Raw genomic sequence first — 57671 nt, forward strand, 5'->3', positions numbered from 1 at the left:
TCCCCGTTCTCGCCCGAGCCGGAAGTGCTCTGGAACATCGCCGAGAAGGAACAGATCCGCGTGTTCGGCGCCAGCGCCAAATACTACGCCGCCTGTGAAAAAGCCGGCCTGAAACCGCGGGAAAGCCACAACCTGGAAGCGCTGGACGCCCTGCTCTCCACCGGTAGCCCGCTTTCTCACGAAAGTTTCGATTACCTTTACCGGGACGTGAAACCGGACGTCTGCGTCTCCAGTATTTCCGGTGGCACCGACATTGTCGCCTGCTTCGCATTGGGCAACCCGAACCTGCCGGTCTATCGCGGCGAGCTGCAATGCATCAGTCTGGGCATGGACGTGGCGTTCGTTGACGACGACGGCAATCCATTGGCCGAGGGCAAAGGCGAGCTGATCTGCCGCAACGCCTTCCCGTCCATGCCGGTCGGCTTCTGGAACGATCCAGAGAACGCCCGCTTCGAGGACGCGTACTTCAGCCGCTTCCCGGGCGTCTGGGCCCACGGCGACTACGGGGAGCTGAGCGTTCATCCGGCGACCGCCACCACCCCCGCGCAAACCGGCGTGCTGATTCATGGCCGTTCCGACGCCACGCTCAATCCCGGCGGCGTGCGCATCGGCACGGCTGAAATCTATCGGCAGGTAGAAAAAGTCGATGCCGTTCTGGAAGCGCTCGCCATCGGCCAGCAGTGGGACGACGATGTCCGTGTGGTGCTGTTCGTCCGGCTGCGCGACGGTGTGACACTGGATGACGATCTGGCCCAGACGATTCGACAAACCATTCGCGCCAACACCACACCCCGGCACGTTCCCGCACGGATCGTGCAGGTTGCCGACATACCCCGCACCATTAGCGGCAAGATCGTCGAATTGGCGGTCCGCAACGTGGTCCACGGCGAGCCGGTGAAAAACAAGGATGCACTGGCGAATCCCGAAGCGCTCCGGTATTTTGAAAATCTTCCCGAACTCAAACAATAATACCGGCTAACGGCCGTCCGTCCCCGGGCGGCCGACAGGGACCGTTATGACACGCGCATCCGGATTCACCCTGGAGGATCTTTCAGACCTCTCTGAGAGCCCCCTGCTCACGCTTCTCGACCACATCTGCGAAGGCAGCCTGATCGTTGACGACCACGCCCACGTGCTCTGGATCAGCGACAAGTATCGCGACGTCCTCGGCATCGACCGGGATCTCGCCGTCCGCGGACAGCCCGTCGAAGAGCTGATCCCCAACAGTATGATGCGCCAGGTGGTGCGCAGTGGTCAGCCCATCCTGCTGGACCTGCTGCGCAGCCGGGAAACCTGGATGGTGGTCACACGCATCCCCATCCGCGATCAGGCCGACCGGGTGATCGGCGGCATTGGCTTCGTGTTCTACAAGGACATGGACTACCTGAAGGCGTTCGTTGAGAAATACGGCCGCCTGCGCGGTGTCCCCAGCACCGCTGAACGCCAACTCGCCAATATGCGGGACACCAAGTACACCTTTGCCGATTTCATCGGCCAGAGCGCACCGGTAGAGCAGCTGCTGCAACGAGCCCGGCGGGCGGCCGAGCTGGACACCACCGTCCTCCTGCTTGGGGAAACGGGTACCGGCAAGGAGGTCCTGGCCCATGCTATCCATCATGCTTCCGTTCGGGCCGAACGGCCGTTCGTCAGCATCAACATGGCGGCGGTGCCGGACAACCTGATGGAGGCGGAATTCTTCGGGGTGGCGCCCGGCGCCTATACCGGCGCCGACCGTAAGGGACGCAAAGGCAAGATCCAGCTGGCCGACAAGGGTACGCTGTTCCTGGATGAGGTGGGCGACCTGCCCCAAAGCCTGCAGAGCAAGCTGCTGCGGGTCCTGCAGGAGCAGGAGTTCGAACCGCTGGGTTCCAACGAGGTGATCCGGGTCGACGTCCGCATCATCGCCGCCACCAGCAAGGATCTCAAAGCCATGGTGGATGCCGGTGATTTCCGGGCGGATCTCTACTATCGGCTCAATGTCCTGCCCATCGAGGTGCCCCCGTTGCGCGACCGGATGGAAGACATCGAACTGCTCGCCAACACCATGATCGATCGCATTGCCCACAATCTGGGCATGTCCCCCAAGTGGCTCAGCGCCGCAGCCCTGGACTACCTGCGCGATCACGCCTGGCCCGGCAACGTTCGCGAATTGCAGAACACCCTTGAGCGCACCTTCATCTTCGCCCAGAGCCCGATCCTCCAGGCCGAAGACTTCCTGCCACCGGCGCCGGACCGGCTGCACGAGTCCGCCGGCGCTGCCGGCATCGAGACGCTACAGGAAACCGTCGCCCGCGCCGAGCGGGACGGCATTCGCAAAGCGCTGGACGCGACCGGCAACAACCGTTCCCGCGCTGCACGCATCTTGGGGATCTCCCGCGCGAGCCTCTACGAGAAGATGGCCCGATACGGGCTTTGATCTGACGAGGTCACCCGAATCGCGGCCATTCGGCCAGGGTGTCCATATTTTCAGACAGTGTCCGAATTAGCAGACACTCCCTTCGGACCCTCGAATCACCGAGTCCGTAACGTCACCCCTATTTTATGTCCGGATTTCCAGACACTTCGGCTTTTGCGTAGCAGGAAACCCTTACTCTAAAAACGACATATTATTGTTTTTTAAGTACTTTCTATCGTTGGCACAAGGATTGTTATAAGCCCCTACGGCAGATAAGTCCCTGCACACAACAACAATAGAAGGAAGTCACAATGATAAAGACGAGCAAATCCCTCGCGTTCCTGTCCGTCTGTGGCCTGGCTGCAGCCATTGCCACCACTCCCGCCCTGGGGGCTGAGAAAATCCGCTGGAAGATGCAGGCCGCCTACGGCAGCAATCTCCCGGCTCTGGGCGATACCATTCCGGGAGTTCTGGACGACCTCCGGGAAGTCACCGATAACCGCATCATCATCAAGCATTTCGAGCCCAACAAGCTGGTGCCGACCCTGAACATCACCGACGCCGTGCGCACCGGTAAACTGGAAGCCGGCTACACCTGGATCGGCTATGACCAGGGCAAGATTCCATCCTCCACCCTGTTCTCCGCCGTGCCATTCGGTATGGAACCCTGGGAATACATGGCCTGGTGGTACGACGGCGACGGCCAGAAACTGGCTGAGGAGATCTACGAGAAGAACAACGTCCACCCGGTTCTGTGCGGCCTGACCGGCCCGGAAACCGGCGGCTGGTTCAACAAGGAAATCAACAGTCTGGACGACATCGACGGCCTCAAGATCCGCTACGCCGGCATCGGCGGACGCATCCTGCAGGAGCTGGGCGCGTCCGTGACCGTTCTGCCGGGCGGTGAGATCTTCCAGGCCCTGGAAAAAGGCGCCATCGACGCCTCCGAATTCTCCCTGCCCACCGTCGACGAGAAGCTCGGCTTCTACGAAGTGGCCAAGTACAACTACTTCCCCGGCTGGCACCAGCCGTTCGCCGCGTTCCACCTGATCGTCAATAAAGACAAATGGGACGCCATCAGCGACGCCGACAAGAAGCTGATCAACCTGACCTGCCAGGCCAGTGTCACCCGCAACCTGGCCAGCGCTGAAGCGTACCAGGGCAAGGCCATCGAGTTCATGAAGAGCAAGGGTGCCGAAACCCGCAAGCTGCCGGACCCGGTCCTGCACGAACTGGAAGACGTCACCGAAAAAGTACTCAAGCAGGAAGCGGACAAGGACGCAGACTTTGCCCGTGTCCTGAAGAGCCAGAAGGCGTTCCAGGCGCAGTACCAGGAGTGGCAAGACCTCGGCTACCTGCCGCGGGACTTCTGATCCCGGTACCCACCCGAATGGCGCGACCGTCGGTCGCGTCATGGAACGATTGTCACCCTGGTGAACAGCGGCATGACAGGCGACTTATAAGCGGTCTCTGTCATCCGGGTTCCCGGGTGGCCCCTACCGTCTTCCGGAGTTTCACATGAACGCTTCCATCGAGGCCACTGCCCCCGAGCTTGAGCCGGCGCCTCAGGGGCTGTCTGGTGAGGTGCTGCCTCACACCCCGATTTCCCGGGTGCTGGACGGTCTGATCCGGCACATCGGCGAATTCAGCGCCTGGCTGTGGCCGGTGCTGATGCTGGTCATCATCGTCAACGTGGTGTCCCGCTATGTTTTCTCCCAGGGCTTTATCGAGCTAGAGGAACTGCAATGGCACATCTATTCTGCCGGCTTCCTGATCGCCCTGTCCTATGCACTGCTGCGGGACAATCACGTCCGTGTTGACCTGTTCCGCGAACGCTTCAGTTTCCGCACTCAGGCCTGGATCGAACTTGGCGGTATGCTCCTGTTGCTGGGGCCGTTCATCGGCTTGTTGCTGTATTACTCGGTGCCCTACGTTATCGACTCCTGGCACATGAACGAAGCCTCCAGCGCGCCGGGCGGGCTCGGCCACCGCTGGATCATCAAGAGTGCGTTGCCACTTGGACTGGGGCTGGTGCTGCTTGCTGCGTTTTCCCGGTTTACACGTTTGGTCGCTTTCCTGGCCGGATCGGAGGTGCGCCATGCCGATTAATGAAATGCTCGCGATCGGGATGTTCGCCTCGTTCATCCTGCTGATCTTTACCGGTTTCCCGATTGCCTGGGCCCTGGGTGGCGTCGCGATCGCCTTTACCGGCCTTGCCATGCTGTCGGATAACTATCTCGATACGTTTATCGCCATTGACTGGAGTTACACCTCACTGGCCATCGACCGGATCTGGGGCACCATGAGCAGCTGGGTGCTGGTTGCGATCCCGATGTTCGTATTCATGGGTCAGATGCTGGACCGCTCCGGCATGGCTGAAAAGCTAATGCTCAATGTCTCCCGGCTGTTCGGGCGACTCAACGGCGGTACCGCTATCGCCGTGGTGATCATCGGCCTGCTTCTGGCGGCATCCACCGGCATCGTCGGCGCGTCCGTCGCCCTTCTCACTCTGCTGGCCGTACCGGTCATGCTCAAGCGGGAGTATCAGCCGGAACTGGCGGTCGGGACGGTCTGCGCCGTCGGCACGCTGGGCATCCTGATGCCGCCGTCGATCATGCTGGTGATGATGGCCGATCAATTGGCCATGTCGGTCGGCGACCTGTTTATGGGCGCGGTGTTCCCGAGCGCCTTGCTGGGCGTTGTCTTCGTGCTCTATATCGTGATTCGCGGCTGGATGCGGCCGGATGTGGCGCCAGCAGGCGATGATGCCGAGCCGGTCAACTTTGGCATCATTCTGGACGCCCTGAAGTCCATCCTGCCGCCGGCCTTCCTGATCCTCGCGGTACTGGGCAGCATCTTTGCCGGGATTGCGACTCCGACCGAGGCCTCGGGCGTCGGTGCCTTCGGCGCCACCCTGCTGGCCCTGGCCAACAAGCGGCTGAACAGCCAGGTGATGCGCGAAGTGTGCCGGGAGACCAGCCAAACCACTGCGTTCATCTTTGCCCTGTTGATCGGCGCCACGGCCTTTTCGCTGGTCCTGCGCGGGCTGGGTGGTGACGAGATGATCGCTGATGCCCTCCACGGGCTGCCATTTGGCCCTCATGGCGTGGTGATCTGCATCCTGCTGCTGACCTTCCTGCTCGGTTTCGTGCTGGACTGGATCGAGATCACACTGATCATCCTGCCGCTGGTGGCGCCGGTCATCCACACGCTGGGCTTCGACATTGTCTGGTTCACCGTGCTGTTTGCGGTCTGTCTGCAGACGTCATTCCTGACGCCGCCCGTCGGTTTCTCGCTGTTCTACTGCAAGGGTGTGGCGCCGCCATCGATTGGCGTGAAAACGCTCTACAAGGGCGTGACCCCCTTCATCCTGCTGCAGGCATCGGTCCTGGCGATCATCTTCCTGTGGCCTGATCTGGTGACCTGGCTACCGGCCCAGGCCTACAGCGGACAGTAGGAGGTTTCGATGTCACATCCCAAACTGATTTCCGCAGAGCAGGCGGCCGCCCTCGTCCCGGAAGGCGCGACACTGGCCACAGGCGGGTTTGTTGGAATCGGCTTTCCGGAAGCCCTGGCCCGAGCCCTCGAACACCGTTTTGTGGCCGAACAGGCACCCCACAACCTGACCCTGGTCTACGCGGCCGGTCAGGGGGATGGCGGCGACCGGGGGCTGAACCACCTGGCCCACGAGGGTCTCGTCAAACGGGTGATCGGTGGCCACTGGGGCCTGGTTCCCAAGCTGGGCGCCCTGGCCTGCAACAACCGCATCGAGGCCTACAACCTGCCCCAGGGCGTGATTGCGCAGCTCTACCGGGACATCGCCGCCGGCAAGCCCGGCATGCTGACCCACGTGGGCCTGCATTCGTTTGTCGACCCCCGCCACGGCGGGGGGCGGATGAACGAGCGCACCGAGGAGGATCTGGTGGAGGTGATGAACCTCAAGGGTCGCGACTACCTGTTCTATCCCACCTTCCCGATCCATGTGGCGTTCCTGCGAGGCACCACGGCGGATGCCCGCGGCAACATCACCACCGAGAAGGAGGCCCTGCCCCTGGAAAGCCTGGCCATCGCCCAGGCAGTCCACAATTCCGGCGGCAAGGTGTTCGTGCAGGTGGAGCGTCTGACGGAGCGGCACCAGCTTCATCCCGAACGCGTGAAGATACCCGGCATACTCGTGGATCACATCATCCTGGCGAAGCCGGAAGAACATCTACAAACGTTTGCCGAGCCCTACAACCCGGCCTACACCAGCGAGATCCGGCTGCCGGCCCTGGAGGGGGGCGACCCGCTCAGTATCCGCAAGCTGATTGGCCGCCGGGCGGCCGAGCATCTGGAACCGGGCGCTGTCGTCAATCTCGGTATCGGCATGCCGGAACAGGTGGCTGAGGTGGCAGCAGAGAAAGGTTTGCTGGATCGGATCACCCTGACCATCGAACCCGGCGCCATCGGCGGTCGCCCGGCCGGCGGTCTAAGCTTCGGGGCCGCCGCCAATGCCGAGGCGGTGATCGACCAACCGGCCCAATTCGACTTCTACGACGGGGGCGGTCTGGAGCAGGCGTATCTCGGTATGGCACAGGTGGATCGGCACGGCAACGTCAACGTGAGCCGCTTCGGGTCGCGTCTGTCCGGTGCCGGGGGCTTTATCAACATCAGCCAGAATGCCCGTGAGGTTTTCTTCATGGGCACATTCGAGGCAGGCAAGCAATCCATCGCCATCGACGAGGACGGCCTGAGGATTGAAGAGAGTGGAAGCGGACGCAAGTTTGTGTCGGATGTCGAGCACCTGACCTTCAATGGTCGCTATGCCCTGGAGCGCGGGCAGCGGGTGTTCTACATCACTGAGCGATGCGTATTCCAGCTCACCGAAAACGGCCTGGAGTTGATCGAGATAGCGCCGGGGCTGGATCTGGATCGCGACATCCTGGCCTACATGGATTTCCGTCCAGCCATCTCCAGCCGACTCCATGTCACCGACCGGCGTCTGTACACGCTTTGACGAAAGAGTTTCCTTCCACGCAAATAAAAAGGGCGCCGTAGTGGCGCCCTTTTTTATAACTGAATCCGTTCTTTACAGAACTTTCTTCAGTTCTTCCTCGAGCTGCGGAACCGCTTCGAACAGGTCCGCAACCAGGCCATAGTCCGCGACCTGGAAGATCGGGGCTTCTTCGTCCTTGTTGATCGCAACGATCACCTTGGAGTCGGACATGCCCGCCAGGTGCTGGATCGCGCCAGAGATACCGACGGCCACGTACAGCTGCGGCGCCACGATCTTACCGGTTTGACCGACCTGCATGTCGTTCGGTACGAAACCGGCGTCAACCGCGGCACGGGATGCACCCACAGCGGCACCCAGCAGATCCGCGACTTTTTCCAGCATCTGGAAGTTTTCGCCGTTCTGCATGCCGCGACCACCGGAGATCACGATACCGGCACTGCCCAGGTCCGGACGATCGGACTCGGCCAGCTGCTCGCTGACGAAGGAAGACACGCCGGCGTCCTGAGCACCGTCAACGGTCTCAACGGATGCAGAACCGCCTTCACCTGCCACGGGATCAAACGCGGTCGGACGAACGGTCACAACCTTGATGCCGTCGCTGCTCTTCACGGTTGCAATGGCATTACCCGCGTAGATCGGACGCACGAAGGTGTCTTCGGACTCGACACGAACGATGTCGGAGATCTGAGCAACATCCAGCAGCGCGGCAACGCGCGGCATGAAGTCCTTACCGGTGGTGCCGGCAGCTGCGAAGATGTGGCCGTAGTTCTTGCCCAGGTCGGACACCAGCAGGGACAGGTTTTCCGCCAGGAAATGGCCGTAAGCCGCGTTGTCCGCAACCAGAACCTTGTTGACGCCTTCGATCTTGGCCGCTGCTTCGCCTACGGCGCCGCAGTTCTCGCCGGCAACCAGAACGTCGATGTCACCACCTACAGCCTTGGCCGCCGCGACGACATTCAGGGTCGCCTGCTTCAGGCTGCTGTTGTCATGTTCAGCAATTACAAGGATGCTCATTTAGATCACCTTCGCTTCGTTCTTCAGTTTGTCGACGAGTTCTGCCACATCGGCAACCTTCACACCGGCCTGACGGGAAGCCGGAGCCTCAACCTTCAGGGTGGACAGGCGCGGAGCCACATCAACGCCCAGATCGGCCGGGCTCATGCTGTCAAGCGGCTTCTTCTTGGCTTTCATGATGTTGGGCAGCGAAGCGTAACGCGGTTCGTTCAGACGCAGGTCCGTGGTCACCACAGCCGGCAGGTTCAGGGATACCGTCACCAGACCGCCGTCCACTTCACGGGTCACGTTGACCTTCTCGCCTTCAACAACCACTTCCGACGCGAAAGTGCCCTGACCCATACCGGTCAGCGCGGCCAGCATCTGGCCCGTCTGGTTGTTGTCGGTGTCGATGGACTGTTTGCCCAGGATAACCAGCTTGGGCTCTTCCTTCTCGACAACGGCCTTCAGCAGCTTGGCGGCTTCCAGGGACTGGACTTCCTCGTCGGTCTCGACGTGGATACCGCGGTCGGCACCGAGGGCCAGAGCGGTACGGATCTGCTCCTGGGCAGCCTTGGGACCAATGGAAACCACAACGATTTCAGTGGCAACCCCTTTCTCTTTAAGGCGAACCGCTTCTTCCACAGCGATTTCGCAGAAAGGGTTCATCGCCATCTTGACGTTGGCAAGATCGACGCCGGTGTTATCCGGCTTGACGCGAACCTTTACGTTGTAGTCGATTACACGTTTAACAGCGACCAGAACCTTCATAGATTCCTCGTTCTTCTACGATGGGTTTAAGACTTGCAATCATGCAGTATCTGACGGGCCAGGCCACGTCCATACCAATGATTCCTGTCGCATCGATTCGTCCTGGGACCAATCGTACGGTTTCGTCGAGGCCATCCGTTCCGGCTTTTCCAGCTCTTTATTAAACGGGCCTCTCACCAACGGTGCGTGCGGCATTCGCACAAATGCACGTTGAACAACGGGCCAGCCTTATCATTTAGCCCCTTGTTAAAAGCGCCATAATACTGACGACAAAGCCCAGGGGGGTCAATAGTCGTGCAGGCATTACACAGCACCGTCATCGGTATTACAATGGCGCCCGGTAAGGCATGTCATAGCCGTCGCGTTGGCGATGTCACTATACAGCCGCCGGCAGCCAGTGACCTCTCCTGCTCGATTGCATTTGGGGCCAATGGTTCGCCACAGTGCCACGGGGCACGGCGATTTTCAAACAAACGTTTGTTTGATTTTTATTATATTGTATCCTTTGCGCCTGTGACACAAGCCTTTGGGCGGTAACACGTTCGTTTGTCGCCCAGGCTTTGGGTACTATATACTCCGCAGAGCGATTTACCAATACCGCTGTGCGGACCATGCGAGTCACAAACGACCTTGGCCGCCTGGATGCCCTAAAAACTAGAGAGAACCGGATTCTTCTTCGCTGCTTCTCAGATGCGCGTCGAAATCCCAATATCCACAATGAAGTTTGAGGAGACCAACGTGGAACGCGAATCGATGGAATTTGATGTTCTGATCGTCGGTGCGGGCCCTGCAGGGCTGTCCGCGGCCTGCCGCATCATGCAGATGGCACAGGAATCCGGCGAAGAACTCACCGTATGCGTCGTCGAAAAAGGCTCGGAAGTGGGCGCCCATATCATGGCGGGCACCGTCTTCGAACCGACTGCCCTCAACGAGCTCTTCCCGGACTGGAAAGAGAAAGGCGCACCGCTGAACACCCCGGTCACCCGCGACGACATCTTCGTCCTGCGCGGCCAGGACTCGGCCACCAAGGTCCCCAACGCGTTTGTGCCGCGCAACATGCACAACCACGGCAACTACATCATCAGCCTGGGCAACCTGTGCCGCTGGCTGGCCGAACAGGCCGAGGGCCTGGGCGTTGAAGTGTATCCGGGCTTCGCGGCTTCCGAGACCATCATCGAGGACGGCCAGGTCAAGGGCATCATCACCGGCGATATGGGCGTGGCCCGTGACGGCAGCCATAAAGACGGCTACATGCCGGGTATGGAACTGCGCGCCAAGTACACCCTGTTCTCCGAAGGCTGCCGCGGTCATCTGGGCAAGCGCCTGATCAAGGATTTCAACCTGGATGAAGGCAAGGATCCGCAGCACTACGGTATCGGCATCAAGGAACTGTGGGACATCGATCCGGACAAGCACGAGCCGGGTCTGGTCGTGCACACCACCGGCTGGCCGCTGACCGAGTCCGGTTCCACCGGCGGTTCCTTCCTGTATCACCTGGAAGGCGGTCAGGTGTATGTCGGTCTGATCACCGACCTGTCCTACAGCAACCCGCACATGAGCCCGTTCGAGGAATTCCAGCGCCTGAAGCTCCATCCCGAGATTCGCAAGTACCTGGAAGGCGGCAAGCGGGTGGCTTATGGTGCACGAGCCATCACTAAGGGCGGCTACAACGCGCTGCCTAAGATGAGCTTCCCGGGCGGCCTGCTGCTGGGCTGTGACGCCGGTACGCTGAACAGCTCCAAGATCAAGGGCTCCCACACCGCCATGAAGTCCGGCCTGCTGGGCGCTGAAGCGGTCTTCGAGGCTCTGAAGGAAGGCAAGTCCGGTGAGGAAATCACCAGCTTCGCCGAGCGTTTCGAGAACAGCTGGCTGTATAAAGAGCTGTACGACGAGCGCAACTTCGGCCCGGCCATGCACAAGTTCGGCAACATCATCGGCGGCGGCATCGCCTACCTGGAGCAGAACATCCTGCACCGCAGCCTGCCGATCACCTTCCGGGACACCACACCGGATTACGCGACGATGAAGCCGGCCGACCAGTCGAAGAAAATCGACTATCCGAAGCCGGACAACACGCTGACCTTCGACCGTCTGTCCTCGGTGTTCATTTCCAACACCAACCACGAGGAAGATCAGCCGATTCACCTGAAGCTGAGCAACTCGGAGATTCCGATCCAGGAAAACCTGCCGAAGTACAACGAGCCGGCGCAGCGTTACTGCCCGGCGGGCGTGTACGAGGTGGTGGAAGCGGACGACGGCAGTGGCAAGAAGTTCCAGATCAACGCCCAGAACTGTGTCCACTGTAAGACCTGTGACATCAAGGACCCGGCCCAGAACATCACCTGGGTCACGCCGGAAGGCGGTGGTGGTCCGAACTATCCGAACATGTAATAACGTTCGGCCGGAACAAAAAGGCGACCTTCGGGTCGCCTTTTTTATTGCAAGCATCGTCACACAGCCGGACTCGCGCCCCGCTTTTCTTCGGGCACAAAAAAAGCGGCTCAATGAGCCGCCTTTTCGATAACCTACCTGAGGCTTAGTGCACGTGGCCGTGCTCTACCTCTTCTTCGGTCGGCTCGCGGGTTTCGATGACTTCCACATCGAAGTTCAGGGTCTCACCGGCCAGCGGATGGTTGGCATCGATGGTGACGGTTTCTTCCTCAACTTCCACGACGCGAACGATCTGCGGACCGCCCGGAGTCTGTGCCTGGAACTGCATGCCCGGCTCAATGGTGTCAACGCCTTCAAAGGCGGAACGCGGAACCGGCTGAACCAGCTCTTCGTTCTTCTCACCGTAGCCCTCTGCCGGCTCGACGGAGACCTGAAGCTTCTCGCCAGCTTCTTTTTCGTTCAGCGCTGATTCCAGTCCGCTGATGATGTTCTGCGCGCCTTCCAGATAGGTCAGCGGCTCGCGACCTTCCTCGCGGGAAGAATCGAGCTGCTCGCCCTGTTCATTGGTAAGCGTGTAGTGAATGGTAACAACACGAGGTTGGGCCATGTGATCTCCTTGCGTGCCGCAAAAATAAGCAGTGTGTGTAACTCGGTAATCGAAAGTGTTCGTGAACAGGCGGACTGCACAGAGGGACTAACGACAACCATCCTCGTTCGAGAGCCAGGCTCTACAAAAAACAAGATGTTTAATGCAACAGCTTAACAAACGTCTTGCTGCGTACGCTACCTGAGGTTGAGACCGCACCCCGTTTTTTCAAGGGGACCGGACCGATTAATTGGAGAAAGCGTATGGATCACCTCAAGAAACGCTCGTTTCCCCTACCCCTGGCCCAACTCAAAAAACTGACCGTCGCTCCAAACACCCAGCACCTGCTCGTTGTCCGGACTGGCAACGGCGTATTCGGCCAACTCATAGTAAGCCGCTGTGACCAGGCGGGCTTCCAGCCCCTGCACCACCCCAACGAGTGGTCGTGGCTCGCCGCTGTCATAGCTGTCCATACGCAGCGGATGCTCGGCACCGACGACCAGTGACTCGCCGGTATTCAGCGTCAGAGTCAGCACCTGGTCGCGCCCTTCGCCACTCACATCCAGACCATGGGCCAGCAGCGGCGTGTCCTCGACCTGCAACCGCCATTTTTCGACTGGCGTCACCAGATAATATTCACCGTCGTCTTCGCGACGCAGGATGGTGGCGAACAGTCTCACGATCGCCTCCCGCTGCAGCGGCTTGCCCTGGAACAGCCAGGTCCCGTCCCGCAGGATGCGCATGTCGATATCCCCTGAGAGATCGGGGTGCCATTTATCCAAAGGTGGCCGGCCCTCGAACGCCTCGCGGGCTTCCCTGATCTGCTCTTCGATACGCTTCGTCTCGTCTGTCATGCTGTCTCCCGTTGATCCCATTCAGGCGTAACCGGCCCATCTGCAAGGCCCAAAGGTTAAAGGCCGCGCTGCCACTCCTGTCGCAGCGGCATGGCGCCAGGCTGCTCGATCGCCAGCCGGACTTCGCCGAGCAGGCGTTGTTTATCCCGTCCCAGACGGCCTTTCAGAACCAGGTAGTTGGAGGCGTGGTCGCTGCGGAATACCGTATTATCCAGCTCCAGATGGGACAGGAATTGCTCGATCTCCGAGAACAGGGCCGACTGGTCCAGCGGCTCGAAACCGTCCCCAAACCCTGCACGGAAACGCTCCTCGCCCTGCGGGAAGCTGACGACCAGAGTGGACAGGAAATCCGGCTGGGTGTCATTGCACAGCTTAGCGGTGTTGATGGCGTGCTGCTCCGAAAGTTGTTTCCCGCCCAGGCCATTCAGAACCATCACGGAGCTTTTGATGCCCGCTTCGCGCATCTTGAGCAGCGCACTGCGAGTCGACTCCGCCGTTTCGCCCTTGTTGACCCGCGCCAGAACCTCGTCGTCTCCCGATTCCATCCCCACATAGAGCATCTGCAGACCAGCGGCTTTCAGCGCCGTCATGTCCTCCACCGACTTCTTCGCCAGGTTGCGCGGCAGACAATAGCTGGTCACCCGCTCCAGCGCCGGAAAACGATCGTAGAGCGTTTCCAGCACCCAGAGCAGACGCCGGGTGGGCAGCACCATGGCGTCGCCATCCGCCAGGAATACCCGGCGCACCTGACCGTCGAAGGCGGAGGCTGCCCGCTCGATGTCGGCCAGCACCTCGTCGTCCTTGCGCGCCCGGAACTTCTTCTGGGGCTGGGTGTACATCTCGCAGAAACTGCACTTGTTCCAGGAACAGCCGTTGGTCAGCGGCAGTATCAGGGAACGCGCCTCACTCGGCGGCCGGAATACCGGCTCAATATAGTCGATGGGAAATGACCACATAGGTCTTCAAAACTCCGTCTCGTATCCGCTGTATGGTAGTGTCGGTACACAGGGCCTGGCCCGGATTCAATCAGACGCCGACTCCAAAAAGGATATCCAATCTTATCATGGACCTGGATAACGAATTTAAACTCGATCCTCAGATCAGTTATCTCAATCACGCGGCCGTGGCGCCCTGGCCAACTCGCGCTGCTGACGCCGTCGCCCGATTTGCCCGCGAGAATGCCGAACGGGGTGCGCAGCACTATCCCCGCTGGATGGACGTCGAAAGCCAGTTGCGAACGAACCTCGCCCAACTATTGAATGCACCTTCGGCGGACGATATCGCACTGGTCAAAAACACCTCCGAGGCGCTGTCATTCGTGGCCTACGGGCTGAGCTGGTCGCCGGGCGATGAGATCATTATCTCCGACCAGGAATTCCCATCCAACAGCATTGTGTGGGAATCCCTCGCCGACCAAGGCGTTACGGTCCGCAAAGTCAGTCTCGACGGAGACGATTGCGAGGCGGATATCATCGCCGCCTTCACAGAGAACACGCGCCTGCTGGCCATCAGCTCCGTGCAGTACGGAACCGGCCTGCGTGTAGATCTCGAAAGACTCGGCAAAGCGTGCAAAGAAGCGGACATCCTGTTTTGCGTCGATGCGATTCAGAGCCTCGGCGCCCTGCCCATGGACGTCCAACGGGCACAGATCGACTTCACCATGGCCGACGGACACAAGTGGTTGCTGGGCCCCGAAGGCCTGGGCGTCTTCTATGTACGTGCGGGGTTGCGGGATCAGCTCAAGCTGAACGAGTACGGCTGGCACATGGTGGATAAACGCGGGGATTTTGATCAGCACAGCTGGCGCGTCGCGCCGTCAGCGGTCAGATTCGAGTGTGGCAGCCCCAACAGCGTGGCCGCTCACGCCCTGGAAGCCAGCACCGGCCTGCTCCTGGAGCACGGCATGGATAACGTCCGGGATCACCTGTTTGCCAAAGTGGATTATCTGGCGGATGCCCTGCGAAACGTGCCCGGCGTCGCTATCCTGAGTGCGCTGGATGAACGCCGACGTTCAGGCATCCTGACTTTCCGGGTTGAAGGGCAACATTCCCAGGAGCTTTACAAGGCCCTGATGGCTGAGCAAGTGGTCTGCGCCAACCGGGGCGGCGGCGTTCGCTTCTCGCCGCACTTCTACACCACTGAACGCGCGATGGATCAGGCGGTGAATCGCTTGCGAAAGCTGATCGGCGCTTAGTGACCCATCGGGTTAGGTCGTTAACCCGATGAGACACTAAAATCAGGCCAGGAACTGAGCCTTCAGATCGCCACAACCGGGTCCGACGATAGGCAGGTCAAGCACCACCGCCTGGCTGGTCATGAAGGGAATGCCACGGCGGTGGCCGTCCACCAGCAAGGTGGCCAGTGACCCCACCAGCGGCATGTGCGAGACGATCATCAGTGTCTGCGGGAGATTATCTTCGGTGAGCAGCACATCCAGGCACTCACCGGGATCATTGTCCGGCGTCAGGAAGGGCCGCTCGATGATCGGCAAATTCATTACCTCGCCAACAATCGATGCCGTCTGCTGGGCCCGGGTCAGCGTCGAACACCAGATCAGCTCCGGCCGCCAGCGGGACGAGGCAATCTCGCTGGCCACCCGGCCACTGGCAAAGCGCCCGGCTTCGGTCAACTCCCGCATCTGGTCGATACTGTGCCAGCCGGCCTCGCCGTGGCGCATGATGATCAGTTTCACAACCGCCCTTTCCGCTTCAGGATGACAGGGTGCGCGGGAGAATGAACTCCACGTCTGAATTCTGCACCGCCGTCATCAGTCCGTTGATCACGTCGTATATGGTGGCGTCACTGTAGAGGATCTTGTGCAGCCCGCCGACCAGCGGCATGGGCACGCCCATGTCCTCCGCCTTGTCCTTGACCAGCTGCAGCGTGCGGATCCCTTCCGCCACCTGCCCCAGCTCGGCTACGGCGTCGTCCAGTTCCTGACCTTGACCCACCGCATAACCGATCCGGAAATTACGGCTCTTGGATGAGGTACAGGTGACGATCAGATCGCCTACGCCGGCCAGCCCCATAAACGTCATGGGGTTCGCCCCCAGGCTGACGGCGAACCGGCTCATCTCCGCCAGACTGCGGGTAATCAGCATGGCCCGGGCATTTTCGCCCAGCGACAGCGCTGAGGCCATGCCCGCCACAATCGCATAGATATTTTTCAGGGCCCCGGCCAGCTCTACACCGTACACGTCCACGTTGGCGTAGACCCGGAAATAATCGCACCCCAGCAATTCCTGGACACGATTGCGGACGTCAGGATCCTTGGCGGCGATAACGGTCGCTGTCAGGTCTCGCCCGGCGATCTCCTGCGCCAGATTGGGGCCACTCAGCACGCCGATTCGGGTGCGTGGAATTTCTTCCTGAAGGATTTCGCTCATCAGGCGGAACCCTTCCTTCTCGATGCCCTTGGTCAGGCTGACCACCACCTGCCCGTCTTCAAATTCCGTGGCATGCTCGCGGATCACCGTGCGGAAAGCTTTGCTGGGAATCGCGACGAAAATGGCCTCGGCCTCATGCACCGCTTCGCGGAAATCGGTGGTGGCCCGGATATCACCGCTCAGGACCACATCCGGCATATACCGGCGGTTGGTGCCAGCGGTCTTCACTTCTTCGACCTGGGCCTCGCTGCGCATCCAGAAGCGGACGGTGTGGCCATTTTCCGCCAGCACCTTGGCCATCGCCGTTCCAAAGCTGCCACCGCCGAGTACGGCAACCTGCCGGCCGGTTGGAGCGGATGGACGGGCGGATGTCGCTGTTTTGTTGTCAGACATGAAAATACCGTGGTGTATGAATCAGGGATGCGGGGCAGCGGGCGACGGCGTTCGGGCGAAGCGGATCAGCATGGCAAAGCGGAAGAAGGCGATTCCCCGATCAGGGTTCTTCGCACTCCAGCGCCCTTACCAGGTTCTTGAACTCTTCGCGGTTGCGGCTGTTCATGCCCATCAGGACCCGGTGTGCATCCAGTACCTTGTCACGGACCTGCTGTTCGCTGGCCCGGAGCACGGGAATCTCTTCCAGTTCTTCAATCCGGGAGGCTGGTTCGCGCACGATGATGAAAATCTTGTCGAACCCCATGGACGTAATGATGCGGGTCACATCGGGATTGGTGGAGATCAGTGTCGGCAGGAAATGACTGCGCTTCTCGGCAGCCATGGCGATCTTCGCCAACAGCCCCAGCGTGGTGCTGTCGATAATCTCGGTTTCGGAGAGATCAATGACAACCGTGCGGAATTCAGGGTTGTTCGTGATGGACTCAACCAGATTGTCCAGCGTTGAACACAGGTTCAGCCGGATTTCGCCGATAAACTTCAGGAGATAAATCCCTTGTTGCTCAGCTTGCAGTATCTTGTAGCTAGACATCTTAGTTCGCCACTACGTCCGTCACTGTCACAATAGCGATATCGTCCGGCAATTCTGTGATTGCATCGAGGTTCAGGGCATCACTCAAGGATGCGATAGTGTGACGACCTCCGGAAACGACTTCAAGTAGTTGTCGCTCCTTTTCATCGAGGCTTCGGGCCTTGATGACTTCCAGGATTCCGTCGGAAAACAGGATCAGGCGGAATCCTTCCTCCAGCGGCATTTCGTAGACGTCCCATGTGGGACTTTCAAACAGCCCGACCGGCAGGCCGTTACCTTCCAGAAAATGCCACTCGCCTTGGGCGTTACCCACCATCGGCATCGGGAAATGCGCCCCGACGGCATAAGCCAGCTTGCGCTCCTGATGATAGATAATGCCGGCAAACACCGTCAGGTGCTTGCCAAGCCCGGTGTCCAGCAGTTCCGAGTTGATCCGCTGCAGGAACCGGTCGGGGTACAGGATATCATCGCTGGAGCCCCTTCTTACATTACGTTGCAACCGGTTCGTCAGATTCTTCAGTAATACGGTCACAAAGGCCGAACTGGCACCATGACCGGAGACGTCGGCAATGTAGACCAGCGTCCGGTTCTCATCCAACGGGAAATAATCGAGAAAATCGCCACTCAGATAGAGGGACGGCTTGATCATATGATCAATAGACACCGCCGTTGACTCAAAGTGCCGATCCGGCAGCATCTTGAGCTGGACCTTGCGCCCGGCCCGCTGGTCGGCGCGCAACTCGGAAATCCCGGCCCGCAAATCACGGTTGGCGGCCTCCAGCTCCTGCCGGTAAACCTGGTTCAGCCTCGACACCCGCACCCGGTCGAACATCTTGGCCAGCACGTCGTCCAGTAGATCCTTGTCGTGGTAGGGTTTGATCACAAAGTCGGCGGCACCGGCCCGCAGGGCGGACACCACTTCCTCGGCGCTTTCCGAGGCGTGGCAGGCAATGATGGGCACAAACGCGTCCTCATCGTCCATGCGGTCCACCAGCTTGCGGATCAAGTCGGCGGAGACGTCGGCGAAGATCGCATCCGGCATCTTGTCTTCGAAGGCGGCTTCGGCCTTGCCGATGCTGGCGTACGTACTGACATAAAAGCCCCGGGATTCCAGGAAGCGGTCCAATTCCTTTGCCGCCGCGGGGTCCGGATCAACAATCAGAATGCGCTCAGTGCGCGATCCCATTTAAACTTCCTCCGAGAACACCCGCTGTATCAACGGGATATCACATGGCCATTTCAGGGGCTTGCCTTATCCGCTATTCTGGCACGGCGGCGACATATAACAAGCCTGAGGAGGCCTTTCCCGCATGCCACGAGCGATAGATGACCTGCTGGGCGCCTACGACAAGCTCATCATGGACCCGGTCCACGGCGGTATCCCGTTGTATCGCCACGAGATTCAGGTGATCGACCACCCGCTGTACCAGCGTCTGCGCAATATCTGCCAGAACGACATCCTGAGCCTCGTTTTTCCGGGCGCGACCCATTCACGGTTTCTCCACAGCATTGGCGTGATGCACGTGGGCACGCGCATGTTCCGCTCGATGATCAACGCCTACCTGCGGGAACAGCAGCTCAGTCGGGACGTCGACCTGACGCTGACGCAGCTCGAAGCCATCGACTACCTGTCCAAGATCATCCGCCTCGCCTGCCTGTTGCACGACAGCGGGCATTCCAGTTTTTCACACCAGTTCACCCAGGCGCGCCGGATCAAGGAACTGATGAGTCGCCCGAGCCGCTTCCGGGATCTCTGGGCCGGCATCGACATCAGTGACATCTACGATGAGCCGCCGGAAGAACTGGAGCACGAGCATTATTCCGTGCGGGTCGCCTACGACGTGCTCGAAAACACCGACCTGGAGCCTGCCGGACTGCATCGTAACGATGTGCTTGGAATTATGGAAACGACCCGCGTCACACCCTCCGAGGTTTTCTGCCGGCATGCGGAAACCTTCTGGTCGTTTATCGCCGGTCCGGACGCCCACGCCGGCGTGCTGCAGGATACCTCCACGCCACGCCTGGTCATGGACCTGTTGTCTTCGATCGTATCCGGCGAGATTGATGCGGATCGGGCCGACTACATGCTGCGGGATGGTTTCCACTCGTCCGTCACCATTGGCGGATTTAATCTGGATCACCTGCTGAGCAACCTGCGTTTTGGCTGGAACGTGGAGGAGCCGTGGCTGGGTCTGGCCATCACGCACAAGGGGCTGGGCGCATTGGAGGACTTTGTCTACAGCCGTTACCAGATGTACCGCAAGGTCTACGCCCACAAGACAGCCCTGGGCTTTGACTGGTTGCTGCGTGAGGCCATCAACGAGGTGCTGGAGGATCCGGAGACCTTCGACTGGGTCGATGTCTGCCTGAGCCGCATGGACTATTTTGCCGAACTGACGGACAACTTCTTCTGGGAAGCTTTCCGGCGCAAGGCGCGCCAGACGCCAAACAGCTACTCCAAGTGCATCGTGGACCGGATCAAGCTCGACCACCTCGACACCCGGGAGAACCTCACCCCCGAGCAACAACAGGCCCATATTGAAGAACTGGCCGGCATGCTCGGTACGTCACCGTCCGAGGTGGTCACCTGCACCATGCGGGCCCGCTTCTCCAACATTCAGGACAATTTCAACGGCATCAAGGTGCTGATGCGCGAACCGGTCACCCGCCGGCGTCATCTCAAGCGGATTACCGACGTCAGCGCCTTCTTCTCCAAATTCGGGGACGGCACCATCACCCACTTCTACCGTCGTCCGGAGCGGCTTCGCGCGCGGTAAGGATCGCCTCGGCCAGGGCCCGCCCACTCTGGAAGGCTCCTTCGACGCGACCGCCGGCCAGCCAGTCGCCACACAGGCCAATGCGTTGTTGCGGATACCACAGATGGCCAGGGTGCTCACCCGATTCCCGGGTTTTCGCATAGAGCCAGCGATGGGTCATGACCGTTTCCGGGAGCGATGACGGGTTCGTGCAGGTGCCGAAAGCCGCCAGCAGTTGGCGGGCCACCCAGTCCGCCTCGGCCTCCTGATGCGCTTCCGACCAGTCCGCCCGTGCGTGCAGAACCCACCAGCTGCCGTCGCTCTCCCGGCCAGGCTTGCTGCTGTTATTGGCCGCCCACTGGAGCACAGGGTGACGACAACTGAAGCCGTCGGTTCCCGGGCACGGATTCTCACGAAACTTGGCCATGACGGTCCAACAGGCATCCAGAGGAAAGTCCGTCAGCTCGTGCGCCGAGGTGTCCAGACCGGTATCGGATGCCAACAAGAGGTCCCGGGCCTGTACCGGAGGCGCCGTGATCAGCACGGCATCGAAATCACCCTGCACTGCACCGTTGGTATCAATCAGCGCCCAGCCCCCGGTAGCCCGCTCGATGCGTGCAATGCGAGTCTCGTAAACCACCGACAAGTCCGTGGCCAGAGCCCGGAAAATGGCAGTCATTCGAGGAACGCCCACGTATCGCGGGCCCGCGACAAAATCGGTCCAACGCCCGTCTTCCTGCTGGAAGCGGAGCTGACCGCGCCATTCTTCAAACGTGTCGTTACCGGCCCTGGATTCCAGAAACCGGCGAAACGCCGGATCGCGGATCGTGAAGTACTGCGCGCCGATATCGACCGCGCCATCCGGGACCCGCTTTGCGGCCAGGCGACCGCCCGGTCCCCGACTCTTCTCAAACAGCGTAACGGAAAGCCCGGCCTCTTCCAGAAAAATCGCCGCGGTTAGCCCACTCAGCCCTGAACCAACGATCGCAACGGTCCGTATGACATCTCTGACGGGTGAATCATTATCTATTTGCAAGGCAGTGCATCCAAAGTGTTGGTTTTAAACGTATAGTCACCGTCGTCGGGTTCCGGGCACGTTCCGGGCCCGGATATTCGAGTTATCCAGACCGTGCAATGGGAAGGCATTCACTTTCATGACCCGAGTACAGCATTGGCGCTACAGCATTCAAAGATGGTTCGACTCCGAAGCGCATTCAGATCAGCTTGACCGGCAGTCCCGCTCTTTCAACTGGGTTCGGGTAATGCCCTTCCTCGCGCTGCATCTGGCCTGTTTCGGTGCCCTTTTTACCGGCTTCAGTACGTTCGCGGTGGGGTTTGCCATCGCCTTCTTCGCCCTGAGAATGTTTGCCATCACCGGCTTCTACCACCGCTATTTCTCACACAAGACGTTCAAGACCAGCCGGGGCTGGCAGTTTGTCTTTGCGCTGGTCGGGGCCAGCGCCGCCCAGCGGGGGCCGCTCTGGTGGGCCGCCCACCATCGACACCACCATCAGCATTCCGACGCGCCGGAAGACCTTCACTCGCCGCAACACGGCGGTTTCTGGTGGTCCCATATTGGCTGGTTCACCTGCGACGCCGGCTTCGCGATGGACGACAAACGGGTCCGCGACTGGCTTAAATTCCCGGAGCTGCGGTTCATCAACCGATTCGACGCCCTGATGCCCGCCGTATGCATTGCCCTGATCTACCTGCTGGGCGAAGCCCTCGCTCGCTGGGCGCCGAGCCTAGGTACCAACGGGTTGCAACTGGTGGTCTGGGGCTTCTTTATCTCGACCGTGGCCCTGTTCCACGCGACGGTGTCGATCAACTCCCTGGCCCACGTCTGGGGTCGGCGGCGGTTCGAAACCACGGACGACAGCCGCAACAATGTGTGGCTGGCCCTGCTGACCCTGGGCGAAGGCTGGCACAACAATCACCACCGCTGGCCCCTCTCCGCCCGGCAGGGTTTCCGGTGGTACGAGATTGACGTGACCTACTACCTGCTGTGCCTGATGGAAAAGCTGGGCATCATCTACGACCTCAACCGTTTGCCCGACCATATCCGTCAGGAAGCCATCGAGATTGACCGCCAACACCGGAGGGATGTTGCATGACTATCATGCCGGAAACCTGTCTGGATCGCTTCCAGCGGCTTTTCAACCAGATGTCTTCGGACCAGTTAGGGGCGCTGGAGTCCGTTTACAGCCCGGACGTCCGGTTTACGGATCCGTTTGTCACCGTCGAAGGTCTGGACGCGCTGACGGAATATTTCTCCAGCGCCTACACCAATGTCATCAGCTGCAGCTTTCGCTTTGACGATGTGATCGGCGCGGACCCCGCCATCTGCCTGCCCTGGACCATGACACTGCAGCATCGCCGTATTCGCCGGGGTGCGCCGATCCAGGTCGATGGCATCAGCCATCTGCAGCTCGCCGATGATCTCATCATCGCCCACCGCGACTATTTCGACGCGGGCCAACTCCTGTACGAGCATCTGCCGGTGCTGGGCTCGGCGGTGCGCCTGATCCGGAAATACGCGGCATGAGTCAGTCAACCCTGGACCGACCGATCACGGTCTGGCTGACCGGCGCATCGTCCGGCATCGGCGAGGCACTGGCACAGGCAATGCTGGCGCAGGGGCATCACGTGATCGCAACCGGGCGGCGACGCGAACCTTTGGAAACGCTGGCCGCGGCCTACCCTGACCGGGTCACGGTGGCTCCCGCCGACACGACCGATCGGGGGGCCCTCAACGGCCTGACTGCAACATTCGCCGAGCAGGCGCCGCTGCAGATGGCGGTTCTCAACGCCGGCACCTGTGAGTATCTGGACATCAAGCACTTCGACGCCGACGTGATCGAGCATAACCTGCACACCAACGTTACCGGGACCGCCCGGAGTGTGGAAGCAGTCCTGCCGGCCCTGAGGGAAGCCCGCCGCCAGGGCCTGCCGGCGGAACTGGTGATTGTGGGCTCCTCGGCCTGGTGGTTCCCATTTGGACGCGCCGAAGGGTATGGCGCCTCCAAGGCCGCCCTGGCCTATCTGGCCCATTCGTTGCGGGCCGATCTTGCCGCCGAGGGCATCCGGGTCACACTGGTCTCGCCCGGCTTTGTGAAAACACCGCTGACCGATCGCAACGACTTCCCCATGCCCTGCCTGATCGAAGCCACCGAGGCCGCCGACCGTATCGCGAAGGGGCTGCAACGCGGGGCTTCCGAAATCCATTTTCCCCGGCGTTTTACCCTGACGCTGAAACTGCTGGGCGCGTTACCACAGAGCTGGGTCGACAGGCTGGCCGCCAGAATGACCCGATCATCCAAGGAACACCCTGAATGACAGACCGACAGAAAATAGCCGTCGTCGGCGGAGGCGTTGCCGGCCTGACCAGTGCCTGGCTGCTGGCCGATCATCACGATGTGACCCTGTTCGAGGCCGCCCATTACGCCGGCGGCCATACCAACACCCGGCCGGTTGAGCTGGGCGGACGTTCCTGGCCGGTCAACACCGGCTTTATCGTGTTCAACGACTGGACCTACCCGAACTTCATCAAGCTGATGGAGCGGCTCGGCGTGGCCTGGGAAGAAAGTGACATGAGTTTCAGCGTGGCCTGCGAGCGCACCGGGCTGGAATACAACGGCACCAGCCTCAACACACTGTTCGCACAACGGCGGAACCTGCTCAACCCGCCGTTTCTGAACATGATCCGGAAGATTTTGCGGTTCAACAAACAGACCCGCGCCGAGTTGGCCTCCGGCGGGATCAATGACGATGAAACGCTGGGCGAATACCTGAACCGCAACGGCTATTCCCGGTATTTCCGCAACTTCTACATCGTACCCATGGGCGCCGCGATCTGGTCGGCACCGGAGATTGTGCTGGAGCAGTTCCCGGTGCGCTTTTTCCTGCAGTTCTTCAATAACCACGGCATGCTGTCGGTCGACGATCGCCCCACCTGGCGCGTGATTTCAGGCGGCTCGGCGAGTTACGTGGACCGTATGATGGAAAAACTCGGCCCACTCACCCGGCTTAACAGTCCCGTTTCAGCCATCCGTCGGTTCGATGATCGCGTGGAGGTGACGGTCAATGGCCACACCGAATCCTATGACCAGGTGATCCTGGGCTGTCACAGCGACCAGGCACTGGCGATGCTGGCCGACCCCACCGATGCGGAAACCAAGATCCTGGGCGCCATCGAATACCAGGACAACGACGTCGTCTTGCACACCGACGACCGTCTTCTGCCCCGCAGCCGACGGGCCTGGGCCGCCTGGAACTATACGATTCCGGAGCACCCGACCGAACCGGTCTCGGTCACCTACGACATGAACATCCTGCAGAATTTCGACGAGGCACCGGAAACCTTCTGCGTCACGCTGAACCGGTCCGATGCCATCGATCCGGATCGCATCATCGAGCGCTACAAATATGCCCATCCAGTGTTCACCATGGATGCGGTCAATGCCCAACAGCGTTACGACGAGATTGGAGGCCACAACCGCACCCATTTCTGCGGCGCCTACTGGCTCAACGGTTTCCATGAAGACGGCGTGCGCAGCGCCCTGCGGGTGACGGACGCCTTCGGGGTGGGGTTATAACGATGACCGACGGACCGCTCCACAGTGCCTGGCTGGCCGGGCGCATTCGCCACCGTCGGATGCAGCCCGTCAATCACCAGTTCCAGTACCGCACCGGGCTGTTGGCGCTGGACCTGGACGACTGGCCCCGCATTGGTGAGATCAGCCGTCTGCTCTCCGTCGGTCGTTTCAACTGGTTGTCCTTGCATCGCAGCGATTACCTGGCCCCGGAGCAACCGGACCTGAAGCAGGCCGTGCAGGATCAGGTGGAGGCCGCCACGAGCTGGCGACCTGACGGGCGGATCGAACTGGTGACCCACCCCCGCTATCTCGGCTACATCTTCAACCCCGTCAGCTTCTACTGCTGCTATGCGGCAGACGCCCGGCCGGAAAACGGCGATCTGCCCCGTGTGGTGGCCGCGCAGATCACCAACACCCCGTGGCACGAGCGGCATGTCTATTGCCTTGAAGGCGCGCCGCTGCAAGTCAGCCGGGCGGGATGGCACACCCAGCAATACCGTTTTCAAAAACGCTTCCACGTGTCGCCGTATAACCCGATGGACCAGGAGTACCAGTGGGTTTTCAGCGCCCGCGGCCCCGAGTTGCGCATCCACATGAACGTCCGCCGCGACGGCGCCAAGGTTTTTGATGCGACGCTGGAAGTCCAACGCACCCCGGTCACTCGTAAAACGGTACAGAGTCACATCCGCCGCTTCCCGGTGGAAACGCTCAAAGTGGCCGCCGGTATCTACTGGCACGCCCTGAAACTGAAGTTGAAGGGGGCCGTTTTCCAGACCCACCCCGACAAACTCGACCGCCAGGACCCGGCCTACCGGCTGGGCCACGCCGATCACGGCGAACGGGTTGATAACGCCGTACCCGGAACAGGAAAGGTAAGCTCATGGAGAACCTGAACAGCACCGCAACCGAGGCCCGCCGCGCCTCGCTGACCAGCGACTGGGCCCGCCGACTTGTCCTCAAGCAACTGCAGCAACTCGAAGCTGGCGTCTTGACGGTCAAGGAAGCGGGCCGGGCCGATACCCTCTGCGGGGATGGAGACACCCGGTTCCCGCCCGCAGAGATCCGCATCCATGAGGCTTCCGCCTGGCGCGACATCCTGACCGGCGGCGGCATCGGGGCGGCGGAGGCCTACGTGGCCGGCGATTGGACGTCACCGGACCTGACCGCCCTGCTGCGGTTCTTTACCCGCAACATTGATCGCATGAACGCGTTCGAAGACCGCTTCAGCTGGATCACGAAACCGGCACTCAAGGGGTTGCACTGGCTCAATCGCAACAGCCGGGAAGGCTCCCGCAAGAACATCGAGGCCCATTACGATCTCGGTAACGCGCTGTTCGAAATCTTCCTTGATCCGACGATGATGTACTCGTCTGCCGTCTATCCCGACGAGGCCACCAACCTCGACGAAGCGGCGGTGTTCAAGCTGGACCTGATCTGCCGCAAGCTGAACCTGGGAGCAGACGACCGGGTCATCGAGATCGGCACGGGCTGGGGCGGCTTTGCCCTTCACGCCGCCCGCCACTATGGCTGCCACGTCACCACAACGACCATTTCCCGGGAACAGCACGATCTCGCGCAGGAACGAATTCGGAAGGAAGGCCTGGAAGACCGCATTACCTTGCTGTTCGACGACTACCGGGACCTTACCGGCCAGTACGACAAGCTCGTCTCCATCGAGATGATCGAAGCGGTTGGTCCCCAGTATCTGGAAAGCTATTTCAGCCAGATCAGCCACCTGCTCAAACCGGACGGGCTGGCCCTGATCCAGGCGATCAACATGCCGGAACAACGTTACGACCGGGCGCTTCGCAATGTGGACTTTATCCAGCGCTATATCTTCCCGGGCAGCTTTATCCCGTCGTTCGGCGCCATCCTGGAGGCCGTCCGTCACCAGACCGATCTGGTGATGGTCCAGAGTGACGACTTCGGCTTTCATTACGCGCGCACCCTGCAGGACTGGCGCCAGCGTTTTATGGACGCCCGTCGCCGGATTCGGGAACTCGGCTACGACGAAGCTTTCATCCGGCTCTGGGACTTCTACTTCAGCTACTGCGAAGCCGGTTTCTCGGAGCGGGCCATCGGGGTCTCCCAGATCCTGTTTGCCAAACCCGGCAACAAGCTGGACCCGCGGCTGACGCCATGATTGACCGGGGGCTGCTCCGCAACGGCCTGAACTTTGTGATGTTCCAGGCCGGCTGGCTGATTTGTGTGGCCTACCCGGGGCCGATCGCTGTGGTTGCGGCGGCGCTGGTGCTGGCGGTTCACCTGGGTGTCGTCAGCAGGTCGCCGTTGAGAGAAGCCCGCTTTATCCTGATCGGCACCCTGCTGGGCGTCCTGCTCGATGGTTTATGGTTTCGAGTCGGCGTACTCGTCAGTCCCGACGGCCAGCCGCTTTGGGTTCCTCTCTGGCTGGTGGCGTTGTGGGTACTGTTCATGACGACCCTGTGCCACTCGCTGGCCTGGCTCGGCGAGCACCGTGGTCTGATGGTGGCGCTGCCCCCCCTGGCAGGCCCTTTCGCTTACTGGAGCGCAACGCAACTGGGTGCCGTTACCCTGCCGAACCCGCTCGTCGGCCTGATCGCCATCGGGTTGGGCTGGCTGGTCCTGTTTCCGCTCCTGATGTTCATTCGACAGCACACCGTCCGGGAGGATGCACTGGCATGAGATATATGGCTTCTCTGCTTCTGCTGCTGACACCGCTCCTGTGTCTGGGCGCGGATAAACCGGCAGAATATCAATTCACCGGAACCGCCTACGGCGACGACGATGCACCGCTCTATGAGGAGCATCACGACGTCAACGGCGTTTGCCGGGACCAGCACTTCGTGCCCCAGTCGCACACCGTCGACTACGTGGCGCTGGACGAGTCGCTGGGCCGGCTCAACCACTCCTTCGCCCGCAAACAGATCGACTACACGAACAGCCCCTGGCGACCGACCGTGGACTTTTCCCAGCCCACCTTCGATGAGCGCCTGATGATCCGCAACGTGGATGATCGGGAAGCCCGGTTGCGCTGGCAGACACCCGCCGGCGACAAAAAGACGTTCGTGGTCCCGCTTGAGAAGGACACGGTCATCGATGCCGGTTTCGTGCACTTTATCCGTGACCATTGGAGCGCCCTGAAACAGGGGCAGTCCATTGAATTCAGCTTTCTTGCGCCCACCCGGGGTGAAACCTACGGTTTCGTGGCCGAGCCGACCACCCAAGATGAGCTCGATGCCGACCTGGTGATCAATATGCGACCGACCGGCGTCTTGCTGCGCTGGGTGGTCGACCCGATTATTCTGGGCTTCGACAAACAGGGCCGCCTCACCGACTACCTGGGGCTGGGCAACATTCGCAAGAACGAAGACCGCAACTACAACGTGCGTTTGCGCTACGACAAGACGCCCATCCCCTGTCCGCTCCTGCCCCGGGAGAATTGATCCGCGCGGCGTCACAGGTCGGACAGTTCGACCCTTTGTCCTGCCGAACGCTGTGGTAGACTCGCGTCATTGCCTATCCACCCGCCGAACAGGACAGATAATCAGCCGATGATCGTCGTCTCTTTCAACGTCAACAGTATTCGTACCCGCCTGCATCAGCTCCAGGCCGTTATCGACGCCTATAACCCCGATATCATCGGTCTCCAGGAAACCAAGGTGACCGACGAGGAGTTCCCGGCTGACGATATTCGGGCCATGGGCTATGACGTGTTTTTCCACGGCCAGAAGACCCATTACGGCGTTGCGCTGCTGACGCGGCACGAGCCCGAGTGTGTCCAGAAGGGCTATCCCTGGGACGAAGAGGACGCGCAGCGTCGCCTGATTGCCGGTCGCTTCAACATCGGCGGCCAGAAGCTGACGGTCATTAACGGCTACTTCCCGCAGGGTGAAAGCCGGGATCATCCGGTTAAATTCCCGGCCAAGGAAAAGTTCTACGCCGACCTCAACCGCTACCTGGCCGACATCGCCAAGCCGGACGATCCGGTGATTGTGATGGGCGACATGAACATCTCGCCCCGGGACGAGGACATCGGCATCGGCGCCGATAACGCCAAGCGCTGGTTACGCACTGGCAAATGCAGTTTCCTGCCGGAAGAGCGCGAGTGGATGAGCACGCTGGAAAGCTGGGGCCTGACCGATGTTTTCCGCCACCTGCATCCGGACGAAGCCGATACCTTCAGCTGGTTCGACTATCGCAGCAAGGGGTTCGAGCGTGACCCGCGCCGCGGCCTGCGCATCGACCTGATCATGGCCAGCAAAGGGCTGCTGCCCAAGGCCCGGGCATCCGGCGTTTCCTATGACATCCGTGGCATGGAGCGTCCCTCGGATCACTGCCCGATCTGGGCCGAATTCGACCTCTGATTGGCCAGCCGGGCCAGGGAACAGCCATGAAGGTCAAGACCCGCGACAGGATTCTGGACACCAGCCTGACTCTGTTTAACGTGGTGGGCGAGCCCAACGTGACCACCCTGCTGATCTCCGATGAAATGGAGATCAGCCCCGGCAATCTGTACTACCACTTCAAGAGCAAAGGCGACATTGTCGGCGAACTGTTCGGCCGCTACGAAGCCGAGTTGCTGGATCTGTTGGAAGTGCCATCGGATGTGGATATCAGTCTGGAGCAGCTGGGCATCTTTCTGCATCTGACGTTCGAGGCCATCGCCCGTTACCGCTTCCTGTACCAGGACCTGGTCAACGTACTGTCTCGCTATGACGCCCTGCAAAAACGTTTCCGGGCGATCCTCAAACTCAAGCGCCGCGCCTTCCTGACGCTGTGCGGCAGCCTGCGACAGCAGGACGTCATGACGATCGACGATCACGAACTGGACGCCTTGTGTGAGCAGCTGACGCTCACCCTGAGTTACTGGGTCAGCTTCGAGCTGCTGTCACACCTGAACAACAAGGACAATGTGGATCTGGGACGCGGCGTCTTCCAGATGATCAACCTGATCACCCCCTATCTGACCGAAGACACCGCCGAGCAAGCGCGCCTGATGGCGGAGGACTACCTTTAGTTGCCACCAGGCTGACGTAAACGCTATGACAAGAGAGGTTGCCGTGAGCGGCCGTTACTCCTCTTCGCTGTTCATCTTGCGCGCCTTGTCCTTGCGCACGGCCTTGAGCTCCGCTTCCAGCGCTGAAATGCGGGCTTCCAACGCTTCAATCTCTTCCCGGCGATGAATGCCCAGGCGGCGCAGGGCCCCGGAGACTCGCTGGTCGAACAGGCCTTCAAGACGATCCCAGGTGCCGCTTGCGCGCTCTTTCACGCCCTCGACATGACCTTCCACATTACGCACGTGGCGCTCAACGACGCCCCGCGTCTTGTTTTCCAGCTCTTCACCTTCGTGGACGAGACGATCAAAAAAGCGGCCGGCGTCTTCCTCCGCCTTGGTGTAGGCGCCCAGACCCGCCAGCCAGATCTGGCGAGCCGACCCCTTGATACGATCCGCCAACTGGGCATCACGTTCCTGATCGTTGTCGTTGCCCTTCTCTTGGTCGTTGTCACTGCTCATAGATACCTGCTCCAACAGCGGGCCGGTTTGTGAAAATCATCGGGACAATACCCTTCCCGCACCCTATATATTGAGCTCATTGTATTACATCCACCGGTCAGAATCAGGCCCCGTAATCCGGTAAATCAGCGGAATTAAAAGACCCTCCCCAGAACCCTTCCCCAATGAGACGATCCTCTGGAAAGCCGCGCCAGCAAAGGTCTTCCGGGACGCTATAAGAGTTATTTCGTTAGAAGAAAATAGTTTCAACTGAAGCGTTCAAAAACTTGAGATGTTCAAAATATAAACAATACTGAATGGACCGGTATCCCTGCTGATGCCGGTTTGTCTGGAAGTCTTTCATGGATACTACTCGCACGCCTCTGCCCGGCCTCCCGTGCCGGGCTTTTTTATGCCCGGGATCTGCCTTTTTCAATTCACCGTTGCCAAGTCAATCTATCATTATATAATATATTTAAATGTTATTTAATTCCGAACCAATGATACCGGAGATTTCAGGGTCATGAGTGAGCCGGCCATCGACATCCATGAAATGCGGGCTTCTGCCGACCGCGCCAGCCAGTTCCTGCGCAGTATTGCCAATGCCGACCGACTGATGCTGCTGTGCCAGCTCAGCCAGGGTGAGCTGGGCGTCAGCGATCTGGAGGCCGCCACCGGCATTCGCCAGCCTTCCCTGTCCCAGCAGTTGGGCATTTTGCGGCGGGAGGGACTGATTGCGCCCCGCAAGCTGGGCAAGCAGGTGTTCTACCGGATCGACGATCCCAAAGTGTTGGTGATGGTTCAGCAGCTCTATGATCTGTTCTGTACAGAGGAGACCGTGTGATGACGATCGACTGGACACACTTCACACCGATGACCGCCCTCACAGGCGGTATAATGATCGGCCTCGCGGCCGTTATACTCATTCTCGTCAACGGGCGCATAGCCGGCATCAGCGGCATATTGGGCGGACTGCTCACCCCCTCAAAAGGTGAGAATACCTGGCGAGTCGCCTTCCTGCTCGGAATGGTGTCGGCACCCCTGATCTGGGTGGTCGTTGCAGCCCTGCCAGCCATCGAAATCGATACCTCGACGCCGCTGCTGGTGATTGCAGGACTGCTGGTAGGTTTCGGCACCCGGATGGGATCCGGCTGCACCAGTGGCCATGGGGTGTGCGGCCTGTCGCGCCTGTCACCTCGCTCGCTGGTGGCCACCGCGCTGTTCATGGCCATGGGCTTTGTCACCGTCTATATCGTGCGCCACGTGCTGGGAGGTGTGTGATGCGAACCCTGTTATTTGCCTTTATTTCGGGATTGATTTTCGGTGTTGGCCTGCTGGTCTCGGGCATGGCGAATCCCGCCAAGGTCTTTGGTTTCCTGGATCTGGCCGGAGTCTGGGACCCCTCGCTGGCGCTGGTCATGGTCGGCGCGATCCTGGTCGGTCTGTTCGGTTTTACCGCAGCCCGTCGGCGCACCACCAGTCTGCTGGGACACCCCATGCGACTGCCGGACAGCACCGTGATCGACCGCCGGCTGGTGATCGGCGCCCTGTTGTTCGGGGCCGGTTGGGGACTCGCCGGCTTCTGCCCGGGCCCGGCTATCGTGGCTCTGGGTGCCGGCCAGGCCAAGGCGGTTATTTTCGTCGCCGCCATGGTGGCCGGTATGATCCTGTTTCAGGTTTTCCAATCATGGGAGCAGCGTCAGCACACGGCTTTGGGGTCATAAATCGCGGCGTACAGTATCGCCCCGCTCATGTTACTCTCGCGGCATAAAACCGGACGCTGCGCCCGATTACCATTCAACAGGAGACTGCCATGGAATTGCACAAACTCGACGACGATCTGACGGTCGCTCCGCAGATTACGGTGGACGACGTGGCGGAAGCAGCCCGCGCCGGATTCAAGACACTGGTCTCAAATCGACCGGATAAAGAAGGTGACGACCAACCGGCCACGGACGCCATCGCCCAGGCCGCCCGCGAAAACGGCATGGAATGGGTTTACCTGCCGGTGCAATCCGGCAACATCACCGATGACGATGTGGCTCGTTTCGCGCCACTTCTGGAAACGGCCTCCAAGCCCATCCTCGCCTTCTGCCGCACGGGCACCCGCTGCTCAACGCTCTGGGCCCTGTCCCGAGCCCGTCAGGACAACATCGACCAGCTTCTGCAGACCGCCCGATCGGAAGGGTATGACCTTGGCGCGCAGCGTGAGCGGATGCTCCGCATCGCCGCCAAACGCAACGACTGATCGGGATCCGGGCGGTAATGAGAGAACGCCTCTCCGCAGTACTGCCGCCTATGGGCTGGCTGCGCGACTATCACCGCACCACGCTGGTCCAGGATCTGCTGGCCGCGTGCATCATGACCGTGCTGGTGATTCCCCAGTCGTTGGCCTATGCCCTGCTCGCCGGCCTGCCGGCCCAGGCGGGCCTATACGCGAGTCTCCTGCCGGTCATTGGTTACGCCCTGTTTGCCAGCAGCAGCGCCCTGGCGGTTGGCCCGGTGGCGCTGATCGCCTTGATGAGCGCCACCACCGTCGGTGATATCCAGGCCGCGGGTCTGGCCGACTTTGCCACCTGCTCTCTGGTACTGGCCCTGCTCTGCGGTGTCATCCTCTTCGTCATGGGTGTCGCACGCCTCGGGTTCATGGCCAACTTTATCAGCCACCCGGTGATCTCCGGTTTTATCTCCGGTTCGGCACTGATCATCATCCTCAGTCAGGTCGGAACCCTGCTGGGCATTCCCACCGAAGGCAGCACCTTACCCGCGTTACTCCGCTCAATCGGCGAACACGTGGGCCGGTTCAATGATCCGACGGCCATCCTCGGCATCGGCTCCGTCCTGTTCCTGCTGCTGGCCCGCCGATTCAGTCAGCGCCTGTTCTGTGCCATTGGCCTGCCTATCGGCGTGGCATCAACGCTGGCGCGCCTGGCCCCCATGCTGGTGGTGATCGCCACCGCCGCCGTGACGGCCTGGCGGCACCTCGACACCTCCGGCGTCCGCGTGATCGGCAACCTGCCGTCCGGGTTGCCCGGGCTGTCGCTGCCCGCGATTAACCTGCCCCTGGTGGAGGCCCTGGCGGTGCCGGCCATCCTGATCAGCCTGGTGATTTTTGTGGAGTCCACATCCATTGCGCATCGTATCGCCGCCCGCCGGGGTGAGCGGCTGGACGCCAACCAGGAACTGATGGGGCTGGGCGCGGCCAACCTGGCCGCCGCCGTATCGGGCGGGCTTGCCGTGGCCGGCGGCTTCTCCCGTTCGGTCGTTAACATCGAAGCCGGCGCCCGAACCCAGCTGGCCGGGGTATTCAGCGCCATAGGCATTGCCCTGGTCACGGTTTTCTTCACCGATCTGTTCCACTACCTGCCCAAGGCGACACTGGCCGCGATCATCATCGTGGCGGTGACCACGCTGGTCGATTTCAGGGCTATTGCCGACACCTGGCGCTATTCCCGCCAGGACGGCCTGGCCCTGCTGACCACGCTGCTGCTGACGCTCCTGGCGGGCGTCATTCCGGGCATTCTCGCCGGTGTCGCGCTGTCACTGATGCTGTACCTGTATCGGACCAGCCGGCCGCACGTGGCCGTGGTCGGCCGTATCCCGGGCACCGAACACTTTCGCAACCAGCAACGCTACGCCGTGGAAACACACCCGCTGATTGTGATCCTGAGGGTGGATGAAACCCTCTATTTTGCCAACGCCCGCTACCTGGATGACTGCGTCAGCGAACTGGTCAGCCAGCGCCCGGAAGCCACGGATTTCGTGTTGATGTGCACCGGCATCAATACCATCGACGCGTCGGCGCTGGAAACGCTGGAAGCCATCAACACCCGACTGCAAAGCGCCGGCATACAACTGCACCTGTCGGAGGTCAAGGGACCGGTGATGGATCGTCTGCGGCGAACCCGGTTTCTGCAAAACCTGTCCGGCGAGGTGTTCCTCAGCACCTTCGACGCCTGGCGAACACTGAGCGATAGACACCCGCTATCAACGCACGCCATTGACTCGTCCGGCGAAAAAGCTAATCCTTCCGGCGCACACTGACGTATCTGGAACGTCCGCCGCCGGATTGCGTCCAGCAGCTGCCATCCACTTGTGATTGTTGACGGAAACACACCATGCGTTACCAGGGTCCAACCGGATTCAAACATCAGCAACCCCAGAAAACCGGTATTCTGATCACCAACCTGGGCACACCGGACGCGCCGACGGCGCCAGCCCTGCGCCGATACCTGAGGGAGTTCCTGTCGGACCCCCGGGTGGTGGAATTTCCGCGCCTGCTGTGGTGGCTGATTCTCAACGGGGTCATTCTCCGGATTCGCCCAAAGCGGTCAGCAGCAGCCTACAGCAAGGTCTGGACCGCCGAGGGGTCGCCCTTGCTGATTCATACCGCCAACCAGTGCGAGATGCTCAGAGAGCGCCTGCAGGCGCGCTATGGCGACAACGTGGTGGTGGCCTTCGCCATGCGCTATGGCTCGCCGTCCGTTTCTTCGGTTTTGGAGCAGCTGCAACAGGCCGGTGTCCGCCAGCTGCTGGTTCTGCCACTCTACCCCCAGTATTCGGCATCCACTTCGGCGTCCACGTTCGACGCCATCAGCGCGGATTTCAGTCAGCGCCGCTGGCTGCCGGACTTCCGCTTTATCAGCCACTATCCGGACTATCCGCCCTACATCGAGGCGATGGCCCGTCACATCGAGGCCCATCGCGCCCAACACGGCGCTGGCGAGAAGCTGATTCTGTCCTATCACGGCATTCCCAAGCGCTACCTGCTCAACGGCGACCCGTATCACTGCGAGTGCCTGAAAACCTCCCGCTTACTGGCCGAGCGACTGGGACTGGGCGAACACGATTGCATGACGACATTCCAGTCCCGGTTCGGACGCGAGGAATGGCTCAGGCCTTATACGGATGAAACCCTCAAGGCACTGCCCGACCAGGGGATCAAATCCATCGACGTGTTCTGCCCGGGCTTCTCCGCCGACTGCCTGGAAACGATTGAAGAGATCGATGAGGAAAACCGAGGCTATTTCATGGACGCCGGCGGCGAGCGCTTCCAATACATTCCGGCGCTGAATGCCGAGGATGTGCACATCGATGCCCTGGAGCAACTCATTGAAGAAAACCTGAAAGGCTGGACTCTGCGCAGCCCGGGCACCAAAGCCCTGCGGGACCGGGCCCAACGGGCAAAAGCTTTGGGAGCCACCGAATAAACGGCTAGGCATCCACAAGAAACGGAAGCCCGCAGGCTTCCGTTTCCCTCTCAGTGTTGGCCGTTACGACACGGCATCCGGCAGTCGCCCGCGAGTGGCCAACTGCCCGCCGATCTCCCGCGACAGGGCCAACCCATCCACAACAAAGTACTGACTTTCCTGCAAACCGCATTGACGCAGGACAGCCGGCAGCGTCCGAAATTCGATCCGGAAAGCCAGCCGGGGAACAAACCGGTAGGTCTGCCCACGATAGCGCCAGGTGACCAGCGGGGCCAGGTGCTCCTGACCATTGGGATCGGTCTGGCGCTGGCCGACGACATCGTCCCGCCAGCTGATGTGCAGGTCGGTCACGCCGTAACGCGCCTCGAGTTGACGCTCTTCCGTCAAACCAATCACCCGGTTAATAGCCATGCTCATCGTTGAGCCTCCTTTGCGTGAAGCCTCTTGGCTTCGTATCAACAAGAAATCCAACTCATCTCGTTGTTGTCACGGATCATCCTGATCACGCTTTGTTGTCCTTCCCACTATATGGGCAACCGCGTCGACTTCACGCCGAAAGTGCCGCTATGGCCCGATATGACAGCGCTTCGACGGGATATGACCGGTTGATGGCCGGATCGCACGGATCAGAGTGGTCCGGATTCCACTCGGATACGAACAGAAATTTAGGCTCAGGGGGTGGCAAGACCGGGGGTTTAGCCTCTAAGTTATAAGCTGTAATGAAGAAAGGTCAGGATTAGGCTGTCATAGAGAGACCAGTCGCCCAGGAATGGGGAGTCCCATTCCATTTTCCATGAACGTGCCGGAATGTCGCGGCATGCCAATCAGGAGAACGCCTATGAACAACGCTGAACTGCAAGCCCTCAAGGAAAAGTACGTTGCGGCCGGAGCTGCCAGCCCGAACGATCAGTTCGCCGACCGGGCGAAGAATGCAGAAGTCTGGGATGCGGACGGCAAGCGAATGATCGACTTTGCCGGGGGTATCGGCGTTCTCAACATCGGCCATCGACACCCGAAAATCGTGGACGCCGTGAAGGCGCAGCTGGATAAGGTGATGCACACCTGCCAGACCGTCATGCCCTACGCCCCTTACGTCCAGCTGGCCGAAAAGCTGTGCAAGGTTTCACCGGTGACCGGGGATGCGGCCAAGGCCTGTATGTTCAACGCCGGTGCCGAAGCGTTGGAGAATGCCGTCAAGATTGCCCGGTGCGCCACCGGACGCCACGGCGTCATTTGCTTTGACGGCGGCTACCATGGCCGGACCCTGATGACCCTGGCCATGACCGGTAAGGTTCTGCCCTACAAACACGACTTCGGCCCCATGCCCGGCGGGGTTTTCCGCGCCCCCTTCCCGATTCCCTACCACGGCATCACCGAGGAAGACGCGCTGGATGCGCTTCACATGCTGTTCAAGACGGACATCCCGACCAAGGACGTCGCAGCGATTGTCGTTGAGGCGGTCCAGGGTGAAGGCGGCTTCTACATCGCACCGCCCAGCTTCCTGCAGGCGCTACGCAAGATCTGTGACGATCACGGCATCGCCCTGATCGTCGACGAAGTGCAGTCCGGCTTCGGCCGTACCGGCAAGATGTTCGCCATCGAGCACAGCAACGTGAAGCCGGACATCATGACCATGGCCAAGAGCATGGCGGACGGCATGCCCATTTCCGCCGTGGTCGGCAACGCCCGCATGATGGACGCCTCCGGCCCCAACAGCCTGGGCGGCACTTACAGCGGCAGCCCGCTGGCCTGTGCGTCGGCGCTGGCCGTGTTGGAAGTGTTTGAAGAGGAAAACATCCTCGAGAAAAGCGTGGTTCTGGGCAACAAGCTGGAAAAACGCTTCCTGCAATGGCAGGACAAGTTCAAACACGTCGACAACGTCCGCCACCTCGGGCCCATGGCCGCTTTCGAGCTGGTGACGGACAAAGCCTCGCGCACCCCGGAGCCGGAGATGACCGGCGCCCTGGTCAAGAAGTGCAAGGAAAAAGGACTGATCCTGCTCAACTGCGGCCTCTGGGGCAACTCGATCCGAGTGCTGATGCCCATCACCATCGAGGACGATGTGCTCGAAGAGGGCCTGGCGATCATGGAGGAGAGCCTGGCCGAACTGGAAGCTTGATGTCAGACGGGCGGGCACCTGCGGGTGTTCCGCCCAACACTCTCCTTCCTATCTCCGTCTTTGCTGCCCCCACCCGACGATCCCCGCCCGTTAAAATCCTGCGGCCAACATGGCTTTACCCCTTCATAGGGCCTGTTATCCTGAAGCTGTATCACCCCGAAGGAGACCACCTTGAAACTGAATTGCGACCTGGGCGAAAGCTTTGGCGCCTGGACCATGGGCAACGACGAGGCGGTCATGCCCCTGATCGACATGGCCAACATTGCCTGCGGTTTCCACGCGTCCGACCCCGACATCATGGTGAAAACGGTACGGTTGGCCGCCAGCCACGGTGTGATGATGGGTGCCCATCCGGCCTATGCCGACCTTCAGGGATTTGGGCGTCGTTCGATGCCCCACACGGCGGAGCAGATCCACGCCCTGATCTGGTACCAGGTCGGCGCGCTGGACGGCATCTGTCGGTCGGCGGGCCAACAGGTGGCCTACGTCAAACCCCATGGGGCGCTGAACAACGACATGATGAAGGACCCGGCCGTTCTTGAGGCCGTCCTGAAAGCCGTTCACGATTACAACCCGAGCCTGACGCTCATGATTCCCGCAACCCGAATGCACGGCGACCACCGGGCCCTGGCTGCGCAATACGGCGTCCCGCTCTGGCTCGAGGCCTTTGCTGACCGGGCTTACGATAACGACGGTCAACTGGTCTCGCGCCGGCAACCGGGTGCGGTCCATCACGAGGCCGCCACCATAGTGGCCCAGGCCCGCAGCTTCGCCGAACAGGGCGGTGTTCGAAGCATCGAAGGCCAGTGGCTCGATCTGCCTGCCGACAGCCTGTGCGTGCACGGCGACAACCCCGAATCCCTGGCCGCCGTGAAAGCGATACGCGAGGCGCTGGGAAAAGCCGCGTGATCATCGAGCCCGTCTCCGAAGACAGTATCCTGATCCGCTTTGGCGATACGCTGGATGAGCAGTTGACCCCGAGGATCCTGGCTGCGCAGCAAACGATCGCCGAACAACTCGGCGACTGGATCATCGATCAGGTTCCCGCCTACACCACGCTGCTTGTGGTTTACGATCTGCACAAGGTGGATTTCCGGCGGGTCATCCGTGCGATCGAGCTCATCCTGACGGCGACGGGTGAAGACACCTCAGAGCCCGCTACAACAGGCCGCCTGATTGAATTACCCGTCTATTATCACCCGGACGTGGGGCTGGACCTCGAAGCGCTGGCCGAACAGGCCGGACTGACCATTGACGACGTGATCCAGCGGCACACGGCAACGACCTATCGGGTGTTTGCCATGGGCTTTGCCCCCGGTTTCGGCTTCATGGGCACTGTCGACCCGTCGATTGCCACACCTCGCAAGAAAACACCACGCCAGCGTGTACCTGCCGGCAGCGTCGGCATCGCCAACCAGCAAACCGCCGTGTACCCATCCGTCTCACCGGGCGGCTGGAACATCATTGGCCGCTGCCCCACCCGACTGTTCTCACTGGACAGCCTGTCGCTGCTTCAGACGGGCGATCGAGTCTCCTTCACGTCGATATCCCGTGAAGACTTTCTTGCGCAAGGAGGCGTGCTGTGAGCGATTTGCGCATTCAAAGCACTGGCTTGCGGACCACCCTGCAGGATGAGGGACGACGACACGGGCAACATCTGGGGTTGGCCGTCGGTGGCGCCGCCGATCTGCACGCGTTTCGCTGGGCCAACAAGCTGCTGGATAATCCCCGTGGGAGCGCCTGCCTGGAAGTCCTGATGGGCGGGTTCAGTGCGGAAGCCACCGGCCCCATGAGCATCGCCGTCACCGGTGCCGCGGGCCGATTATCGATTAACGGCCGCCGCCAGTCGCTCTGGTGCACGCACGCCCTGCAGGCGGGCGACACCATCAGCCTGGAATCGCCAACCAGCGGTTTGCTCAACTACATCGCGGTGCGCGGCGGCTGGCTGGGCAAAGACCTCTGCCAAAGCCGCGCCATGACACCCCGGGAAGGCTTGCCCGGCTTAAGCGCCGTCGAGCCCGGCCAGTTGATCGAAGCGGCGTCCATGGACATCGCCCCGCACCGGCAGGTGCCTCAGACCTTCCTCCCGGATTACACCGCCCCGCTCATCCTGAACGTCATTCCGGGCTACCAGCACTCCGCGTTCAGCCACGATGCACGTCGTACGCTAACGACCACGCCCTACACCATCACCCAGCAAATTGACCGCATGGGTTACCGGTTATCGGGCACCGCCATCGACGTCCCGGAAATGACACTGCTCTCCGAAGGCATTGCCCTGGGCTCCATCCAGGTCCCTGCCGACGGCCAGCCCATCGTCCTGCTCAACGACCGGCAGACCATGGGTGGGTATCCCAAGATCGGGACAGTGGCGGCATTGGATTGCAGCCGGCTCTGTCAGCGCGGACCGGATACGGAAGTCCGTTTCCGGTTTGCGGAGCTGGCCAACGTGCAGTGTGAGCGAGTGGTGTTTGAGGCGTTTTTTGCGAGGACAACGTGGAACACCGACGGCAAGGCCCTCATTTGGCCGTGACGGCCCCGGGGAAAGGTCCGCCGCTTAGTTCATCAGACTGCCACCAAAAACTGATCAAAAAGCACACGCCTTGTTGTTTTTACACGAAAATACCGAAAGAGAGTTGCCAAATCTGAACAAAACCATTAGAGTTTGCGCCCTCAGATCGGCACAGCCCATCTGAAACAGTTTATTGGAGAGGTGGCCGAGTGGCTGAAGGCGCACGCCTGGAAAGTGTGTATACGTTAATAGCGTATCGAGGGTTCGAATCCCTCCCTCTCCGCCAATAAAAGAACCCGGCTTCAAGCCGGGTTTTTTATTGGCTGATTGGGTGGGTAGAAGAACCCTCGCGGGTTCGACCGGAGCAGGCGAACGCCTGCGGAGGAACGTCGGAGCGTATGCGACGACGGCCCCGAAGGGGTGAGGCGCAAAGCGCCGAATCATCCCTCCCTCTCCGCCAAATTTGAGGAAGCCCGGCAATGCCGGGCTTTTTTTATGGCGGATCGGTCGGCGACCGTCCGGCTCCCGCCCAGAGGCCGGGAGCGCTCGCAAGGTTGCGAACGATGTTCGCAATGAAAACCTCGCTCGCCCCTCTCCGCCAATAAAAGAACCCGGCTTTCGAGCCGGGTTTTTTATTGGCTGATTGGGTGGGTAGAAGAACCCTCGCGGGTTCGACCGGAGCAGGCGAATGCCTGCGGAGGAACGTTGGAGTTGGGGCTACAGCGACGACGGCCCCGGAGGGGTGAGGCGCAACGCGCCAAACCATCATGCCCACACCGCCAAACCTAAAAAGCCCGGTGAGAGACCGGGCTTTTATTCTGCATTACTCGCGTTCGACCAGAACCCCTTACCGCTTCTTGGCCCGATAGATAATCCCCGGCTGACACTGAACCATCTCATAATATTCCGGTAGCCCATTCAGGGATTCCGAAGCCCCCAGGATCAGGTAGCCACCCGGCACCAAGGCGCTGTGCATGCGGGTCAGGATGTCTTTCTTGAGGTCCGCGGAGAAATAGATCAGGACGTTGCGGCAGAACACCAGGTCGAATTTGCCCATGATGTAGCGGTCCAGGAGGTTCAGCTCCTTGAACTCGACCATGTTCTTGATCGCAGGCTTGATCTGCCAGCCGCCGGACGGCGAGGACGTGAAGTAGTTGCGTTGACGATCCGGCGAGAGGCCCCGGCCGATAGCGAGCATCTCGTACTCGCCCCGACGGGCTACTTCCAGGACGCTGCGGGAGATATCGGTCGCCACGATCCGTACATCTCCCCGCAGACGCCCCGGCTTCAGACGGCGAAACTCGTCGATCGCCATCGCGATGGAATAAGGCTCCTGCCCAGTGGAACAGGCAGCCGACCAGATCCGTAACGGCTGGTTGCCCTTCTGCTCCGCCAGTTCCGGCAGCAATCGCTCATTCAGGATGCGGAAGGGGTGGGTGTCGCGGAACCACAGTGTCTCGTTGGTGGTCATCGCATCGATTACCACCTCGCGCAATGGATCCCGGGGGCGCTGCAATTGCTTGATCAGGCCACCGAGCGTATCGAAGCCGTTCTCCTCAAGGATTTTCCGGAGGCGGCTCTTGACGAGGTATTGCTTGTTGTCGCCCAACAAAATCCCGCAGGCGTCCTGCAGGAATCCTTTGAATGCGTCGTATTCCTGGGGAGTAATCTCTGATTTCATGGGCCCTTGCAGCGATTCCGGTCCTTCTCGGCGCGGATCATAGTTGATCCAGCACTTCCATCACCCGCTCAGCGAGCTCGTCTGGGCTGAACTTCGCCATGAAGTCGTCAGCACCCACTTTCTGAACCATGGCCTTGTTAAACACACCGCTCAACGACGTATGCAGCATGATGTACAGCGAATTCAGCTGCGTGTTTTCCTTGCACCGCGTTACCAATGTGTAGCCGTCCATTTCCGGCATTTCCACGTCGGAAATCATCATGCACAGGTGATCGCTGATGTCGGAGCCGTCGGCCGTCAGCTCTTTGACGTAGTCCAGGGCCTGTTTGCCGTCGTTACGGGTGACCACCGCCAGTCCGATCGCGGTCAGGCAGCGCTCGACCTGGCGCCGCGCCACGCTGGAATCGTCAACGACCAGAACGGGACGGGTGGATGTCCGATCCGTTTCGGAGCTGCGGCCCACCAACTCTTCGCCCACATCCTCGCGCAACGGTGCCACCTCGGCCAGGATCTTTTCAACATCGATGATTTCGATCAGTTGATCGTCGATGCGGGCCACGGCGGTCAGGTAGACTTCGCGTCCGGCACCCTTCGGCGGCGGCGATACCTCTTCCCAGTTGAGGTTGACGATGCGGTCCACGCTGCCCACCAGGAAACCCTGGGTGCGCCGGTTGTATTCCGACATGATCACGAAGCTTTCGGCGAGGTTACTCGCAGGAATCTCCGGCAAACCGATCGCCAGACTCATGTCGATGATCGGAATGGTCTCCCCCCGAATGTGCGACACCCCCCGGACCACCGAACGGCTTTGCGGGATGGATGACAGCTTCGGGCACTGAAGGACTTCCTTCACCTTGAACACATTGATGCCGTAGACCTGACGGCCACGCAAGCGAAACAGTAGCAACTCCAGGCGATTCTGCCCGACCAGCTGCGTTCTCTGATTCACACTGTCCAATACGCCTGCCATAACGCTCTTACCTATCTTGCTTGTTATTCAGTTCCGCGTCCGAAGATGGCCGTTATCATCCATGCTGATCAAATCGGCACAGTTATTGCGACTTTTACCGAAAAGTGTCCGGCATCATCCGCCGGTGACGGAAAGTCGTCAATAGGCCATGGGGCTAGTTGATCGCAATCCTGCCCCTGGATTCAACCGTAAGCATAGGTCATACAGTCCAAAATGCGCATAGTCATTTTCCTCTTGTCCATTGGCATGGTGATCTCCTCACCCCTGAGCGCCGCCGAAAAAACGACGGCGGCCATGATCCGGCAAGCGGCGCAACAGTTTCTCGATCAATACGTCGCGGAACGCAAGGACGCCGGCCAGACGGCCACCTATAGCCTGGGGTCACTGGATTCGCGGCTGAACCTGGCCGCTTGCGACAACGGGCCGTCCGTCAGTTTCACCAGCGATCCGACAGAAACCACGCAGCCAACCCTGTCCGTATCCTGTGACGGCCAGCGCCCCTGGCGCCTTTACCTATCTGCGACGCTGGAGATTCGGGGCCCGGGGCTGGTCGCCGCCCGCCCGCTGAGCCGGGGCGAGCGCATTACCGGAGGCATGATTGCGACCCAGCCGGTTGTCATCAACTCCGTTCGCCGGGGGGCCATCACGCGACGTGAGGACCTGGTTGGACTGGAGGTCCGGCGCTCCGTGAATTCCGGCACGATTTTCACCCCGGACGTCGTCACCCAGCCCGATGCCGTGTCCCGGGGGGACCATGTTATTATCGTCGCCCGCAGTGGATCGATTGCCGTGCAGTCCCGAGGCAAGGCGCTGGGCGATGGGCGCGTGGGTGAACAGATCATGGTCCAGAACCTGCGTTCCGAGAAGACGTTGCGTGCGCAGGTCACGTCTCCGGGACACGTTGAAGTCCCGATGTAGGCAGGGCGGAAGAGGCTTGCCGATGTCCGGCAATGCCCTGCCGCAAAAATAATTGCCGTATTCGCTAAAGATTCACTAAAGCCGGTCGATACAAACTGTAACCGGTTTAACTCACTTATCCGCAGGTACCGTTATGACAGTTGACTTTAATGGAATTGGCCCCGGCCAGGTCAACTCCAAGACCACCTCCACGAATACCAGCAAGGCCAACACACAAACGCCGTCGACACCGACGCCGACCGAACAGGCTCGCACCCAGGGTTCACGCCCGGATAACGTCAGCCTGAGCAACCAGGCGCGTGATCTGAAGAAACTGGAAGAGCAGATGAGCAGCTATCCGGAAGTGGATGACGATCGCATCGAGCAGATCAAGTCTGCGCTGGCCGATGGCAGCTACAAGGTGGATGCAGAGAAAGTGGCCCAGAAAATGCTTGATATGGATAAAAGCATTTTTGGATGAGTAGATCATGGCCGCCATCGATGATTTGAAAGCATTGCTCCACAAAGACATCCAGCAACTCGAACAACTGGGCGGATTGCTGGCGTCAGAGAAACAACTGCTCAAGACCTCGGACATGGCAGGCCTCGAAGTCCTGACACGGGAAAAGAACCACCTGCTCAACGAGGTCCGCGAACGAGCCAAGCGCAAGATCCACGCGCTGGTTGCGATGGGCTTCAATCCCCGGCATGGCCAACCTTCCACCTTCATCCGGGCAGCCGGCGTTGAAGAGCTCACCCAGCTCTGGAACGAAGCCGAGAATCGCCTGAAGGCCTGCCAGCGTCTCAATCAGGTCAATGGCCGCATCATTGGCAATTTGCAACAGCGCCTCGGCCGTCTGACGGAAATCTTCCGGGGCTGTGCCGACCAGGCCAAACTCTACGGCGCCAAAGGGCAATCCACGGCCGTTAGCCACAAAACGGTATTGGCAAGCGCCTGACACGCCAACCTGTCAGCCACCGCATCGTTGACGGGATAAGCCAAGCATTCCGGGAAGGGAAAGACCGGGCTGGACAACAAACTCAGCACCGGGAACGGCCCTGCTTATGGCCGTGTATAGATCGTCATATGCGATTCTGGCGAGAAGCGAATGTTGTGCAGGCTGACATTCCCCATGGACGGCCCCTGGGTGCCGGACACCCGGATCTCGTTCATTTCCACGCTCTCAATACGCTCCGGCAGCGCCAGCCTCAAACCGCCATCGGCCAGAAGTTCCAGCCTCGGCTCATCGTCCCGGTAATGCACGCCGCTGATGGTCAGATCGGAGTCCAGGAAATTCAGCACCGGCACAAACGTGTGCGTGACCAGCTTCAGACCTTCAATCGCATCCGCTTTCTGCTCATCGCCGCGGGCCGCGTCATCCGGCATTTGGCCAACCCGTTCGATCCGCGCCAGCAGATCATCGGTCCCCTGCCCGGCAACACCACTCATCTCGGCATCGGTCAATGGACGGAAACCGCTGCTTTGCAGCATTTCATCGGACGTGATGGCGCCTTCGGCCTTCTCCGGTGTCGCTGATGCCAGCGTGACCACCGGCTGCAGCGGTAACGCCACCATCGCCACGACAGCGGCGGCACGCCGGTAGTGACGCTGCTGGCGCAAGGCCCGGGACAGATCCCGTTCGCTGACCCAACCGGCGGCCACCAGAACCTCACCGAGCAATGCGCCGGATGCACGCTGCTGTTCCAGCGCCTGTTCCAGTTGCGCTTCACTGATGTGACCGCGATTGACGAGGAGTCGCCCAAGTCGCGACTTTTCCTGATAACCCTGAGTGTTCTTCACCTGTTTCCTCCGTGTGGCTCGACGCGCATCAACGATCTGCGAAACCGCTCGCGATGCCGGCAAGTCTCAGGCCAGCCTGCCGACTCTCGCGTTCGCTGTATCAGCCCACGCAAAGCATGGATCGGGATTACGCACCTGTACAGAAACTGATCGAATCGATACGTAACGCCAGGTGAGCAAAGCGCGCCTGTTTGTTGTCATTGTTTTTATAACGCCGGGTCGGTAACCCATCACGCGCGTTTCGTGACAATCCGCGAGCATCCTGCAAGCGGCTGATTTCCCTTAACAGCCGTGGAAATCTGATAAACTGCCCGGCACCCTGATCAAAGCATGAGGATCCTGTCTTGACGAGTCTCACCCTCAAAAACAACGTTAAATATCCCTATGGTGTGATCTTCCTTCGAGGATTGATTGCACTGATCCTGGCCACAGGATTGGTCACAGGCGTTCAGGCAGCGACCAGCGATCAGAATTCATTTCCTCAGGTCCGCCTCGATACCACCGAGGGCGTTGTGACCATCCGCCTGCGACCGGACGTGGCGCCGAAGACCGTGGCCAATTTCCTGGAATACGTGAAGGCCGGATACTACGACGGCACCGTCTTTCATCGGGTCATTCCCAGCTTTATGGTCCAGGGCGGCGGTTTCACGGTCGACCTGAGCCGTAAGACCACCCGTGCTCCGGTCCCCAACGAAGCCAGCGAGACGTTCGGTAATGTGCGCGGCTCCGTTGCCATGGCGCGAACCAACGATCCCGACTCGGCCACCTCGCAGTTCTTTATCAACCTGGTCGACAATCACTTTCTCGACAAGGGCGTTCGTGGCGCAGGCTACACCGTCTTCGGCACCGTCACCGACGGGATGGGCGCCGTCGACGCCATCGGCAATGTGCCGACCGAACGGCAGTCCGGCATGGCCGACGTTCCCGAGACGCCGGTCGTGATCCGCTCCGCCACCGTGATCGAGCCTGACCAGGACGCCAAGCCCTGATGTCCGGGGCACCGTCGATGTCAGCCACCCTTCGCCCGCCGGCGATTGAGTCGGCCGATCTGGAATGGCGCGACGGGCAACCGGTCTCCAAGCGCTTTGGCGACGTTTACTTCAGCCGGGAAAATGGCCTGGAGGAAACCCGTTACGTGTTTTTGGGCCATAACCGGCTGGAGGAGCGTTTCCGCGCCCTTTCCGGTGACGCCACGTTCGTCGTTGCCGAGACCGGCTTCGGTACCGGGCTCAATTTCCTCGCATCCTGGCAGGCGTGGCGGGAGGAGGCGCCGGACGACGCGCAGTTCCACTTCGTGTCCGTGGAACGCTTCCCGCTTACCCGGGCCGACCTGCAGCAGGCGTTGGCCCTGTGGCCAGTATTGACGCCGCTGGCGAACGACCTGCTGGCCGAGTATCCACCCCTGGTCACCGGCGTCCATCGCCTGGTGTTTGACGAAGGCCGGGTTCGGCTCACCCTGTATTTCGGGGAGGCGCAGGACGCCTGGCAAGCGCTCTCCTTTCAGGCCGACGCCTGGTTTCTCGATGGTTTCGCACCGTCCCTGAACCCGGACCTCTGGGCGGAAAGCCTGATCCGGTCCGTCGCCGACCACAGCCAGCCGGGCACCACCTTTGCCACCTTCACGGCCGTCGGCGCCGTTCGTCGCGCGCTCCAGGCGGAGGGATTTACCGTGCGCAAGGTGCCCGGATTCGGGCGCAAACGGGAGATGCTGGCCGGCGAACTGCCGGATGACGGAAAGCAGACTTCGAAGCTAAACAATCCAGAAGGCGCCGATGGCGAAGTCCTGGTGATTGGCGCCGGCATCGCCGCGTCGCTGGTAGCCCGAAACCTGGCCGATCGGGGCCGCACTGTACGGGTGTTATCAAAAGGCCCAGGCCCGGCGGATGGCGCCTCCGGCAACCCCCAGGCCGCCCTTTATGTCAAACTCGGCGTCGATTATGGCCCGGAAACCCAGCTGGCGCTGCATGCCCTGCTGCACGCCCAGCGCACCTACGCCCGCTATGCTCAACCCTATGCGCCAACATCATTCTGGCATCCCGGCGGCCTTCTGCAGCTCGCCACCACCGAACAGGAAAAATCCCGGCAAGCCCGGTTTCTCGATCGCAATGACTTTCCGGAGGACATCCTGCGCCCGGTCTCTGCGGCCGAAGCCAGTGAGCTGGCCGGCTGCCCGATCCGCCATGACGGCCTCTGGTTTCCGTCGAGCGGTTGGTTGGAGCCCGTGAACGTGTGTACCGCCCTGCTTGAGCACCCACGCATCACCTGTGAATTCGGATGCGAGGTCACCGACATAACCGTCCGCAACGGAGCCTGGCACCTCAGTGATCAACGCGGCCGTCAGTGGCAGGCGCGAGACGTGGTGGTCACTGGAGGGCATGAGGTGGGCGATGTGCTGCCCGGGCCCGCCCGGTACCGGTTCCGCGCCATTCGCGGCCAGGTAACGCAGTTGCCGTCGGACCTCCTGAACAACCCCGGCGTGGTCCTCTGCGGCCAAAGCTACATCAACCCTGTTCATCGGGGATATGCGGTGACGGGAGCCACGTTTGACCTGAAAGACAGCGATCCCGGCGTGCGCTCCTCGTCCCACCAGGACAATATCGAAAAGCTGGGGAGCTGGCTGCCCAACATCTGGCGCCAAGGCACGCCTCCGTCGGTCGACGCCCTGACCGGGCGCACCAGTTTCCGCTGCACGACGCACGACTATCAGCCCGTGGTCGGTTCTGTCGACGCCGAGCAGGATGGCCTGTACGTGCTGACCGGACTCGGCAGCAAGGGCTTCGCGTTTGCCCCGCTATTGGCGGAATGGCTGGTGGACCGGATCACCGGTCAACCGATGTGTCTACCCGAGTCGCTGAGCGCCCGGCTGTCTCTGGAGCGCTGCCTGTCGCCCGAATGAAAAATCCCCGCCATCCGGCAAGTTGCGCATTGTTACGATAAAGTCATTCACATTTGCAACGATCGGCCGATAACCTGTTAGAGGGCCCGGTGTGATTAAATAGGGTCTACCAGCAGTTTGCGAGGATGGCCAATGCCCATATTTGTCACCGAGCCGGGAAGGCCCCAGCCCACCCGGCTGCCCGAGGCTGCCCGGGGACAGTCCATCGGGGTGGTCGATGAACTCAACGAGAGTCAGCCGATCCACGAAAGCCGCAACGAACCGGTCGATCCCACCCGGAGCCGTCAGCAAGAGGCGGCCGTCAAGCGAGCCATTTCCGAATACGGCGAACAGGCCCAGTCTGACTCGGACGGGCCCGGCGGCTACCTGCCGGTCTCCCGCATGGCCTCTGACACCCTTTTCTCACTGCCTGCCGGCGCCACGTTGGCCGATGGTCTCAAGGAAATGCAGCGCCATGATGTGCATCACCTGTTGATCACGTCAGAAGACGCGGTGGCCGGCCTGGTCGACGACCGATGGATTCTCAACTGGCTGCATCAGCACCATGACGATGAGCGCCTGGTCCGCTTTGCGAGCATTGAGTTGCCCTCATTCCTGACGGCCACTCCCGAAACCGATGCCCATCAGCTGGCGCGCCTGATGCTTGCCCATCAGCTCAGCGCGGCGCTGGTCATCGGCCCACAGAGTCTACCGCTGGCCATCGTGACTAATACGGACTTCCTGCGTCTGTATGCGGAAAACAGCGTTCAGGAAGGCAACGTCTGACCCCTTACGCAATCAGGGGGTGTTCAGCAGCTGGCCATCGCCGTTGAGCAGGACCAGATGATAGACCCGGCTTCCGGACGAGCCGCTGGCAACCAGGGCAACAATCTCCGCATCCTCATAGGCCGCCAGTTTGATCAGCCTGGCGTTGCTGCCCAGCGACGGATACTGCTCCCGGTCATCTTCAACCAGCTTTGTGAATTCATGCTCGATGGGGTCGTCTTCCTCATCTTCGGCCGGCTCCTCGACCACCTCGTCTTCGCTTCGCACGCGCGCCAGGATCATGCCGGCCCCCTTGCCCTCAACGAAAGCCGCATCACTGTGCCCACCAACAATCATGTCGCCATCGAAAGCGGTCAGCGCGGTGAAGCTGTCACTTGCCACATCGTCCGGATCGTTGAGGGAAATGGCGGTCCTGAAGTTGCCTGAGAGATCGTAAGACAGCAGATAACCCTGCTTGGAGGCGTCCGATGCGTCGGTGACCAGTTCCGCAACATACTCGTCCGTATTGATATCGCGCCGATACCCGAAGTTGCCATCGCCCAGCATCCAGTAGCTGGACGAGGCCACGACGGCGGTATTGAGCGTGTCGTTCGAAGACGTACCGACCTGAACGATGCTCGGCGAGCTCTCGGTGCCACCGGAATAGCTCGACGTAAACAGATCCCGCCCGCCAAGGGGCGTTTCATCACCTATCTGGCCCAGCGTCGTACCGGCCAGGTAGGCGGTGGAACTGGACACGCCCAATCCCGCCAGCGTGTCATCCGATGACGAACCCTGTTGGCTGGTCCAGGCGATCACCGGGGACTGGACGGCGTCTTCGGTCTCCGTATCGATCCGCTGGGCATAAACGTCCTTACCGCCAGCGCGGGTTTCACCAGACCAGGTGCCCGTCGTTTCACCGGCAATGAAAACCCGGTTGCTGGCGTTGATGCCAATCCTGAGGGGTGTGTCGTCACCGCCGGAGCCAAACTGGCCATGCCAGAGCTCGGAGTATGCGGCGTCGCCAGCGTCACGGCGGAACAGATAGACCGCCTCATCCTTGCCACCCCGGTTGCTGGCGCCGCTAATCGCACCGTCGGTGGCAAACGTCAACGCCAGTGCATTGCGCACACGGGATTCCGTACCGGCTTCTATCGTGGTTCGCAGGAAGGTCAACCTGGGCTGTGGATCTACGCCGCTTTCCGCACTCAAGGTAAACGTTTTCTCCGGCGCGCCGCCAAACCGATTGTAGATGTCGACCACCACATCGTAGTGGCCATCGCCGGAATCCTTGAGAGCGCTGGCCACAAACATCCGCCCGTTGTCGCCGACCACCACATCGCTCGGCGTCTTGCCGGCCGATTCGTCGCCGACTTCCAGCGGACTGTCGAGCTCGTTCAGCCAGACTTTCAGGTCGCTTTCACTGGCCGCGTAGTTGGGGCGACCATCCTGATAGTCGGAATCGACGCTCACACTGACGTATTCGTCGTTATTGTCCGGACCATCTCCTGTGGGATTTTCCGAGGCGGGCGGTGCTGACGAGTCGTCGATGGCTCTCACCTGGAATTCCACCGTATCGACGCCCTGGCTGAACGTCAGCTCATTGCCGGCCACATAGGTGGTCGAGCCCACGTCATCCGGCACCAGGAATTCGTAATCCGGATCGGTGGCCGTGGCGTTGTCGCTGTCATTGATCAGCCGCACCTTGTATACGGTGTCATCCGGCTCCTGCTTGCGATCGAGCACGGCCTGGAAATTCTGGGTATCGCCTTCGTTGATGGCGCTGACGCTGTGGCCCTTCAAGCTCTGGAAAGTCACGGCCGGCTGATTGTCGGCGATGGATAACGACTCCGAGACGCCGTCATTGTCCCCGCCCAGCGCCACCAGTCCCTGGCGTACCTCGGTCAAGGCAATCTCAAACTGCTCGGTCGGCTCGGCGAATTGGTCGTCAACCACTTCCAGTCGGATAAAGCACTCGGTAATGCCCCGATCGATCGTAAGCACGCCGGAAGTATCGTCGATCACCTCAATATAGTCGGGCTGTGGCAGGCGCTCTTCGCCACCACTGTTGTTCTGATTGCCGGCCAGCACCACGTCCTTGCCAAGCTGGGCCTCTTCCCGGTTACGCAGCGAAAACTCGCAGTCCTGACCGGAGGTCGCGCCATCATCGCAGGCCGTCGGATCGTAGTCCGACTGGAGTTCAAACGCGATTTTGGTGGTCTGTACAGAGGGCTGGTCCAGCAACACGCGCACGATCACCGGATAGGTTTTCAAGGTTGCCGATTCAGACCCCGACACGGTCCCGTCCGTATTGAAGGTATCGTAGGTGATCTGGTGCAGACCGGTACCCTTCATGGGTGGCATGGCGCAGGTTTCACCTTCACCGGCACCGTCCACATCGTCGGATCGCTCCCCCTCGGTAAAATTCTCCGCGGAGGCGGTCACCAGATTCTGCTTCACCTCAATATCAAACGGTTGGACGCCAACCCGAGAACCATCGGTTGCGGTCAGGTTGATATCGTTGGTGGTCCCCAGGTCCGCTTCTCCACGGTTGCCGCCGGTTACCCCCGGCACGCCGCGGATGATGATGCCCTCGCGTGCCTTGTTGCTGGTGTCTTCCATGGCCAGCCAGGGCGGTGCGTTGGTCAGCGAGTAATCGAGGATGGCATCGCCGCCATAGGCGCCGAAGTTGTAGTAATACTCCACGCCCAGATAAGCCGTTTTCGCGGGCGTGCCCAAAACCGTGGGATTGTCGGGGGATTTTTCGGTCTTACAGCCCGCCAGCGCCATGATGGCGGGGATCAGGACGATGCCCACCGCTGACCATCGGGAGCGTCTTGATGTTGTATTCGTTACGGATCGCGGGGTTTTGGGAAGTTCGGACCGCAAGATCGTGCTGGCTCGCATGCAGAAATCCATTTACCGACGTTGTTGTTGTCTTTGCGCGACAACGGCCACACACCCGAACGGGTTACAGGCCGTTACACACCAACGTCATGGTAATGAAAATGCGATCCGCGCAATCTGCACGAGTTCTCAGAATGGAGGGGTCCAGGAGGCCACAACCCCGAATCCACGGATTTCTTGACCTCGAGGAGCGTTCACTCGCCTTACCCTTCCTGCTCCTTCAGGAAAGCAATGAAGGCGGCTTCGTCCATGACCGGAACACCCAGCGATTCCGCCTTGGTCAGCTTGGATCCCGCCGCCTCACCGAAGACCACCTGGCTGGTTTTCTTGGACACACTCCCGGACACCTTGGCACCCAACGCCTCCAGTCGCTCCTTGGCGTCTTCCCGGGTCATCTCCGAGAGAGTACCGGTCAGGACGAAGGTCTGTCCTTTCAGGGGTTTCGGAGAAGCTGACGGCTCCAGCGTCTGCCACTGCACGCCGGCCGCTTTCAGGGCCTCCAGAATTTCCTGGTTATGCGGCTGCTCGAAAAACAGACGAATGTGACCGGCCACGACCGGGCCCACGTCCGGCACGTCCTGCAAGGCCTCTTCATCGGCTTCCATGATCGGTGGCAAATCACCAAAGTGGGACGCCAGCCCCTTGGCCGTGGCCTCGCCGACTTCACGGATACCCAAGGCGTAGATAAACCGCCACAGCTCCGGGTGCTTGGACTCGGCGATGGCGTTGACGAGGTTGCTCGCCGACTTTTCACCCATACGGTCGAGGGTCTTGAGGTCGTCGACCGTCAGCGAATAGAGATCGGCCACGGTCTTCACCATGCCCCGCTCCACCAGGATATCGATCCACTTCTCGCCCAGCCCTTCGATGTCCAGGGCCCGGCGCGAACCATAGTGGCGAATGGCTTCGCGCTGCTGGGCGCCACAGTAGAGACCGCCGGTACAGCGGGCAACCACCTCGCCCTCTAGCTGAACCACTTCGGACCCGCACACGGGGCAATGCTCGGGCCGCTTCACCGCTTCCGCGTTGGCGGGGCGTTCCTCGGCCACCACCTTGACCACTTGCGGTATCACATCGCCGGCCCGGCGGATAAACACGGTGTCGCCCACATGCAGATCCAGACGCTCGATTTCGTCCATGTTGTGCAGGGTGGCGTTGCTCACCGTGACGCCCCCGACAAAAACCGGCTTGAGCCGAGCGACCGGGGTCACCGCACCGGTACGCCCGACCTGGAATTCCACCGCCTCAACGATAGTCATTTCTTCCTGCGCCGGGAACTTGTGGGCAATGGCCCAGCGCGGCGCCCGGGAGACGAAGCCAAGCTCCCGTTGCAGGGCAAGATCGTTCACCTTGAAGACAATGCCGTCGATCTCGTAGGCCAAATCGTTGCGGCGCGCCATAAGGTCTTCGTACGCCTCCTGACACGCCTCGACGCCGACCGCCTTGCGCATCTCAGGATTGATACGGAACCCCCACTCTTTCAGCTTCTGCATGCCGTCCCAGTGGTTGTCGGGCAGCAGGCTTTCATCCTCGACGGCGACGCTGTAGGTGCAGAGTTCCAGCGGACGGCGCGCCGTCACCCGGGCATCCTTCTGACGCAGGCTGCCAGCGGCGGCATTGCGGGGATTGACGAAGGTTTTCTCACCGCGATCGGCCAGGTCCCGGTTCAGCTTCTCGAAGCCGGCCTTGGGCATGTAGACCTCGCCGCGCACTTCCAGCTCAGCCGGATAACCTGCCCCACGCAACTTGAGAGGCACTGACGGAATCGTCCGGATATTGGCCGTGATGTCCTCACCGGTGTAGCCGTCACCCCGGGTCGCCGCTCGATCCAGGACGCCATCCTGGTAATGCAGGCTCACCGCCAAACCGTCCAGCTTTGGCTCAGCCACATACTCCACGGGCTCTTCCCGCTGCAGGCGATCCCGCACCCGGCGATCGAAATCGTTCATTTCCTCGGCACTGAACGCGTTATCCAGCGACAACATGGGGACCCGATGGGTCACTTCGGCAAAGGTGTTCGACGGCATGGCGCCGACACGCTGGGTGGGCGAATCCGCCGTTACGAGTTCGGGATGCTCGGCTTCGAGCTGCTGGAGTTCGCGCATCAGGCGGTCGTAGGTGGCATCGGGAACGGCCGGCTCGTCCAGAACGTAGTAACGGTAGTTGTGATCGTTAATCTGTTCCCGCAACTGCTCGATGCGCTGGGTCGCCTTGTCTGCCATGTGTCTCCGCCTGTTACAAAAATGCCCGGTGAAAACCGGGCATTATGACATACTCTTTCGTGCTCAACGTCGGTGTCATCCCACCCGCTGGGAGCGGCGCTTGCGCTCAAACTCGCGGATACGTTGTCGACAGTGCTCGATGGTCTGCGGCGTCATCACGCTGCGACGTTCGTCCTTGAGCTCCCCGCCCAGGTTGTGCACGACGCACTGGGCCGTTTCCACCATGAACTCGAACGCCTTCAGGGAGTCCGACGGTCCCGGCATGCTCATGAAGAAGCTGATGCCCGGGGTTTCCATGCCGTCCAGATCCTGGTCGCGGAAGGTGCCGGGCTCAACAGCATTGGCCACGCTGAACTGGACCGGGCTGCGGGTGTCGCTCTCTTCGTGACGGTGGTAGATCTCCATATCACCGAACTCCAGACCGCACCCTTCGAATAACTTGCGCAATGCCGTGCCATCGAACGCCTTCTGTTGGCGGGCCAGCACGTTGATGACGATCACTTCCTGGGCATCCGGGCGGTTGGCGCCGGCCAGGGGCGCCCCATCGTCCCGTTGAGTTGGACGGGTTGCCGGTTCGACCGCCACCTCATCCTCGACGTCGGGCGCTTCCTCCACTTCAATGTGTCGTGCGACAGGAGGCTCCGGCTCTGGCTCGGGTTCCGCCTCAGGCTCAAACCCGGGTTGCTGATCTCGCTCCGGCTCCGGTTCGGCGGTATCCCAGCTGTCCCCTTTCCAGGCTTCCTCAAAACGTTCCTGGGACTCATCGAACGCACTCATGTGCTCGACGGGCTCCTCCAGCTCTTCCGCCCGCTCGCTGCCCATATCGGATGGCTGCCAGGACGACGGCGCCTCAGACTCTTCTTCAGAGGTTCGATTCGGTTGGTCGGCTACGACCGGACGGGTCGGCTTTTGCGGCGGCGACGCGAAGCGGGATTTCCCCGATCTGCGGACATAGCCCCGTTCTTCCAGCGTCTCCCGGGTGATCGGACGGGAACCGCCATTCGGCAGCTCCGGATTGAATTCTTCATCGATGGGGGTCGATTCGATGTCGTCGGCGCCCATGCCTGAGGAGATCGCGGCCGCTTCCTGGCGGGCACGACGCATGCGACGTACTCCGTCGATCACGATCCCCAGGATGATCAGGGCCCCAATGGCAATTAACCATTCACGCAGAGACATAAAAATGCAGTCCTGTTCTTTCTTCTTAATCCGTCTGGTTGCGTCACGTCTTTCCGGGAATACGGGTTACAGGGATTACAGGTGTGCAAACAGTGTCCTATCGTGCCCTGCCGGCGCTCTCGGCTCCCGAATACTCTAAGCAATGACCGTCAGGAATACAACGCGCCGCCCGGCCACATGGCCGGATTGTCATCATAGGCGGCATAATTTTGACAATCTGGCCCTTTCACCCTCGCCCGGATACCGACAACGCGGCGATCAGGCTTCCGCCAGAGCGGCTGCCTCTTCCACATCCACCGAGACGAGACGCGAACAACCCGGCTCGTGCATGGTGACCCCCATCAACTGGTCGGCCATTTCCATAGCGATCTTGTTGTGGGTGATGTAGATGAACTGCACCTGCGAGGCCATCTCCTTCACCATATTGGCATACCGGCCCACGTTGGCGTCGTCCAGCGGCGCGTCCACCTCGTCCAGCATACAGAACGGCGCCGGGTTGAGCTGGAAGATCGAGAACACCAGCGCGATCGCCGTCAGGGCCTTCTCGCCACCCGACAGCAGGTGGATGGTGCTGTTCTTCTTGCCCGGCGGCCGGGCCATGATGGCGACGCCGGTTTCCAGCAGGTCCTCGCCGGTCAGCTCCAGGTAGGCACTGCCGCCGCCAAAGACCTTCGGGAACAGGGCCTGCAGGCCTCCGTTGACCTTGTCGAAGGTTTCCTTGAAGCGCTGACGGGTTTCCCGGTCGATCTTGCGGATGGCAGACTCCAGGGTCTCCAGCGCCTCGACGAGGTCGGTGTGCTGGGTGTCCAGATAGGTCTTGCGCTCACTCTGGACCTGGTATTCGTCGATGGCCGCCAGGTTGATGGCGCCCAACCGCTGGATCCGGTTGCCGATTTTCTCCAGTTCTTCGGCCCAGGCTTTCTCCGTGGCATCCTCCGGCAGGGTCTCGATCACTTCCGCCAGTCGGACGTTGAGTTCCTGCAACTGCTCCACGTGGTTGCCGGCGCGAATCTCGAGGGCCTGGGACTCCATCTTGACCTTTTCCAGGCTGGCGCGGACGTCCTGGATCCGGTGTTCGACGCGGCTGCGGTTCTGTTCCAGCTCCCGCACTTCACGGTCGATCTCTTCCAGCGCATCCCGTGCGCCACCCAGCTTTTCTTCTTCGGCCAATCGGCGGTCCAGCAAACCTTCCAGCTGCAGAGACAGGTCTTCGATCGGTTCCTCGGCGACCTCCCGATTCTCACGCAGCACCATGATGCGCTCTTCCAGCCGCTCCTTCTGCAGCTGCATGCGGTCCAGGGTCTGCTTGAGGCCGTCGTGCTGACTCTGCAGGGACTGGATCTGCAATTCCACCTGGTGCGCATGATCCCGGTCGTGGCGGGCCTGATGGCGCATGCCGTCCAGTTTCTCGCGCAATGAATCCCGGCGACTGAGCAGGGATTCCTTTTCGTTGGCGTGATCTTCGGTGGCGTTCAGCGCGTCCTGCCAGACGGCCCGGATTTCCTCGAGCTTGCCAAGCTCTTCTTCCTGCTGTTCGCGCACGTCGGCGGTATCGTCGTCGATACGTACGAGACGGGATTCAATCTGCTCGGCCCGAGCCTCAAGGCCGCTCAGCTTCGAGGCCACATCGCTCAGTTCCCGGTCCGCGCCGGAAAGCTGCTGCTGGGCGTCGTCACGACGCAGCTCGGCATCCTGGGTCCGCTCCTTGAGCTCGGCCAGACGTTCGCTGGCTTCATCCCACCGGGCGGTCAGTTCTTCCACCTCGGCCGTAAGGGTATCGACCTTTTCCTGGCGGGCGATCACACCCACCTGCCCCTCAGCGGACTCCGGAGTCTTGAGCCAGTGGCGGCCCAGCCAGACACCGTCGCGGGTTACAATGGATTCGTGCGGGGCGAGGCGATCGCGCAGCGCCAACGCGTCATCCAGTGTCTCGGCTGCATGGATCGTATCCAGGAATCCACCGAGACCACCCGCGTTGTTCACTTCCGCCGACAAACGGCCGGCGCTGCCGCCCACGGTCTGATCGGTCGCGGCCATCAGGGACAGCCCACGGGGCGCCTCTCCCAGGGTGTCGCGGAGAAAATCGACGGAATCGACGCAAACGCTCTGGGTAAAGCTGCCCAGCACCTGTTCCACGGCGAACGCCCAATCGCCGGAGGCCTTGATCTGCTGGGCATAACGCGGCTTCTCACTCAACTGCTGGGTGTGGAGCCAGTCCTGGAGCGCATCGTCATTGCTGCCCAATTGTTCGGCCAGCAGAGCCTCCTGTGAGGTCAGGTTGGCCTTGGCAGTCTGGAGCTGCTCGCGCAGCTCATTGCTGGCGCTTTCAGCATCCAGTTGCTGGTCGCGGGC

At 60.8% G+C, this 57671-nt stretch carries 54 protein-coding genes, 1 tRNA gene and 1 other RNA gene (2 of these 56 cut by a window edge); 37 read left to right on the forward strand and 19 right to left on the reverse strand.

Annotated features, from left to right (window positions below; genetic code table 11):
• The 6 genes from EB809_RS10430 to EB809_RS10455 all read left to right on the forward strand — a co-directional run.
• Positions 1-969: the 3' portion of an acetoacetate--CoA ligase gene (locus tag EB809_RS10430; protein ID WP_123634760.1), read on the forward strand. 1005 nt of this gene lie to the left of the window's left edge; only the last 969 of its 1974 coding nucleotides appear in the window; the start codon falls outside the window, past its left edge; it ends in the stop codon at positions 967-969.
• A gap of 46 nt (positions 970-1015) precedes the next feature.
• Positions 1016-2416 (forward strand): sigma-54 interaction domain-containing protein, encoded by a 1401-nt coding sequence (locus tag EB809_RS10435; RefSeq protein WP_123634761.1) that lies wholly within the window; start codon positions 1016-1018, stop codon positions 2414-2416.
• A 290-nt stretch (positions 2417-2706) separates the two neighbouring features.
• Positions 2707-3768 (forward strand): TRAP transporter substrate-binding protein, encoded by a 1062-nt coding sequence (locus tag EB809_RS10440; RefSeq protein ID WP_123634762.1) that lies wholly within the window; start codon positions 2707-2709, stop codon positions 3766-3768.
• Between the two features lie 145 nt (positions 3769-3913).
• Positions 3914-4504, forward strand: a complete 591-nt coding sequence (locus tag EB809_RS10445; RefSeq protein WP_123634763.1) for a TRAP transporter small permease subunit — start codon at positions 3914-3916, stop codon at positions 4502-4504.
• Positions 4494-5852 (forward strand): TRAP transporter large permease subunit, encoded by a 1359-nt coding sequence (locus EB809_RS10450; protein ID WP_123634764.1) that lies wholly within the window; start codon positions 4494-4496, stop codon positions 5850-5852. Before EB809_RS10445 ends, EB809_RS10450 begins: the two co-directional genes overlap by 11 nt.
• A 9-nt stretch (positions 5853-5861) precedes the next feature.
• A complete protein-coding gene (locus EB809_RS10455) occupies positions 5862-7391 on the forward strand; it encodes an acyl CoA:acetate/3-ketoacid CoA transferase (RefSeq protein WP_123634765.1) in 1530 nt (509 codons plus the stop codon).
• 72 nt (positions 7392-7463) lie between these two features.
• Here the strand turns inward: EB809_RS10455 and EB809_RS10460 are convergent, their stop codons facing one another.
• Together EB809_RS10460 and EB809_RS10465 are read right to left on the reverse strand one after the other, a co-directional pair.
• Complete coding sequence (locus EB809_RS10460; protein WP_123634766.1) at positions 7464-8405, reverse strand: electron transfer flavoprotein subunit alpha/FixB family protein; 942 nt, start codon at positions 8403-8405, stop codon at positions 7464-7466.
• Positions 8406-9155, reverse strand: a complete 750-nt coding sequence (locus EB809_RS10465) for an electron transfer flavoprotein subunit beta/FixA family protein (RefSeq protein ID WP_123634767.1) — start codon at positions 9153-9155, stop codon at positions 8406-8408.
• A 738-nt stretch (positions 9156-9893) separates the two neighbouring features.
• Between EB809_RS10465 and EB809_RS10470 the strand changes: the two genes are divergently transcribed.
• Positions 9894-11546, forward strand: a complete 1653-nt coding sequence (locus EB809_RS10470; protein ID WP_123634768.1) for an electron transfer flavoprotein-ubiquinone oxidoreductase — start codon at positions 9894-9896, stop codon at positions 11544-11546.
• Between the two features lie 145 nt (positions 11547-11691).
• Here EB809_RS10470 and EB809_RS10475 read toward each other — a convergent pair whose 3' ends face one another.
• The 3 genes from EB809_RS10475 to EB809_RS10485 all read right to left on the reverse strand — a co-directional run bounded on the left by EB809_RS10475 (position 11692) and on the right by EB809_RS10485 (position 13942).
• Positions 11692-12153 (reverse strand): peptidylprolyl isomerase, encoded by a 462-nt coding sequence (locus tag EB809_RS10475; protein WP_123634769.1) that lies wholly within the window; start codon positions 12151-12153, stop codon positions 11692-11694.
• A 272-nt stretch (positions 12154-12425) separates the two neighbouring features.
• A complete protein-coding gene (locus tag EB809_RS10480; protein ID WP_123634770.1) occupies positions 12426-12986 on the reverse strand; it encodes a DUF1285 domain-containing protein in 561 nt (186 codons plus the stop codon).
• A 56-nt stretch (positions 12987-13042) separates the two neighbouring features.
• The gene (locus EB809_RS10485) at positions 13043-13942 is read right to left on the reverse strand and encodes a radical SAM protein (RefSeq protein WP_123634771.1); all 900 of its coding nucleotides are present in this window, start codon (positions 13940-13942) and stop codon (positions 13043-13045) included.
• Between the two features lie 107 nt (positions 13943-14049).
• Here EB809_RS10485 and EB809_RS10490 point away from each other — a divergent pair, with 107 nt between their 5' ends.
• The gene (locus EB809_RS10490; protein ID WP_123634772.1) at positions 14050-15180 is read left to right on the forward strand and encodes an aminotransferase class V-fold PLP-dependent enzyme; all 1131 of its coding nucleotides are present in this window, start codon (positions 14050-14052) and stop codon (positions 15178-15180) included.
• 42 nt (positions 15181-15222) lie between these two features.
• Here the strand turns inward: EB809_RS10490 and EB809_RS10495 are convergent, their stop codons facing one another.
• The 4 genes from EB809_RS10495 to EB809_RS10510 all read right to left on the reverse strand — a co-directional run bounded on the left by EB809_RS10495 (position 15223) and on the right by EB809_RS10510 (position 18540).
• The gene (locus tag EB809_RS10495; protein ID WP_123634773.1) at positions 15223-15678 is read right to left on the reverse strand and encodes a SixA phosphatase family protein; all 456 of its coding nucleotides are present in this window, start codon (positions 15676-15678) and stop codon (positions 15223-15225) included.
• A 16-nt stretch (positions 15679-15694) separates the two neighbouring features.
• The gene (locus EB809_RS10500) at positions 15695-16765 is read right to left on the reverse strand and encodes an NAD(P)H-dependent glycerol-3-phosphate dehydrogenase (RefSeq protein WP_123634774.1); all 1071 of its coding nucleotides are present in this window, start codon (positions 16763-16765) and stop codon (positions 15695-15697) included.
• A 100-nt stretch (positions 16766-16865) separates the two neighbouring features.
• Positions 16866-17354, reverse strand: a complete 489-nt coding sequence (locus EB809_RS10505; RefSeq protein ID WP_123634775.1) for an STAS domain-containing protein — start codon at positions 17352-17354, stop codon at positions 16866-16868.
• A gap of 1 nt (position 17355) precedes the next feature.
• Positions 17356-18540: a PP2C family protein-serine/threonine phosphatase gene (locus tag EB809_RS10510; RefSeq protein WP_123634776.1), complete on the reverse strand. Its 1185-nt coding sequence runs from the start codon at positions 18538-18540 to the stop codon at positions 17356-17358.
• 124 nt (positions 18541-18664) lie between these two features.
• Between EB809_RS10510 and EB809_RS10515 the strand changes: the two genes are divergently transcribed.
• Complete coding sequence (locus EB809_RS10515) at positions 18665-20131, forward strand: HD domain-containing protein (RefSeq protein ID WP_123634777.1); 1467 nt, start codon at positions 18665-18667, stop codon at positions 20129-20131.
• On the opposite strand, the gene EB809_RS10520 is transcribed toward EB809_RS10515, so the two are convergent.
• Positions 20088-21146: an NAD(P)/FAD-dependent oxidoreductase gene (locus EB809_RS10520; RefSeq protein ID WP_223807911.1), complete on the reverse strand. Its 1059-nt coding sequence runs from the start codon at positions 21144-21146 to the stop codon at positions 20088-20090. The genes EB809_RS10515 and EB809_RS10520 overlap by 44 nt on opposite strands.
• A 118-nt stretch (positions 21147-21264) precedes the next feature.
• Here EB809_RS10520 and EB809_RS10525 point away from each other — a divergent pair, with 118 nt between their 5' ends.
• The 10 genes from EB809_RS10525 (at position 21265) to EB809_RS10570 (ending at position 29704) form a co-directional block, all read left to right on the forward strand.
• Positions 21265-22224: an acyl-CoA desaturase gene (locus EB809_RS10525; protein ID WP_123634778.1), complete on the forward strand. Its 960-nt coding sequence runs from the start codon at positions 21265-21267 to the stop codon at positions 22222-22224.
• Positions 22221-22655, forward strand: a complete 435-nt coding sequence (locus EB809_RS10530; RefSeq protein ID WP_223807912.1) for a nuclear transport factor 2 family protein — start codon at positions 22221-22223, stop codon at positions 22653-22655. Before EB809_RS10525 ends, EB809_RS10530 begins: the two co-directional genes overlap by 4 nt.
• A complete protein-coding gene (locus tag EB809_RS10535; RefSeq protein ID WP_123634779.1) occupies positions 22652-23446 on the forward strand; it encodes an SDR family NAD(P)-dependent oxidoreductase in 795 nt (264 codons plus the stop codon). The genes EB809_RS10530 and EB809_RS10535 overlap by 4 nt, the downstream gene beginning before the upstream one ends.
• Positions 23443-24705, forward strand: coding sequence for an NAD(P)/FAD-dependent oxidoreductase (locus EB809_RS10540; protein ID WP_123634780.1), 1263 nt, complete (start codon positions 23443-23445; stop codon positions 24703-24705). The genes EB809_RS10535 and EB809_RS10540 overlap by 4 nt, the downstream gene beginning before the upstream one ends.
• A gap of 2 nt (positions 24706-24707) precedes the next feature.
• Complete coding sequence (locus EB809_RS10545) at positions 24708-25598, forward strand: DUF1365 domain-containing protein (protein ID WP_123634781.1); 891 nt, start codon at positions 24708-24710, stop codon at positions 25596-25598.
• Complete coding sequence (locus EB809_RS10550; protein WP_123634782.1) at positions 25586-26848, forward strand: SAM-dependent methyltransferase; 1263 nt, start codon at positions 25586-25588, stop codon at positions 26846-26848. Before EB809_RS10545 ends, EB809_RS10550 begins: the two co-directional genes overlap by 13 nt.
• On the forward strand, positions 26845-27369 hold the full coding sequence (locus EB809_RS10555) for a DUF2878 domain-containing protein (protein WP_123634783.1): 525 nt from the start codon (positions 26845-26847) through the stop codon (positions 27367-27369). Before EB809_RS10550 ends, EB809_RS10555 begins: the two co-directional genes overlap by 4 nt.
• Positions 27370-27374: 5 nt before the next feature.
• A complete protein-coding gene (locus EB809_RS10560; protein WP_123634784.1) occupies positions 27375-28130 on the forward strand; it encodes a hypothetical protein in 756 nt (251 codons plus the stop codon).
• 108 nt (positions 28131-28238) lie between these two features.
• Positions 28239-29051, forward strand: coding sequence for an exodeoxyribonuclease III (gene xthA / locus EB809_RS10565; protein WP_123634785.1), 813 nt, complete (start codon positions 28239-28241; stop codon positions 29049-29051).
• Positions 29052-29077: 26 nt separating this feature from the next.
• Positions 29078-29704: a TetR/AcrR family transcriptional regulator gene (locus tag EB809_RS10570; RefSeq protein WP_123634786.1), complete on the forward strand. Its 627-nt coding sequence runs from the start codon at positions 29078-29080 to the stop codon at positions 29702-29704.
• A 54-nt stretch (positions 29705-29758) separates the two neighbouring features.
• On the opposite strand, the gene EB809_RS10575 is transcribed toward EB809_RS10570, so the two are convergent.
• Positions 29759-30202 carry a phasin family protein gene (locus EB809_RS10575; RefSeq protein ID WP_123634787.1) on the reverse strand — a complete coding sequence of 148 codons (444 nt, stop codon included), beginning with the start codon at positions 30200-30202 and terminating at the stop codon, positions 29759-29761.
• A gap of 502 nt (positions 30203-30704) precedes the next feature.
• On the opposite strand from EB809_RS10575, the gene EB809_RS10580 reads away from it, so the two are divergent.
• The 6 genes from EB809_RS10580 to hemH all read left to right on the forward strand — a co-directional run bounded on the left by EB809_RS10580 (position 30705) and on the right by hemH (position 35391).
• Complete coding sequence (locus EB809_RS10580) at positions 30705-31025, forward strand: ArsR/SmtB family transcription factor (RefSeq protein WP_123634788.1); 321 nt, start codon at positions 30705-30707, stop codon at positions 31023-31025.
• Positions 31025-31462 (forward strand): YeeE/YedE family protein, encoded by a 438-nt coding sequence (locus EB809_RS10585; protein WP_190294870.1) that lies wholly within the window; start codon positions 31025-31027, stop codon positions 31460-31462. The genes EB809_RS10580 and EB809_RS10585 overlap by 1 nt, the downstream gene beginning before the upstream one ends.
• Positions 31462-31905, forward strand: a complete 444-nt coding sequence (locus tag EB809_RS10590; RefSeq protein ID WP_123634790.1) for a YeeE/YedE family protein — start codon at positions 31462-31464, stop codon at positions 31903-31905. The genes EB809_RS10585 and EB809_RS10590 overlap by 1 nt, the downstream gene beginning before the upstream one ends.
• Before the next feature lie 89 nt (positions 31906-31994).
• Entirely contained in the window at positions 31995-32429 is a 435-nt protein-coding gene (locus EB809_RS10595; RefSeq protein WP_123634791.1) for a TIGR01244 family sulfur transferase, read from the forward strand.
• 17 nt (positions 32430-32446) lie between these two features.
• Positions 32447-34225, forward strand: a complete 1779-nt coding sequence (locus EB809_RS10600) for a SulP family inorganic anion transporter (RefSeq protein ID WP_123634792.1) — start codon at positions 32447-32449, stop codon at positions 34223-34225.
• Positions 34226-34299: 74 nt separating this feature from the next.
• The gene (gene hemH / locus EB809_RS10605) at positions 34300-35391 is read left to right on the forward strand and encodes a ferrochelatase (protein ID WP_123634793.1); all 1092 of its coding nucleotides are present in this window, start codon (positions 34300-34302) and stop codon (positions 35389-35391) included.
• 63 nt (positions 35392-35454) lie between these two features.
• On the opposite strand, the gene EB809_RS10610 is transcribed toward hemH, so the two are convergent.
• Positions 35455-35808, reverse strand: a complete 354-nt coding sequence (locus tag EB809_RS10610; protein WP_123634794.1) for a hypothetical protein — start codon at positions 35806-35808, stop codon at positions 35455-35457.
• Positions 35809-36229: 421 nt separating this feature from the next.
• Between EB809_RS10610 and gabT the strand changes: the two genes are divergently transcribed.
• From gabT to EB809_RS10640, 6 genes are all read left to right on the forward strand, one after another.
• Positions 36230-37510 (forward strand): 4-aminobutyrate--2-oxoglutarate transaminase, encoded by a 1281-nt coding sequence (gabT, locus tag EB809_RS10615; protein ID WP_123634795.1) that lies wholly within the window; start codon positions 36230-36232, stop codon positions 37508-37510.
• A gap of 171 nt (positions 37511-37681) precedes the next feature.
• Positions 37682-38419 (forward strand): 5-oxoprolinase subunit PxpA, encoded by a 738-nt coding sequence (locus EB809_RS10620; RefSeq protein ID WP_123634796.1) that lies wholly within the window; start codon positions 37682-37684, stop codon positions 38417-38419.
• Positions 38419-39096 (forward strand): 5-oxoprolinase subunit PxpB, encoded by a 678-nt coding sequence (gene pxpB / locus EB809_RS10625; protein WP_123634822.1) that lies wholly within the window; start codon positions 38419-38421, stop codon positions 39094-39096. Before EB809_RS10620 ends, pxpB begins: the two co-directional genes overlap by 1 nt.
• On the forward strand, positions 39093-40043 hold the full coding sequence (locus tag EB809_RS10630; protein WP_123634797.1) for a biotin-dependent carboxyltransferase family protein: 951 nt from the start codon (positions 39093-39095) through the stop codon (positions 40041-40043). The genes pxpB and EB809_RS10630 overlap by 4 nt, the downstream gene beginning before the upstream one ends.
• Before the next feature lie 174 nt (positions 40044-40217).
• Positions 40218-40308, forward strand: a tRNA-Ser gene (locus tag EB809_RS10635).
• Positions 40309-40337: 29 nt separating this feature from the next.
• Positions 40338-40482, forward strand: a non-coding RNA gene (locus EB809_RS10640) — RtT sRNA.
• A 387-nt stretch (positions 40483-40869) separates the two neighbouring features.
• On the opposite strand, the gene EB809_RS10645 is transcribed toward EB809_RS10640, so the two are convergent.
• Positions 40870-41703, reverse strand: a complete 834-nt coding sequence (locus tag EB809_RS10645) for a CheR family methyltransferase (protein ID WP_123634798.1) — start codon at positions 41701-41703, stop codon at positions 40870-40872.
• Between the two features lie 37 nt (positions 41704-41740).
• A complete protein-coding gene (locus EB809_RS10650) occupies positions 41741-42673 on the reverse strand; it encodes a chemotaxis protein CheV (RefSeq protein WP_123634799.1) in 933 nt (310 codons plus the stop codon).
• Between the two features lie 213 nt (positions 42674-42886).
• Here EB809_RS10650 and flgA point away from each other — a divergent pair, with 213 nt between their 5' ends.
• From flgA to EB809_RS10665, 3 genes are all read left to right on the forward strand, one after another.
• A complete protein-coding gene (gene flgA, locus EB809_RS10655) occupies positions 42887-43591 on the forward strand; it encodes a flagellar basal body P-ring formation chaperone FlgA (RefSeq protein ID WP_123634800.1) in 705 nt (234 codons plus the stop codon).
• 133 nt (positions 43592-43724) lie between these two features.
• Positions 43725-44051: a flagellar biosynthesis anti-sigma factor FlgM gene (gene flgM, locus EB809_RS10660; RefSeq protein ID WP_123634801.1), complete on the forward strand. Its 327-nt coding sequence runs from the start codon at positions 43725-43727 to the stop codon at positions 44049-44051.
• A gap of 7 nt (positions 44052-44058) precedes the next feature.
• Positions 44059-44529: a flagella synthesis protein FlgN gene (locus EB809_RS10665; RefSeq protein ID WP_123634802.1), complete on the forward strand. Its 471-nt coding sequence runs from the start codon at positions 44059-44061 to the stop codon at positions 44527-44529.
• A gap of 104 nt (positions 44530-44633) precedes the next feature.
• Here the strand turns inward: EB809_RS10665 and EB809_RS10670 are convergent, their stop codons facing one another.
• Positions 44634-45371 carry a pilus assembly protein PilB gene (locus EB809_RS10670; RefSeq protein WP_123634803.1) on the reverse strand — a complete coding sequence of 246 codons (738 nt, stop codon included), beginning with the start codon at positions 45369-45371 and terminating at the stop codon, positions 44634-44636.
• Positions 45372-45760: 389 nt separating this feature from the next.
• Here EB809_RS10670 and EB809_RS10675 point away from each other — a divergent pair, with 389 nt between their 5' ends.
• The 3 genes from EB809_RS10675 to EB809_RS10685 all read left to right on the forward strand — a co-directional run bounded on the left by EB809_RS10675 (position 45761) and on the right by EB809_RS10685 (position 49032).
• Positions 45761-46360 carry a peptidylprolyl isomerase gene (locus EB809_RS10675; RefSeq protein ID WP_123634823.1) on the forward strand — a complete coding sequence of 200 codons (600 nt, stop codon included), beginning with the start codon at positions 45761-45763 and terminating at the stop codon, positions 46358-46360.
• Positions 46361-46377: 17 nt separating this feature from the next.
• A complete protein-coding gene (gene mnmC / locus EB809_RS10680) occupies positions 46378-48267 on the forward strand; it encodes a bifunctional tRNA (5-methylaminomethyl-2-thiouridine)(34)-methyltransferase MnmD/FAD-dependent 5-carboxymethylaminomethyl-2-thiouridine(34) oxidoreductase MnmC (RefSeq protein WP_123634804.1) in 1890 nt (629 codons plus the stop codon).
• A 132-nt stretch (positions 48268-48399) separates the two neighbouring features.
• A complete protein-coding gene (locus EB809_RS10685; protein WP_123634805.1) occupies positions 48400-49032 on the forward strand; it encodes a CBS domain-containing protein in 633 nt (210 codons plus the stop codon).
• 12 nt (positions 49033-49044) lie between these two features.
• Here EB809_RS10685 and EB809_RS10690 read toward each other — a convergent pair whose 3' ends face one another.
• From EB809_RS10690 to smc, 4 genes are all read right to left on the reverse strand, one after another.
• Positions 49045-51828 (reverse strand): hypothetical protein, encoded by a 2784-nt coding sequence (locus EB809_RS10690; protein ID WP_123634806.1) that lies wholly within the window; start codon positions 51826-51828, stop codon positions 49045-49047.
• Positions 51829-52121: 293 nt separating this feature from the next.
• Positions 52122-54140, reverse strand: coding sequence for an NAD-dependent DNA ligase LigA (gene ligA, locus EB809_RS10695; protein ID WP_123634807.1), 2019 nt, complete (start codon positions 54138-54140; stop codon positions 52122-52124).
• A 75-nt stretch (positions 54141-54215) separates the two neighbouring features.
• On the reverse strand, positions 54216-55319 hold the full coding sequence (zipA, locus tag EB809_RS10700; RefSeq protein WP_123634808.1) for a cell division protein ZipA: 1104 nt from the start codon (positions 55317-55319) through the stop codon (positions 54216-54218).
• Positions 55320-55577: 258 nt separating this feature from the next.
• Positions 55578-57671 carry the 3' portion of a chromosome segregation protein SMC gene (smc, locus tag EB809_RS10705; protein WP_123634809.1) on the reverse strand. The gene runs 1404 nt beyond the window's last position, so the window shows 2094 of its 3498 coding nt (coding positions 1405-3498); the start codon falls outside the window, past its right edge — the gene reads right to left on this strand; its stop codon occupies positions 55578-55580.

Origin of the sequence: Marinobacter sp. R17 (assembly GCF_003789045.1) — a bacterium.
GTDB lineage: Bacteria > Pseudomonadota > Gammaproteobacteria > Pseudomonadales > Oleiphilaceae > Marinobacter_A > Marinobacter_A mangrovi.

Excerpts from the sequence above, each read along its gene's own strand:
- EB809_RS10535 (WP_123634779.1), top strand. The coding sequence starts at position 22,652 with ATGAGTCAGTCAACCCTGGACCGACCGATCACGGTCTGGCTGACCGGC.
- EB809_RS10440 (WP_123634762.1), top strand. The coding sequence starts at position 2,707 with ATGATAAAGACGAGCAAATCCCTCGCGTTCCTGTCCGTCTGTGGCCTG.
- EB809_RS10525 (WP_123634778.1), top strand. The coding sequence starts at position 21,265 with ATGACCCGAGTACAGCATTGGCGCTACAGCATTCAAAGATGGTTCGAC.
- EB809_RS10465 (WP_123634767.1), bottom strand. The coding sequence starts at position 9,155 with ATGAAGGTTCTGGTCGCTGTTAAACGTGTAATCGACTACAACGTAAAG.
- EB809_RS10595 (WP_123634791.1), top strand. The coding sequence starts at position 31,995 with ATGGAATTGCACAAACTCGACGACGATCTGACGGTCGCTCCGCAGATT.
- EB809_RS10550 (WP_123634782.1), top strand. The coding sequence starts at position 25,586 with ATGGAGAACCTGAACAGCACCGCAACCGAGGCCCGCCGCGCCTCGCTG.
- EB809_RS10450 (WP_123634764.1), top strand. The coding sequence starts at position 4,494 with ATGCCGATTAATGAAATGCTCGCGATCGGGATGTTCGCCTCGTTCATC.
- hemH (WP_123634793.1), top strand. The coding sequence starts at position 34,300 with ATGCGTTACCAGGGTCCAACCGGATTCAAACATCAGCAACCCCAGAAA.
- flgM (WP_123634801.1), top strand. The coding sequence starts at position 43,725 with ATGACAGTTGACTTTAATGGAATTGGCCCCGGCCAGGTCAACTCCAAG.
- EB809_RS10460 (WP_123634766.1), bottom strand. The coding sequence starts at position 8,405 with ATGAGCATCCTTGTAATTGCTGAACATGACAACAGCAGCCTGAAGCAG.
- flgA (WP_123634800.1), top strand. The coding sequence starts at position 42,887 with ATGCGCATAGTCATTTTCCTCTTGTCCATTGGCATGGTGATCTCCTCA.
- zipA (WP_123634808.1), bottom strand. The coding sequence starts at position 55,319 with ATGTCTCTGCGTGAATGGTTAATTGCCATTGGGGCCCTGATCATCCTG.
- mnmC (WP_123634804.1), top strand. The coding sequence starts at position 46,378 with ATGTCAGCCACCCTTCGCCCGCCGGCGATTGAGTCGGCCGATCTGGAA.
- EB809_RS10455 (WP_123634765.1), top strand. The coding sequence starts at position 5,862 with ATGTCACATCCCAAACTGATTTCCGCAGAGCAGGCGGCCGCCCTCGTC.
- EB809_RS10445 (WP_123634763.1), top strand. The coding sequence starts at position 3,914 with ATGAACGCTTCCATCGAGGCCACTGCCCCCGAGCTTGAGCCGGCGCCT.
- EB809_RS10530 (WP_223807912.1), top strand. The coding sequence starts at position 22,221 with ATGACTATCATGCCGGAAACCTGTCTGGATCGCTTCCAGCGGCTTTTC.
- EB809_RS10580 (WP_123634788.1), top strand. The coding sequence starts at position 30,705 with ATGAGTGAGCCGGCCATCGACATCCATGAAATGCGGGCTTCTGCCGAC.
- EB809_RS10570 (WP_123634786.1), top strand. The coding sequence starts at position 29,078 with ATGAAGGTCAAGACCCGCGACAGGATTCTGGACACCAGCCTGACTCTG.
- EB809_RS10665 (WP_123634802.1), top strand. The coding sequence starts at position 44,059 with ATGGCCGCCATCGATGATTTGAAAGCATTGCTCCACAAAGACATCCAG.
- EB809_RS10560 (WP_123634784.1), top strand. The coding sequence starts at position 27,375 with ATGGCTTCTCTGCTTCTGCTGCTGACACCGCTCCTGTGTCTGGGCGCG.
- EB809_RS10505 (WP_123634775.1), bottom strand. The coding sequence starts at position 17,354 with ATGTCTAGCTACAAGATACTGCAAGCTGAGCAACAAGGGATTTATCTC.
- EB809_RS10435 (WP_123634761.1), top strand. The coding sequence starts at position 1,016 with ATGACACGCGCATCCGGATTCACCCTGGAGGATCTTTCAGACCTCTCT.
- EB809_RS10610 (WP_123634794.1), bottom strand. The coding sequence starts at position 35,808 with ATGAGCATGGCTATTAACCGGGTGATTGGTTTGACGGAAGAGCGTCAA.
- ligA (WP_123634807.1), bottom strand. The coding sequence starts at position 54,140 with ATGGCAGACAAGGCGACCCAGCGCATCGAGCAGTTGCGGGAACAGATT.
- EB809_RS10555 (WP_123634783.1), top strand. The coding sequence starts at position 26,845 with ATGATTGACCGGGGGCTGCTCCGCAACGGCCTGAACTTTGTGATGTTC.
- EB809_RS10600 (WP_123634792.1), top strand. The coding sequence starts at position 32,447 with ATGAGAGAACGCCTCTCCGCAGTACTGCCGCCTATGGGCTGGCTGCGC.
- EB809_RS10500 (WP_123634774.1), bottom strand. The coding sequence starts at position 16,765 with ATGTCTGACAACAAAACAGCGACATCCGCCCGTCCATCCGCTCCAACC.
- EB809_RS10515 (WP_123634777.1), top strand. The coding sequence starts at position 18,665 with ATGCCACGAGCGATAGATGACCTGCTGGGCGCCTACGACAAGCTCATC.
- EB809_RS10540 (WP_123634780.1), top strand. The coding sequence starts at position 23,443 with ATGACAGACCGACAGAAAATAGCCGTCGTCGGCGGAGGCGTTGCCGGC.
- EB809_RS10645 (WP_123634798.1), bottom strand. The coding sequence starts at position 41,703 with ATGAAATCAGAGATTACTCCCCAGGAATACGACGCATTCAAAGGATTC.
- EB809_RS10650 (WP_123634799.1), bottom strand. The coding sequence starts at position 42,673 with ATGGCAGGCGTATTGGACAGTGTGAATCAGAGAACGCAGCTGGTCGGG.
- EB809_RS10510 (WP_123634776.1), bottom strand. The coding sequence starts at position 18,540 with ATGGGATCGCGCACTGAGCGCATTCTGATTGTTGATCCGGACCCCGCG.
- EB809_RS10685 (WP_123634805.1), top strand. The coding sequence starts at position 48,400 with ATGCCCATATTTGTCACCGAGCCGGGAAGGCCCCAGCCCACCCGGCTG.
- EB809_RS10585 (WP_190294870.1), top strand. The coding sequence starts at position 31,025 with ATGACGATCGACTGGACACACTTCACACCGATGACCGCCCTCACAGGC.
- xthA (WP_123634785.1), top strand. The coding sequence starts at position 28,239 with ATGATCGTCGTCTCTTTCAACGTCAACAGTATTCGTACCCGCCTGCAT.
- EB809_RS10490 (WP_123634772.1), top strand. The coding sequence starts at position 14,050 with ATGGACCTGGATAACGAATTTAAACTCGATCCTCAGATCAGTTATCTC.
- EB809_RS10590 (WP_123634790.1), top strand. The coding sequence starts at position 31,462 with ATGCGAACCCTGTTATTTGCCTTTATTTCGGGATTGATTTTCGGTGTT.
- EB809_RS10485 (WP_123634771.1), bottom strand. The coding sequence starts at position 13,942 with ATGTGGTCATTTCCCATCGACTATATTGAGCCGGTATTCCGGCCGCCG.
- gabT (WP_123634795.1), top strand. The coding sequence starts at position 36,230 with ATGAACAACGCTGAACTGCAAGCCCTCAAGGAAAAGTACGTTGCGGCC.
- EB809_RS10480 (WP_123634770.1), bottom strand. The coding sequence starts at position 12,986 with ATGACAGACGAGACGAAGCGTATCGAAGAGCAGATCAGGGAAGCCCGC.
- EB809_RS10575 (WP_123634787.1), bottom strand. The coding sequence starts at position 30,202 with ATGAGCAGTGACAACGACCAAGAGAAGGGCAACGACAACGATCAGGAA.
- EB809_RS10475 (WP_123634769.1), bottom strand. The coding sequence starts at position 12,153 with ATGGCCCAACCTCGTGTTGTTACCATTCACTACACGCTTACCAATGAA.
- EB809_RS10545 (WP_123634781.1), top strand. The coding sequence starts at position 24,708 with ATGACCGACGGACCGCTCCACAGTGCCTGGCTGGCCGGGCGCATTCGC.